The 56,428-nt window shown below is 71.2% G+C and carries 52 protein-coding genes, 1 tRNA gene and 1 pseudogene (1 of these 54 cut by a window edge); 30 read left to right on the top strand and 24 right to left on the bottom strand.

Translation table 11 applies throughout. The annotated features are described in order from the left end of the window. From ACWC0C_RS07405 to ACWC0C_RS07390, 4 genes are all read left to right on the top strand, one after another. Positions 1-258 carry the 3' portion of a hypothetical protein gene (locus tag ACWC0C_RS07405; RefSeq protein ID WP_449195252.1) on the top strand. 171 nt of this gene lie to the left of the window's left edge, so the window shows 258 of its 429 coding nt (coding positions 172-429); its start codon lies off the left edge, out of view; the stop codon is at positions 256-258. A gap of 455 nt (positions 259-713) precedes the next feature. Continuing rightward, positions 714-1,046: a hypothetical protein gene (locus ACWC0C_RS07400; RefSeq protein WP_449195251.1), complete on the top strand. Its 333-nt coding sequence runs from the start codon at positions 714-716 to the stop codon at positions 1,044-1,046. Positions 1,047-1,105: 59 nt separating this feature from the next. Beyond that, positions 1,106-1,435 (top strand): hypothetical protein, encoded by a 330-nt coding sequence (locus tag ACWC0C_RS07395; RefSeq protein WP_449195250.1) that lies wholly within the window; start codon positions 1,106-1,108, stop codon positions 1,433-1,435. A gap of 94 nt (positions 1,436-1,529) precedes the next feature. After that, a complete protein-coding gene (locus ACWC0C_RS07390; RefSeq protein WP_449195249.1) occupies positions 1,530-1,862 on the top strand; it encodes a hypothetical protein in 333 nt (110 codons plus the stop codon). Between the two features lie 158 nt (positions 1,863-2,020). Here the strand turns inward: ACWC0C_RS07390 and ACWC0C_RS07385 are convergent, their stop codons facing one another. Continuing rightward, the gene (locus tag ACWC0C_RS07385) at positions 2,021-2,314 is read right to left on the bottom strand and encodes a hypothetical protein (RefSeq protein WP_449195248.1); all 294 of its coding nucleotides are present in this window, start codon (positions 2,312-2,314) and stop codon (positions 2,021-2,023) included. Between the two features lie 285 nt (positions 2,315-2,599). On the opposite strand from ACWC0C_RS07385, the gene ACWC0C_RS07380 reads away from it, so the two are divergent. Genes ACWC0C_RS07380 through murJ (ACWC0C_RS07365) form a run of 4 tightly spaced genes read left to right on the top strand, consistent with a single transcriptional unit; the run spans position 2,600 to position 7,151 of the window. After that, positions 2,600-3,784, top strand: coding sequence for a glycosyltransferase family 4 protein (locus ACWC0C_RS07380; RefSeq protein ID WP_450862344.1), 1,185 nt, complete (start codon positions 2,600-2,602; stop codon positions 3,782-3,784). After that, positions 3,781-5,250: a sugar transferase gene (locus tag ACWC0C_RS07375; RefSeq protein WP_450862343.1), complete on the top strand. Its 1,470-nt coding sequence runs from the start codon at positions 3,781-3,783 to the stop codon at positions 5,248-5,250. The genes ACWC0C_RS07380 and ACWC0C_RS07375 overlap by 4 nt, the downstream gene beginning before the upstream one ends. Before the next feature lie 6 nt (positions 5,251-5,256). After that, positions 5,257-5,418: a hypothetical protein gene (locus ACWC0C_RS07370; RefSeq protein ID WP_450862342.1), complete on the top strand. Its 162-nt coding sequence runs from the start codon at positions 5,257-5,259 to the stop codon at positions 5,416-5,418. Next, positions 5,415-7,151: a murein biosynthesis integral membrane protein MurJ gene (gene murJ / locus ACWC0C_RS07365; protein WP_450862340.1), complete on the top strand. Its 1,737-nt coding sequence runs from the start codon at positions 5,415-5,417 to the stop codon at positions 7,149-7,151. Before ACWC0C_RS07370 ends, murJ (ACWC0C_RS07365) begins: the two co-directional genes overlap by 4 nt. Before the next feature lie 219 nt (positions 7,152-7,370). Here murJ (ACWC0C_RS07365) and ACWC0C_RS07360 read toward each other — a convergent pair. The 3 genes and pseudogenes from ACWC0C_RS07360 to ACWC0C_RS07350 form a co-directional block, all read right to left on the bottom strand. After that, a pseudogene (locus ACWC0C_RS07360) lies at positions 7,371-8,545 on the bottom strand (glycoside hydrolase family 26 protein). Positions 8,546-8,701: 156 nt separating this feature from the next. Next, complete coding sequence (locus ACWC0C_RS07355; protein ID WP_450862338.1) at positions 8,702-9,355, bottom strand: LPXTG cell wall anchor domain-containing protein; 654 nt, start codon at positions 9,353-9,355, stop codon at positions 8,702-8,704. 279 nt (positions 9,356-9,634) lie between these two features. Then, a complete protein-coding gene (locus tag ACWC0C_RS07350; protein WP_450862336.1) occupies positions 9,635-11,554 on the bottom strand; it encodes an AMP-dependent synthetase/ligase in 1,920 nt (639 codons plus the stop codon). A gap of 206 nt (positions 11,555-11,760) precedes the next feature. On the opposite strand from ACWC0C_RS07350, the gene ACWC0C_RS07345 reads away from it, so the two are divergent. The 10 genes from ACWC0C_RS07345 to ACWC0C_RS07300 all read left to right on the top strand — a co-directional run bounded on the left by ACWC0C_RS07345 (position 11,761) and on the right by ACWC0C_RS07300 (position 18,999). Further along, positions 11,761-12,303, top strand: coding sequence for a hypothetical protein (locus ACWC0C_RS07345; RefSeq protein WP_450862334.1), 543 nt, complete (start codon positions 11,761-11,763; stop codon positions 12,301-12,303). Positions 12,304-13,022: 719 nt separating this feature from the next. After that, positions 13,023-13,211, top strand: a complete 189-nt coding sequence (locus ACWC0C_RS07340; protein ID WP_450862332.1) for a hypothetical protein — start codon at positions 13,023-13,025, stop codon at positions 13,209-13,211. Beyond that, positions 13,211-13,810: a vitamin K epoxide reductase family protein gene (locus tag ACWC0C_RS07335; RefSeq protein ID WP_450862331.1), complete on the top strand. Its 600-nt coding sequence runs from the start codon at positions 13,211-13,213 to the stop codon at positions 13,808-13,810. The genes ACWC0C_RS07340 and ACWC0C_RS07335 overlap by 1 nt, the downstream gene beginning before the upstream one ends. Before the next feature lie 135 nt (positions 13,811-13,945). Next, positions 13,946-14,443: a tyrosinase family oxidase copper chaperone gene (locus ACWC0C_RS07330; protein WP_449195237.1), complete on the top strand. Its 498-nt coding sequence runs from the start codon at positions 13,946-13,948 to the stop codon at positions 14,441-14,443. Next, positions 14,427-15,293 (top strand): tyrosinase family protein, encoded by an 867-nt coding sequence (locus ACWC0C_RS07325; protein WP_449195236.1) that lies wholly within the window; start codon positions 14,427-14,429, stop codon positions 15,291-15,293. Before ACWC0C_RS07330 ends, ACWC0C_RS07325 begins: the two co-directional genes overlap by 17 nt. A 282-nt stretch (positions 15,294-15,575) precedes the next feature. Further along, positions 15,576-16,988: a condensation domain-containing protein gene (locus ACWC0C_RS07320; RefSeq protein ID WP_449195235.1), complete on the top strand. Its 1,413-nt coding sequence runs from the start codon at positions 15,576-15,578 to the stop codon at positions 16,986-16,988. 248 nt (positions 16,989-17,236) lie between these two features. After that, positions 17,237-17,485, top strand: a complete 249-nt coding sequence (locus ACWC0C_RS07315) for a hypothetical protein (RefSeq protein ID WP_449195234.1) — start codon at positions 17,237-17,239, stop codon at positions 17,483-17,485. A 173-nt stretch (positions 17,486-17,658) separates the two neighbouring features. Further along, a complete protein-coding gene (locus tag ACWC0C_RS07310; RefSeq protein WP_449195233.1) occupies positions 17,659-17,997 on the top strand; it encodes a hypothetical protein in 339 nt (112 codons plus the stop codon). A 148-nt stretch (positions 17,998-18,145) separates the two neighbouring features. Continuing rightward, positions 18,146-18,376, top strand: a complete 231-nt coding sequence (locus ACWC0C_RS07305; protein WP_449195232.1) for a hypothetical protein — start codon at positions 18,146-18,148, stop codon at positions 18,374-18,376. Between the two features lie 266 nt (positions 18,377-18,642). After that, entirely contained in the window at positions 18,643-18,999 is a 357-nt protein-coding gene (locus tag ACWC0C_RS07300; protein ID WP_449195231.1) for a hypothetical protein, read from the top strand. Between the two features lie 66 nt (positions 19,000-19,065). On the opposite strand, the gene ACWC0C_RS07295 is transcribed toward ACWC0C_RS07300, so the two are convergent. From ACWC0C_RS07295 to ACWC0C_RS07285, 3 genes are all read right to left on the bottom strand, one after another. After that, entirely contained in the window at positions 19,066-19,362 is a 297-nt protein-coding gene (locus ACWC0C_RS07295) for a hypothetical protein (protein ID WP_450862325.1), read from the bottom strand. Positions 19,363-19,607: 245 nt separating this feature from the next. Beyond that, entirely contained in the window at positions 19,608-19,901 is a 294-nt protein-coding gene (locus ACWC0C_RS07290) for a hypothetical protein (RefSeq protein WP_449195229.1), read from the bottom strand. Positions 19,902-20,112: 211 nt separating this feature from the next. Next, the gene (locus tag ACWC0C_RS07285) at positions 20,113-20,583 is read right to left on the bottom strand and encodes a hypothetical protein (protein WP_449195228.1); all 471 of its coding nucleotides are present in this window, start codon (positions 20,581-20,583) and stop codon (positions 20,113-20,115) included. A gap of 505 nt (positions 20,584-21,088) precedes the next feature. Here ACWC0C_RS07285 and ACWC0C_RS07280 point away from each other — a divergent pair. Both ACWC0C_RS07280 and ACWC0C_RS07275 read left to right on the top strand, forming a co-directional pair. Further along, on the top strand, positions 21,089-21,862 hold the full coding sequence (locus ACWC0C_RS07280; RefSeq protein ID WP_450862323.1) for a hypothetical protein: 774 nt from the start codon (positions 21,089-21,091) through the stop codon (positions 21,860-21,862). Between the two features lie 78 nt (positions 21,863-21,940). Then, positions 21,941-22,225, top strand: coding sequence for a hypothetical protein (locus ACWC0C_RS07275; protein WP_449195226.1), 285 nt, complete (start codon positions 21,941-21,943; stop codon positions 22,223-22,225). A 93-nt stretch (positions 22,226-22,318) separates the two neighbouring features. Here ACWC0C_RS07275 and galE read toward each other — a convergent pair whose 3' ends face one another. Then, positions 22,319-23,284, bottom strand: coding sequence for a UDP-glucose 4-epimerase GalE (gene galE / locus ACWC0C_RS07270; protein WP_450862321.1), 966 nt, complete (start codon positions 23,282-23,284; stop codon positions 22,319-22,321). Positions 23,285-23,531: 247 nt separating this feature from the next. Here galE and ACWC0C_RS07265 point away from each other — a divergent pair, with 247 nt between their 5' ends. Beyond that, on the top strand, positions 23,532-24,641 hold the full coding sequence (locus ACWC0C_RS07265) for a glycoside hydrolase family 26 protein (RefSeq protein ID WP_450862319.1): 1,110 nt from the start codon (positions 23,532-23,534) through the stop codon (positions 24,639-24,641). A 79-nt stretch (positions 24,642-24,720) separates the two neighbouring features. Here the strand turns inward: ACWC0C_RS07265 and ACWC0C_RS07260 are convergent, their stop codons facing one another. The 13 genes from ACWC0C_RS07260 to ACWC0C_RS07200 all read right to left on the bottom strand — a co-directional run bounded on the left by ACWC0C_RS07260 (position 24,721) and on the right by ACWC0C_RS07200 (position 39,249). Next, the gene (locus ACWC0C_RS07260; RefSeq protein ID WP_450862317.1) at positions 24,721-25,824 is read right to left on the bottom strand and encodes a glycosyltransferase family 4 protein; all 1,104 of its coding nucleotides are present in this window, start codon (positions 25,822-25,824) and stop codon (positions 24,721-24,723) included. Beyond that, entirely contained in the window at positions 25,814-26,395 is a 582-nt protein-coding gene (locus tag ACWC0C_RS07255) for a sugar transferase (RefSeq protein WP_450862315.1), read from the bottom strand. The genes ACWC0C_RS07260 and ACWC0C_RS07255 overlap by 11 nt, the downstream gene beginning before the upstream one ends. Positions 26,396-26,593: 198 nt before the next feature. Beyond that, entirely contained in the window at positions 26,594-27,634 is a 1,041-nt protein-coding gene (locus tag ACWC0C_RS07250; protein WP_450862314.1) for a polysaccharide pyruvyl transferase family protein, read from the bottom strand. A 7-nt stretch (positions 27,635-27,641) separates the two neighbouring features. Further along, positions 27,642-28,583, bottom strand: coding sequence for an NAD-dependent epimerase/dehydratase family protein (locus ACWC0C_RS07245; RefSeq protein ID WP_450862312.1), 942 nt, complete (start codon positions 28,581-28,583; stop codon positions 27,642-27,644). Beyond that, positions 28,576-30,033, bottom strand: coding sequence for a UDP-glucose dehydrogenase family protein (locus ACWC0C_RS07240; RefSeq protein WP_450862310.1), 1,458 nt, complete (start codon positions 30,031-30,033; stop codon positions 28,576-28,578). The genes ACWC0C_RS07245 and ACWC0C_RS07240 overlap by 8 nt, the downstream gene beginning before the upstream one ends. A 290-nt stretch (positions 30,034-30,323) precedes the next feature. Further along, a complete protein-coding gene (locus tag ACWC0C_RS07235) occupies positions 30,324-31,463 on the bottom strand; it encodes a GNAT family N-acetyltransferase (protein ID WP_450862308.1) in 1,140 nt (379 codons plus the stop codon). Beyond that, positions 31,460-32,143, bottom strand: a complete 684-nt coding sequence (locus ACWC0C_RS07230) for a lipopolysaccharide biosynthesis protein (protein ID WP_450862306.1) — start codon at positions 32,141-32,143, stop codon at positions 31,460-31,462. The genes ACWC0C_RS07235 and ACWC0C_RS07230 overlap by 4 nt, the downstream gene beginning before the upstream one ends. Then, positions 32,140-33,288, bottom strand: a complete 1,149-nt coding sequence (locus ACWC0C_RS07225) for a glycosyltransferase (RefSeq protein ID WP_450862304.1) — start codon at positions 33,286-33,288, stop codon at positions 32,140-32,142. Before ACWC0C_RS07225 ends, ACWC0C_RS07230 begins: the two co-directional genes overlap by 4 nt. Next, positions 33,285-34,067, bottom strand: a complete 783-nt coding sequence (locus ACWC0C_RS07220; protein WP_450862302.1) for a polysaccharide deacetylase family protein — start codon at positions 34,065-34,067, stop codon at positions 33,285-33,287. Before ACWC0C_RS07220 ends, ACWC0C_RS07225 begins: the two co-directional genes overlap by 4 nt. Next, on the bottom strand, positions 34,057-35,793 hold the full coding sequence (gene murJ, locus ACWC0C_RS07215) for a murein biosynthesis integral membrane protein MurJ (RefSeq protein ID WP_450862711.1): 1,737 nt from the start codon (positions 35,791-35,793) through the stop codon (positions 34,057-34,059). Before murJ (ACWC0C_RS07215) ends, ACWC0C_RS07220 begins: the two co-directional genes overlap by 11 nt. Before the next feature lie 11 nt (positions 35,794-35,804). Beyond that, complete coding sequence (locus tag ACWC0C_RS07210) at positions 35,805-37,148, bottom strand: O-antigen ligase family protein (protein ID WP_450862301.1); 1,344 nt, start codon at positions 37,146-37,148, stop codon at positions 35,805-35,807. 330 nt (positions 37,149-37,478) lie between these two features. Beyond that, entirely contained in the window at positions 37,479-38,645 is a 1,167-nt protein-coding gene (locus ACWC0C_RS07205; RefSeq protein ID WP_450862299.1) for a glycoside hydrolase family 16 protein, read from the bottom strand. Positions 38,646-39,176: 531 nt separating this feature from the next. Then, positions 39,177-39,249 (bottom strand) — tRNA-Arg (locus ACWC0C_RS07200). Positions 39,250-39,570: 321 nt separating this feature from the next. On the opposite strand from ACWC0C_RS07200, the gene ACWC0C_RS07195 reads away from it, so the two are divergent. The 9 genes from ACWC0C_RS07195 to ACWC0C_RS07155 all read left to right on the top strand — a co-directional run bounded on the left by ACWC0C_RS07195 (position 39,571) and on the right by ACWC0C_RS07155 (position 50,657). After that, a complete protein-coding gene (locus tag ACWC0C_RS07195) occupies positions 39,571-41,193 on the top strand; it encodes a dynamin family protein (protein ID WP_449195212.1) in 1,623 nt (540 codons plus the stop codon). A gap of 813 nt (positions 41,194-42,006) precedes the next feature. Next, positions 42,007-44,028: a GTPase gene (locus ACWC0C_RS07190; RefSeq protein ID WP_450862709.1), complete on the top strand. Its 2,022-nt coding sequence runs from the start codon at positions 42,007-42,009 to the stop codon at positions 44,026-44,028. Positions 44,029-44,521: 493 nt separating this feature from the next. Then, on the top strand, positions 44,522-44,998 hold the full coding sequence (locus ACWC0C_RS07185) for a single-stranded DNA-binding protein (protein ID WP_449195211.1): 477 nt from the start codon (positions 44,522-44,524) through the stop codon (positions 44,996-44,998). A 241-nt stretch (positions 44,999-45,239) separates the two neighbouring features. Further along, the gene (locus ACWC0C_RS07180) at positions 45,240-46,655 is read left to right on the top strand and encodes a Cys-Gln thioester bond-forming surface protein (protein WP_450862296.1); all 1,416 of its coding nucleotides are present in this window, start codon (positions 45,240-45,242) and stop codon (positions 46,653-46,655) included. A gap of 389 nt (positions 46,656-47,044) precedes the next feature. Then, a complete protein-coding gene (locus tag ACWC0C_RS07175) occupies positions 47,045-47,251 on the top strand; it encodes a hypothetical protein (RefSeq protein WP_449195209.1) in 207 nt (68 codons plus the stop codon). Between the two features lie 129 nt (positions 47,252-47,380). Further along, positions 47,381-47,677, top strand: coding sequence for a zinc-ribbon domain-containing protein (locus tag ACWC0C_RS07170; protein ID WP_450862295.1), 297 nt, complete (start codon positions 47,381-47,383; stop codon positions 47,675-47,677). A gap of 221 nt (positions 47,678-47,898) precedes the next feature. Beyond that, positions 47,899-49,563 (top strand): energy-dependent translational throttle protein EttA, encoded by a 1,665-nt coding sequence (gene ettA, locus ACWC0C_RS07165; protein WP_449195207.1) that lies wholly within the window; start codon positions 47,899-47,901, stop codon positions 49,561-49,563. A 6-nt stretch (positions 49,564-49,569) separates the two neighbouring features. Beyond that, positions 49,570-49,983, top strand: a complete 414-nt coding sequence (locus ACWC0C_RS07160) for an acyl-CoA thioesterase (protein ID WP_449195206.1) — start codon at positions 49,570-49,572, stop codon at positions 49,981-49,983. Beyond that, positions 49,980-50,657: a hypothetical protein gene (locus ACWC0C_RS07155; protein ID WP_449195205.1), complete on the top strand. Its 678-nt coding sequence runs from the start codon at positions 49,980-49,982 to the stop codon at positions 50,655-50,657. Before ACWC0C_RS07160 ends, ACWC0C_RS07155 begins: the two co-directional genes overlap by 4 nt. Positions 50,658-50,660: 3 nt before the next feature. Here ACWC0C_RS07155 and ACWC0C_RS07150 read toward each other — a convergent pair whose 3' ends face one another. The 3 genes from ACWC0C_RS07150 to ACWC0C_RS07140 all read right to left on the bottom strand — a co-directional run bounded on the left by ACWC0C_RS07150 (position 50,661) and on the right by ACWC0C_RS07140 (position 56,338). Next, positions 50,661-51,620 (bottom strand): ABC transporter ATP-binding protein, encoded by a 960-nt coding sequence (locus ACWC0C_RS07150; RefSeq protein WP_450862294.1) that lies wholly within the window; start codon positions 51,618-51,620, stop codon positions 50,661-50,663. A gap of 122 nt (positions 51,621-51,742) precedes the next feature. Beyond that, positions 51,743-54,469 (bottom strand): FtsX-like permease family protein, encoded by a 2,727-nt coding sequence (locus tag ACWC0C_RS07145; protein WP_450862292.1) that lies wholly within the window; start codon positions 54,467-54,469, stop codon positions 51,743-51,745. Positions 54,470-54,625: 156 nt separating this feature from the next. Beyond that, a complete protein-coding gene (locus ACWC0C_RS07140; RefSeq protein WP_450862290.1) occupies positions 54,626-56,338 on the bottom strand; it encodes an ABC transporter permease in 1,713 nt (570 codons plus the stop codon). Positions 56,339-56,428 lie beyond the last annotated feature (90 nt).

Here is a 56,428-nt window from a genome sequence, read left to right as displayed (position 1 = left end):
ACGGTGATGCGGGTGGCCCGCAAGGGCAACATCACGTCGGGCAGCGCGTTCGACGAGAACCAGGCGTCGAAAGTCACCGGCACATACAAGCCGGCCAGGGTTTCCGGCGTATACCTGGATGGAATGGGCCGGGCCGGCAACAAGAAGCCCGCAATTCCGGTGAAGAATCCGCTCGGCACCGGATCCGTTCAGCTCCACCCGCTGAATGGGCCGACCAGCGCCGGTGTCGGCGGCCTGCTCAACAACAACCAGGCGTGATGCCGCCCCTCTGTTCGCGAGACAGAGATGGGACCGGAATTCTGAAACTCTGATCCGGTTCTGGTCCACCGGAGACCCTGACCCGCGGCCGACGCCGCAGTGCCGCGGGACGGCCCGGTCCGGTGGCCCCTGGTACGACCCTTGTCCGGCGCCTCGAAGCCGCAGGCCGACAGGCCGCAGCCGGACCAGTAGCTCCGCACCCGCCCGGCGCCTGATGCGTGCCGGCGGAAATACGTCTCAAGCCTGTCCGGCCCACTGGAACTCCTCCTTGCCAGTGGGCCGGACGCACGTCGGCGATATTCCGGCGCGTGCGTCCGGGTGAATGGCTCACGGCACCGCTTGCGCCATCCGGTGGAATCCAGCTCTCCTGGGCGTTGTCCGCGTGACTTTTCGCCACATATTTCGGTTTCTTGCTATGTAAGCGCGGCTTACCGTGAATCCAGGAAGGAACCGAGTTGACCAGGAAGTTCGCGGTCGTCACTGCACTCGCCCTTAGCGCGCTCTGCGGCAGCGCTGGTGTTGCCTCCGCCCACACGAACACGACCAACGTCACTGGTGGTGACGGCTTTTCGGAGTCCCCGGTCGTCGTGAACGCCCCTCAGCAGGGGGTGGTTGTCGTCAACGGCTCGCTCGTCGACGGCCGCTGCATCGCGCCGTGGTCCAACGGTGCCGTCGGCGTCCTCGGCGGCGCGGCCACCATCGTGCCGAACTCGCACTACGCCGCTTGCAACACCGCGGCGGTCGACCAGTCGCAGAAGGCTCCATACGCCGGCGGCCTGCTCTTCTGAGCCCTGCTTCGAGTCATTCCGAGCAGGTCAACCCCCTCGCAGTCCGGAAAGGACACTCCATGCGTAACAAGGTTACGGCCATCTCCGCCCTCGCCGCGGGCGTCGTCCTCGCGGCCGCCGGCACTGCCGCAGCCGACAACTGCACGACGGTCACCGGCGGCAACGGTTTCTCGTCGTCCCCGGTTGTCGTGAACGCCCCGCAGCAGGGCGCCGTCGTCTCCAACGGCACGCTCGTCGACCTGCGCTGCGTCGCGCCGTGGTCCAACGGTGCCGTCGGCGTCCTCGGCGGCGCCGCGACCATCGTGCCGAACTCGCACTACGCCGCTTGCAACACCGCGGCGGTCGACCAGTCGCAGAAGGCTCCGTACGCCGGCGGCCTGCTCTTCTGAGCCCCCTTTGCGCTCCGAACCATCCCGGAGTAGGGCGGGGACGTCGGCAGACGTTCCCGCCCGACCTGCCCCTCCCCATCCGAAAGGCGCATCTATGCGTAAGAAGGTTACGGCCCTGTCCGTCCTGGCAGCGGGCCTCGTCCTGGCGGCCGGTGGCGCCGCTGCGGCCGACGACAACACCACCACCGTCACCGGCGGCAACGGTTTCTCGGAGTCCCCGGTCGTCGTGAACTCCCCTCAGCAGGGCCTCGTCGTCTCCAACGGCTCGCTGGTCGACGGCCGCTGCATCGCGCCGTGGTCCAACGGCTCCGTCGGCGTCCTCGGCGGCGCCGGTGTCGCTGCGCCGAACTCGCACTACGCTGCCTGCAACACCGCGCCGGTCGACCAGTCGCAGCTGGGCTCGTACACCGGCGGTCTGCTGTTCTGAGCAGCCCCCAGCCTGGCGGCCCGCCGACGCTCGGCGGGCCGCCATCTGTTTTTCCCCGAATTCTTTCTCTGAAATATCGAGCCTCTTTGAGGAATACGACGAAGGCCGGCTCCGCGACAAGCGGAGCCGGCCTGTTCGGCCCGGCGGGGGTACGTCTTCTACTTGATGACCGGAAGCGCGGCGGGGGGCTTGCCGTTGAGGGGGTTCGGCAGGGTGCCGCCGAAAACGGGGGTCTTGACGACGCCGGACTTCTTCACGCCGTCCGCGGTGGCCTTGACGTCGCTGGACAGTTCACCCGTCGGGATGTCGGCTGCGTTCGGGATGCTGCGGGCGACCGTCTTCCCGTCCTCCAGGAGGCCCTGCCCCGGCATGTCCGCCGCGACAGCGGGGGCCGCGGCGCCGGCGAGGGCCAGGGCGCCGGCCATGAGGGCGGCAGCCTTCAGATTCTTCATTGGGTTCCTTTCGTCTCGCTCCCGCTGGGCTAACGAGAGAGGGACGCGGCGGGAAACTCCGCGGACGGCAAGTTTCCGGAACTCATACATCCGGAATGACCTGGCAACCTGTTTATCGGATTATTCCTCTGAACGTGGCCGTGTTTCCGACACAGTTGACGGTTTCCCAGAAATAGACGGATAAGAGGCTAGTGTTGCCTACTGAATCCGATGTGTTTATGCCGAACCTCGGTTCATACGCTTTGTGACGGGTTCGGAATGTTTCTTCGGAAGGGAAGCTCGGTCATGCGCATTCCCCTCGGTTCCGTCCCGCGCCGTGCGACGCGGCCCGCCGCACGCGAGCCGCACGTCCTGCACGTCACCCAGCTCGTGGAGGGCGGTGTCGCCCGGTTCGTGACGGACCTGGCGGCGGCACAGCTCGCCGCGGGCCTGCGCGTCACCGTGGCCTGCCCGCGGGGCGGCACGCTGACGGACGCACTGCGCGCGGCGGGCTGCAGGGTGCTGCCCTGGGACGCGACCCCCTCACCGGGGCCGCACCTTCCCGGCGAGGTGGGGCGGCTGGCGCGACTGCTGCGCGACGTCCGCCCCGACGTGCTGCACGCGCACAGCGCGAAGGCGGGGCTCGCGGTGCGGCTCGCCGTGCGCGGCCGGGTACCGACCGTCTTCCAGCCGCACGCCTGGTCGTTCGAGGCCGCGGACGGCGTCATGGCCCAGGCGGCGCTGCGGTGGGAGCAGTTCGGGGCGCGGTGGGCGACGCGCGTCCTGTGCGTGAGCGAGGCGGAGCAGCGTACCGGGGAGCAGAACGGCATCACCGCCCAGTGGCGCGTGATCCCCAACGGCGTCGACACCTGCAGGTTCCGGCCGGAAGGGAGCATCGCCCGGTCCGGAGCGGGCCCACTCGTGGTCTGCGTGGGACGGTTGTGCCGCCAGAAGGGCCAGGACGTGCTCCTGGAGGCCTGGCCCGCCGTGCTGCGGCAGCTGCCCGCCGCCCAGCTGGTGCTGGTCGGCGACGGCCCGGACGCGGACCGGCTGCGTGCGCTCGCGCCCGCATCGGTGGAGTTCGCCGGCCCGGCACCCGACGTCGCCCCCTGGTACCGGGCCGCCGACGTCGTGGTCCTGCCGTCCCGCTGGGAGGGCATGGCGCTCGTCCCCCTGGAGGCCATGGCGTGCGCCCGGCCGATCCTCGTCACGGACGTGGACGGAGCGCGCGAGAGCCTGCCGCCCGGCCATGTGCCGCACTGCCTGGTGCCGCCGGAGGACCCCGACCTGCTGGCCCGGGCGCTGACGGCGCTGCTGCGCCGCGCACCGTTGCGCGCGGCGCTGGGCGCGCAGGGCCGCGCGCATGTGCTCGCCGCCCACGACGTACGGCAGACCACGGACGCGGTGATCGACGTGTACCGCGAACTGCTCGGCACTGTCACCACGCCGGTCGTGGTCCCCAACCAGAGCAGGGAGTCCATCACCACATGACTGCGGAAAGCACCGTTCCCCGTCCCGCCGGGCGGTCCCGGGTGGCGGGGCGCGCCGTCCCGCTCCTCGCCCCGCCCGGCGCCGCCACCGGGCGGGGGCTGCGTTCCGGGCGTGGCCCGCGTCGCCCGCGGCGGATCTCCTGGACACCCCTGCTGATCGCCGACGCCGACGGCACCCTGCTGGCCGCCCTGGTCGTGCCGGGCGGTCACCGGTACCCGCTGCTCATCGCCTTCGCCTTCCTGGGCCTGTGTGTGATCGGCCTGAACCGGCGGGCCCTGCTCTACGACACCTCGGACGTCCCCGGCGCACTCGAGGAACTGCCCGCCGTCTGCTGGCGCGTCGCCGTCGGCTGGGCCGTCGTCGTGGCGCTCTCCCCGCTGCGGCAGCTGCCGCTGACCGTGCTCGGCACCGCCTGCGCCGTGCACTGTCTGGTGGCCTGCGTGGGCCGCGAAGCCGTGCACGGGCGGCGCCGCCGGCAGCTCCGACGCCGGCCCCGGCCCGCTCTGGTGGTGGGGCCGCTGCCGGCGATCACGCGGGTCGCGGCCGCGCTGCAGCGCCGCCCGGGATGCGGAACACGGCCGGTGGGCCTGGTCACCGACGCACTGGACCACGTCCCCGATTCCGCCGCCCGGCTCTCGCTGCCGGTCCTCACCACGCGCGAGGAGGCACATCGCGCGCTCATCCGGAACGGTGTGGAGACGGTGCTCGTCGTGGGGCCCGCGACCCGGTCGCGCAGGGCCCCGCTGCTCCGGGAACTCGCCGCGTTCGGATGCGTCCTGTGGGAACTCGACGCGGACCCGCCGGCGTACGCCCGGCGCGGGCGGCGCGGGCGGGCGGGACACCTCGTGGGGTTCTCCCGCAGGCTGCTCAGTCCGGGCTCGGCGCGGCGCGACAGCCTCGGCAAGCGGGTGCTCGACGTGGTGCTCTCCGGTGCGCTTGTGCTGCTCGCCGGTCCGGTGCTGCTGGTGTGCGCGGTCGGCCTGAGGATCACCGAGGGACCGGGCGTGGTGTTCCGGCAGGAACGGATCGGCAAGGACGGGCGGCCGTTCACCATGCTGAAGCTCCGCACCCACCGGCCCGCCAGCGCGCACGAGGCCGCGACCCGCTGGAGCCTGGCCGACGAGTACGGCATGAGCCGCTTCTGCCGGTTCCTGCGCCGCACCTCGCTGGATGACCTGCCCCAGCTGTGGAACGTCCTGCGCGGTGACATGAGCCTGGTCGGGCCGAGACCCGAACGGCCTTATTTCGTCACCAAGTTCAGCCAGGCACACCCGGGCTACCCGGCGCGCCACCGGATGCGGACCGGCATCACCGGGCTCGCCCAGATCCATGGGCTGTGCGGCGACACCTCGATCGAGGACCGGTGCCGTTACGACAACGCCTACATCGACAACTGGTCGCTGTGGCAGGACGTCTGCATTCTGGTGCGCCGGGCGGCCCTGTTCGTACGGCCGACGGGGGGCTGAGTGCCGGTGAGCACGTCCCCGACGGTCTCGATGCCGGCGGCGCCGACCCGCATCACCCACTACCTGTACTCCGACATCGGCGGCCCCGACATCGCCCTGACGGCCGTGGCCCTGGCTCCCGGCGCGGCGGCTGCCACGGCTCGGGCCTCGTCGGAGATCCCGCGATGAGACCCACGCCCCCGGCGGCCCTGGACACGGACACCCCCGCGCACCCGGTGCCCGATCCGGGCCCGGCGCACGACTACGACCCGGCGGACACCCCGGCCGCCGGCACCCGTCGCGCCGCCGGTGCGGCCACGGCGCAGGAGGCCTTCCAGGGAACCGTCTCGGGCCGCTTCCTCGCGAAGGCCACCCTGATCTCCGCCGTGCTGTCCGTGGCCGGGTCGCTGCTCGGGCTGGGCCGCGACCAGGCCCTGGCCCACTTCTTCGGGGCCGGGGCCGAGACCGACGCCTTCCTGGTGGCCTGGACGGTGGCCGAGACGGCGGCGACGCTGCTGATCGACGCCGGGATGGCCTACGTGCTGGTTCCCGCGTTCAGCGAGGCACTGGCCCGGCGGGGCGGCGCGTCGGATGGGGGCGACCCGGTGCGCGCGCTGGTCGCCGCCTCCCTGCCGCGCCTGTGCCTGGGCCTCGCCGCCGCGGCTCTCGCGCTCATCGTGGGCGCGCCGTTGCTGGTCTCCCTCCTCGCGCCCGGCCTGCCCGACGCGTCCCTTGCCGCGGACTGCACCCGGCTGACCGCGACCTGTGTGCTGACCTTCGGACTGGCGGGGTACTGCAGCGCGGCGCTGCGGGCGCACGGTTCGTTCGTCGCTCCGGCGGCGATCTCCGTCGCGCTCAACGTCGCGATCATCGTCACGTTGTTCGGCCTCGGCCCGTACTGGGGCGTACGGGCCGCCGCGCTGGGCGTCGCGCTCGGCGGATGCCTGATGTTCGCGGTCCAGGCCCCGTCCCTGTGGCGCAGGATCTCCGGGAAACCCCGCCCGCAGCCGCTGCCCGCGGCGGCCGGGGACGGCCCGCGACCGCTGACACCGGCCCTGGTCGTCTCGGTGCTGTTGTTCGTGCTGTTCCGGCAGGCGCAGGTGTTCGTCGAGCGCTACTTCGCCTCGGCGCTGCCCGCAGGCGCCATCTCGCACCTCAACTACGCCCAGAAAGTCGCGCAGTTGCCCATGTCGCTGTCGCTGATGGTGTGCGTGGTCACCTTTCCCGTGCTGGCGAGGGCCGTCGCCGAGGGCGACCTGCGGCAGGCCCGGGAGCGGACCGAGCGGGACCTCGTACTGGTGGGCAGTCTCGTGCTGCTGGGCACCGCCGTGATCGAGGCCTGCGCGCCGCAGATCATCCAACTCCTCTTCCAGCACGGTGCGTTCACGGCCGCGGACACCGCCGCGACCGGCTCCACGATGCGGGTGTACGCCCTGGGGCTGCTCGGCCACACCCTGGTGGGGGCGCTCGTGCGGTCGTACTTCTCGGTGGGCCGCGCCACCTGGTACCCGCTGGGTGCGATGACCGCGGGCCTGGCCGTCACCATCGGCGTCAGCGCCTGGGCCGTGGGGGTCTGGGGGGCGCGCGGCATCGCCGGGGCCAACGCCGCCGGCATCACCCTCACCGCGCTCCTCCTGCTGCACGGGCTGGGCGCGCACAGCGTCCCCATGCGCGTCCACCGGATCGTCGCCGAACTCGCCAAACCGGTGAAGTCGGCCCTGTGCGCCGCCGGAATCGGGGCCATCTGCATGCAGCCGTTCGCCTCACCCCCGGCCGCCGTCGCCGTGGGCTGCGCGAGCGTGACGGCCGTCTTCCTCGCGCTGGTCTGGGCTCTCGACGTGGCAGACACCCGGACCGTCCTGGCCCGCGCCACGCAGATCGTCCGGCGCTCCCTCACCCGAGGGGCATTCCAAGGCCGTTGACGCACATCACCGACACCTCCGCCCGGCTCGACCGCCGGCTCGCGTGGACGGGAGCGCGGGCCGGTCGGGCTCATCGACGCCGACGTCCAGGGCTTCTGCTATCCCTACGGCCGGGTCGACGCACGCGCCCCCGTGGGCGACCTGGCGTTGCCCCGGCTGCACATCGTGCGGCCCATGCTGGAACTCCTCCGGCTGCAGTGGGAGGGCAGGAAGGTGGCGTCAACCCGCGGCTGATCGAGCGCGAGCCGGCGTCGTGGGGACCGACGGCCCGGGCGTCGGGTTCGGCGTGGGGTTCGGCGTGGGAGTCGGCGTGGTCCCCTCGGACAGCAGCGCCCGGTAGATGGCGGACGACCGGGGATTGGCGGAGCACAGCCACACACCGTGCGGACAGGAGTCGCTGATCGTGTGGTAGAGCGGTTTGTGCTCGTCGATCCACGCGAGCATGCGCAGCATGTACGTCGCGTTGTCGCCATTGCGGAACAGACCCCACTCGGGGTACGAGAACGGCTTGCCGTGCGACTTCGCGAAGTCGACGTGGTACCGCAGGCCGAGGGGCTCGGACACCTGCTGGTCGAACGTGATCCCCTCCGGCTGGTCGTAGGAGTCCATGCCGATGATGTCGACGAAGTCGTCGCCGGGATAGCACTGCGGCCACGGAATCGCGTCCGTGCCCCGGTCCGAGGTGAAGTCGAACCTGAACCTCTGCCCGGGCACCGAGCGCATGACGGTGACGATGCGCCGCCAGTACGTCTTCCAGTCGGCCGGGTCGGGGCCGCAGCGGTGGGTGTAGCCGGTGCCGTTCATCTCCCAGCCGGGCACCAGGATCGTGTCCGGCACCCCCAGGGCGACGAGGCGCTCGGCGAGCACCCGGAAGTGCTGGTCGAACTCGCCCGTCGCGGCGCGTCGCAGCAGCCGCGCGACCTCCGCGTCCGGCAGGTGGTCCGCATTGCGCTCCATCATCGGGACGTTGACCACCAGGATCTTGTCGTCCTGCGCGCGCCGCCAGTCGGCCCAGCTGTCGAGCACGTGGTGATCGCCCTCGATGCCGCTCCACAGGTCCCCCGGCAGAGAGGTGTGCCCCACGCGCACCTCGGTGTGGTCGAGCCAGTCGCTGAGCTTCTGGATCGCGCCACGCCGAGCGGGCCGTGGTCGAGGTACGCGCCGAAGGCGGGCGAGCGCGTCGCCGGGGAGCAGGCCAGGGAGGCGGGACCTGCGGGCCGTGCCTTCGAAGACACGGCCGGCGGCACGGACCGTGCCACCGGTGCGCAGTGTCGCGCAACCAGGTTCGCCGCGGTGTCGCCCGTGAGGACCGGGCTGGGAATGAAAGCCGCCGCTGCGCACAGCCCGGCGGCGACGAACGCCACGCGCCTCAGGGATCGGCGGCACTCGGACATCACTGCCCACTCCTTCGGTGCGGCTGTGCCCCAACTACTGGGACATCGCCATATATACGCTCATTGCACCAATGGAATCGGGCGGCTCGGCGCCGATCGGCCACAAGGATGACCGGCGGGTGCCGGGCGGGAGCCGCCCGGCACACACCCGGTGGTCTACTGACGGGAAGCGGCCTTGCGGCCCCGCCGGTACAGGACGGTTCCGGCGGCCAGCAGCACACCGCCGGCGGCCGCCGCCGCGATGGTGCCCTCGGGGCCGGTGTGGGCCATCTCCGGGGGCCTGTGGTGGTGGTGATGCGGCCTGTGGTGGTGATGCGGCTTGTGCGGCTTGTGCGGCGGCTTGTGTGGCTTGTGCGGGGGCTTGTGGTGGCGGTGCGGGGGCTTCTCCTCCTCGCCGTAGCACCCGCAGTTCTCGTCGTCGCCGTAGTCGTCGGACTTGCCGTAGCTCGACTTCTCGTCGTCGCCGTAGCCTTCGGACTTGCCGTAGCTCGACTTCTCGTCGTCGCCGTAGCTCTCGGACTTGCCGTAGCTCGACTTCTCGTCGTCGCCGTAGCTTCCGGACTTGCCGTAGCTCGACTTCTCGTCGTCGTCGCCGTAGTCACCGCCGCCGGAGGAGCGCTCGTGGCGTGGCTCGGACGCACGGGTGGGGGCCTCCGGGGCCCACCTCCTCGTCTCCCTGTCCGCCATCCGTACGGCGTCCTGCGCCTCTTCGATCGCCCTCATGGCACTCGCCATACCCGGGAAATCCTCATCGGCCTCGTCGTCGTCGGCCATGTTGGCCGACATCGCGGCGGCGCGTGAATCTGTCATCGTCGAATACGGATCGGAGTCGGCGAATGCCCATGGGCTGTACAGAGACAGGGCGCTTGTCGCGGCGGCAGCCACGACCAATCCCTTGCTCAGGCTCTGTCGCACTCTCGTTGTCGTCCTCTCAGGGGGAATCGGAAGCCGGCCACGGGGCCCGACAAAGGGGCTTCACGCGTGCCACGACCTGCAGACTGTGAACGAGATATGGACACCCGAAGAAACCAGAAAGGGTGTAATGCGGGTTAATTCACCCGATTGGCGCGGCTGTGCTGCCCGAAAGGCTCATCCGTCGTACAGTGCCCCGATCTGTTCCGCGTACGCGGTCGTCACCGCCTGCCGCCTGACCTTCAGGGACGGCGTCAGCAGTCCGTTCTCCTCGCTGAATTCGCCCTCGACCAGTGCGAAGGCGCGGATCGACTCGGCACGTGAGACGGCCTCGTTGGCGTAATCGACGGCCCCCTGTACGTCGGCGCGCATCCGCGGGTCCCGGACGACTTCCGACATCGGCGTGTCCGCGGGCAGTTTGCGGACCGCGAGCCAGTGCGCTACCGCCTCGGGGTCGAGCGTGATGAGGGCGGCGACGAAGGGGCGCCGGTCGCCGACGACGAGACACTGACCGACCGGCGGGCGGCTGCGCAGGCGGTCCTCCAGAACAGCTGGGGAAACGTTCTTGCCGCCGGAGGTGACGAGGATGTCCTTCTTGCGGCCGGTGATGGTGAGGTACCCGTCGCCGTCGAGGGAGCCGAGGTCACCGGTGGCGAACCAGCCGTCGGTGAGGGCGGCGTCCGTGGCCGCCGGGTTGTTCCAGTACGACCCGAAGACCACCCCGCCCTGGATGAGGACCTCCCCGTCGTCGGCGATGCGGACCGCGGTGCCGGGGACCGGAAGGCCGACCGTGCCCGGACGCGGCGTCAGCGGCGGGACGATGGTGGCGGCGGCGCTCGTCTCCGTCAGGCCGTAGCCCTCGTAGACGATGACGCCGGCCGCGTAGAAGAAGAGGTTGAGGTTGCGGTCGAGCGGGGAGCCGCCGCTGATGGCGTACCGCATCCGGCCGCCGAGCTCCTTGCGGATACGCCGGTAGACCAGCAGGTCGTACAGCGCCCAGGCGGCGTACAGGCCGAGCCCCGGCCCCTTGCCGGTGCCGAGGAACTTGTTCAGGTACGCCTGCGCGAAGCGCACTCCGATGCGGTCCGCCCGGTCGAAGGACGCCCCCCGGCCGATCCGCTCGGCGGTGGCGCGCCCGGTGTCGTGGATCTTCTCGAAGAGGTACGGCACGCCGACCAGGAAGGTGGGCCGGAACTCCTTGAGCATCGGGCGCAGTTCGTCCGGCTTGACGCTCGGGCAGTGGCCCAGCTCGATCCGGGCCAGCAGACAGGCGATCTGCAGGGTGCGGCCCAGGATGTGCGCGAGCGGCAGGAAGAGAAGCGTCGAGGCGACCTGGCCGGTGACCTCCTTGAAGATCGGGTGGAGCAACTCGACCGTGTTGGCCGCCTCGGCGTGGAGGTTGGCGTGGGTGAGCACGCAGCCCTTGGGCGGTCCGGTGGTGCCGGAGGTGTAGCAGATCGTGGCCACCGCATCGGGCGTGAGGGCCGAACGGCGCTTGCCGACCTCCTCGTCGGGGATGTCCCGGCCGAGGGCCACGAGTTCGGCGAGCGCGTCCGCGTCGATGGTGAGGACACGCGGGGGTTGCGGATGGGGAGCCGTGGCGGCGGCGACCGTCCCGGCGTTCTCCGCGGTCTCGGTGACGACGAGGCGGGCGCCGGAGTCGCGGACGATCCACTCCACCTGCTCGGCGGACGAGGTGGCGTAGACCGGGACGGACTGCCCGCCGGCGGCCCAGATCGCGAAGTCCAGGACCGCCCACTCGTAGCGGGTGCGGGACATCACGGCGACCCGGCCGCCGGGTTCGAGCCCCGTCGCGATCAGCCCCTTGGCCACGGCGGCGACCTCGCGGGCGAAGGCCGCGGCGGTCACCGGGCGCCAGGTGCCGTTCTCCCGGCGGCGCAGGACCACGGCGCCGGGTGCCTCCCGCGCGTTGGCGAACGGGATGTCGGCGATGCAGCCACCGGCGCCGCGGGGTGCCAGCGCGGCGGTACGGACCTCGCGCACCGTGCCGGTCTCGTCCCTGGTCAGCTCGATGTGCGCACGCGCCGCCAAGTCGGTGCGCTGCTGAGCCCGTTTCAGATCCCTGCGTACGCCCATGGCGGCTCCCGGTCGCGGCTCGGCTGACGCGGACTTACCGAAGAGTCAACTTACTCGTGCGTAGCGAATGGTCAATGGGTCGGGTGTGCGGAGGTCATGCCCCGAATGGACGGGCGGTTCACCGGAACGCACTCGATCGGTTGCGGGCGGCGGTGGGCGATTTCACGGTGGGCACAAGATCCCGTTCATCAGCGAAAGGAACGTCCATGGGGGTTCCACCCGTCCGGCGCGTCGCGTCCACCGCACTCTGCGCCGTTCTCCTGACCGGCATCACCGGCCCCGTCGCCTTCGCGGCCGACTCCACCCCGCAGACCCATACCGTGGCCCAGGCGCCCGTTCCCGATGCGGACAAGCTCCTCGCGCGCGTCAACGCCCTCGGCCGCTTCGGGACCCTGCTCGACCCGGTGAGCAACCTGCTCAACACCGTGCTCAAGGCAGACAAGGGCCAGCTCTCCGCCGACCAGGCGACCAAGCTCGTCCAGGCCGCCAAGGACGCCGTCGCCAAGGCGGCCACCTCGGCGCCCACCTCCACGGGCGCGGCGGCCTCGGCCCCGCTGGCCCCGCTCGGCAACACCGACGACGCCAAGGCGCGGGCCGACCGCGTGAGCGACGCGCAAGCCACGCTCAACAAGGCGCTGGACACCCTGCAGAAGGCCACCACCTCCGGCGACGGCGACCAGGTGACCGGCGCGTCCCACGGAGTCCTGTCCGGCCTACTGGGCCTCCTCGCCTCCCTGCTGGGCCTCTAGCGCCCCCTCCCGACCCCCACGAACCGGCCCGGCCGAAAGCCTCCGTCACGGGGGCTGGCTGGGCCGGGAGGGGTCGGTCATGGGGGTTGGCTGGTCCGGGATGGTCCGTCACCGGGGTCGGCTGGGCTGGGAGGGTCGGTCGCTGGGGCTGGCTGGGCCGGAAGGCCTCGTCAAGCGGAGTCGACCCGACCCCGAAGTGCCTGACCCTGAACAAAGACCCTGATCCTGACCCAGCCGACCCGCTCCCCACTCCGGTGCGTTTCCGGCCGGGCCGGGGGCCGCAGGGCATGTCGTTGGGCTTGCATGCGGCGTCGGCTGGGTCGGGGCCGTCGGGCCCGGCGTTGGCCCTCCACGCGGGTGCTGGGGTCGGGGGCCGTGCGGCGGGGCGCTGCACAGCCGTGCGGTACCGGCCGGGCCGGGAGCCGTTGGCGATGTCGCCGGGCATGCATGCGGTGTCGGCTGGGTCGGGGCCGTCGGCCGCGGCGCTGGACATCCGTGCGGTGTTGGCCGGGTCGGGGCCGTCGGCCGCGGCGCTGGACATCCACGCGGTGCCGGCCGGGGCGGGGTCGTTCGGCGGGGCGTTGGACGGCCGGGTGTCCCGGTGGTGGCGCCGTACGCTCGTCCGGGTGTCGCCCGATCGTGTGGAGCGTCGGCCGCGCTGCACCGGTCGGGTGAGCGGGGGACCGAGGCGTCCCGCGGGGTGCCGATAGGGTCGCGCGGTGACCTCAACCCCAGGTGACACATGCCTCTTCCGCCCCGCCCAGCCGGGCTGGCCGGACGTGGCCACGCCCTCCCGCGACACCCGGTGCGGCGTCCCGCTGGAGCGGTCGGCCGCGGTCGCCGAGGCCCGCTGGTCCCTGACGGGTGCGGTCCGCGCCACACCGCCGGCCCTCGGTCCGGTTGTCTGATGGCGGCGGCGCAGGAGCCCCGGGCGGTGGGCGCCGGCCGTGGGTTCGGGCTGCTGCTGGTCCTCACGGGCGCGGCCGGGCTGCTGGCCTCCTGGGTCATCACCCTCGACAAGTTCAAGCTGCTCGAGAACCCGAACTTCACGCCCGGGTGCAGCCTGAACCCCGTGGTGTCCTGCGGCAGCGTCATGAAGAGCGCCCAGGCCGCGGCCTTCGGGTTCCCCAATCCGATGCTCGGTCTGGTGGCCTACGGCATCGTGATCTGCGTCGGCATGAGCCTCCTGGCCGGCGCCGCCTTCCCCCGCTGGTACTGGCTGACCTTCGACGCGGGCTGTCTGTTCGGGATCGGTTTCGTATCCTGGCTGCAGTTCGAGTCGCTGTACCGGATCAACGCGCTGTGCCTGTGGTGCTGTCTGGCGTGGGTCGCCACGATCCTGCTGTTCTGGTACGTCACCTCGTTCGCCGTACGACACCGGTTCCTGCCCGCCCCGGCCCCGCTGCGGGCGTTCTTCGCGGAGTTCACCTGGGTGCTGCCGCTGCTGCACACCGGAGTCGTCGGCATGCTGATCCTGACCCGCTGGTGGGACTTCTGGACCAGCTGAATGCTCCGGCACCGGACGCCCGCCGCTCCGGCGACGGCGCCGGCGCCCCCGTCACCGGTCCGGCCGCACGGCGGTGACCGGGAGGGCCGTCCGGCGGTTACCGCTTCGGACACCTGACCGGACGAGGAGTGAACGATGGTTCCAGACGTCGGCGGAGCGCCGGAAGGCGGGCAGCGCGGCACACCGGTCGCGGGCGGAGCGCGGCCCGGGGAGAGCACACGGCGGGACGTGACGCGGAGGCTGCTCGCCTCGGCCGTCGGCGTCGCGCTCGTCCCGGTGGGCGCGGCCTGCGGGCGGCCTCCGGGCAAGCAGGACGACAGCCGGCGGGCCACGGCCTTCGACGAGACCTACCACGGCCGTCACATCCGCGGCGTCGAGGTCCGCACCGGCCGCCGGGCCGCCGGCCACCAGTGGGAGGTCACGATCGACGGCCGCCCGCTGCACCTGATGCGCCGCGCCGACGGCAGCTGGCTGAGCATGGTCGACCACTACCGCTCGTACCCGACCCCGCTCGCCGCGGCCCGCGGGGCGGTCGACGAGCTGAGTCCCGATGACCAGCTGCACGACCTGGCTCCGGGACCGATGGGCGGGGCACCGATGCACGGGGGAGGCGGGCATGGCGTACACGCGTAAGAACGTCGGCAAGCTGAGCCGCACCGAGCGGCGACGGTTCGTGGACGCCCTGCTGGAGGTCAAACGGCGCGGTGAGTACGACGAGTTCGTACGGATGCACATCACGTACAACACCCCCGACGGTGAGGACGGGCTGCGCACCGCCCACATGGCGCCCTCCTTTCTGCCCTGGCACCGCAAGCTCGTGCTGGAGCTGGAGCGGGCGCTGCGCCGGGTGGACGACTCGGTGACGGTGCCGTACTGGGACTGGACCCGCGACCGCACGGCCGGCTCCATGCCCTGGACCGACGACCTGCTCGGCGGCAACGGGCGGCGCTCGGACCGGCAGGTGACCACCGGCCCGTTCGCCTACCGGACGGGCCACTGGAAGCTCACCGAGAACGTGACCGACCGGCGCGACCTCACCCGCGACCTCGGCCGCGCCCGCGACCCGATCCAGCTGCCGACCGCACGGGATCTGGAGTCGGCGCTGGCCGATCCGGTCTACGACGCGGCGCCCTGGGACTCGACGGTCGCCAAGGGCTTCCGCAACAAGCTGGAGGGGTGGGGGCGGGGCCGGGGAGCCGTCTCCTGGCGCAATCACAACCGTGTGCACCGGTGGATCGGCGGCTCGATGCTCGGCGGCGCCGCGGTCAACGACCCCGTCTTCTGGCTGCACCACGCCTTCGTCGACCTGCAGTGGAGCCGCTGGCAGCAGCGGCACCGCAACCACCGCTACCTCCCGGCCTCTCCGCTCGGCGAGGACGACGCCCAGTACGACCGGGTCGTGGCCCGGCACGAGCGACTGCCGCCGTGGGACGTGACACCGGACGAGCTGGAGGACATGAGCGGGATCTACCGGTACGAGTGAGGCCGGTTCCCGGGAGGCGACGCGGGAAGGGCTCCGGCGCCCGAGACGCCTGCGCTCTTCTCCGCGTGCTCCCGAACCTGACCGGTCCTGTCCGGTCTTGCCCAGTCCTGCCTTATCTTGCCCAGTCCTGTCCGGTCCTGCCCGTCAAGTCACCGCTGTCGTCGATCGCTTCGCCGTTCGAGACATCACACGTCCCGCTGAAAAGCCGGCGACACGGCAACCGCCGCTCGCGCACGGCTCCCCCTTGATCAAGTCTGAGTCTTCTGCGAAGGAGACGCCCCCGTGCGAATTTCTGACATTCAGCGTTGCGAAGTCCGGCCCGGACGCCTCGTCGAGTGGACGTACAGTCCGGCGACAGTCGCGACCGCGGCAGCGTTGCCACCGGACCCGCGGCCGCCGGCGTACATCCAGGAGTCGCACATCAGAACCGCGCGCTCGGTGCGCGAGGACGGATTGTTCGTCCCGACCTGGGTCGGTACGGCGTTCGACCTGCCGGGCCGAGCCGATCTCGACGCGCTGGAACAGGCGTTGCGCGGCTGGACACTGCGGCACGAGACGCTGCGCAGCGGCTTCAGGTGGACCGGCGAGGACATGCACCGGTTCACGCTCGGCGAGGACGACGTGTCCCTGCGCCGCGAGGTGGTCGGTGACTTCTCCGACGAGGACACGCTGGTCCGTTATCTGCAGGACCGGTTCGACGTCGCGGCGGACGCGCTCGGCTGGCCGAACTTCATCTACGCGGCGGTCGTCCGCGACGATTCCACCAGCGTGTACGTGGCGTTCGACCACACCAACGTCGACGCCTACTCCCTCCACCGCATCCCGGACGAGATCCGCGAGTTGTACCTGGCGGGCGTCACGGGCGGCTCCCTGGCCGGTGCGCCCGCGGGCAGTTACGTCGACTTCTGCGAGCAGGAACGGGCGAACGCGGACGACATCGACGGCACGCACGCGATCGTCGGCCGCTGGCGGGAGTTCATCGCCCGGTGCGGCGGAAAGCTTCCGGACTTCCCCGTCGATCTCGGCCTGCGGCCCGGTGGCGCACTGCCCACCCAGAAGCTCCTGCGCGAGCCGCTCGTCGACGCGGACGCCGCCGCCGCGTTCGAGGCGTACTGCCGGCCCTACGGCGGCAGCATGGTGGGCATTCTGGCCGCGACCAGTCTGATCGTGCACCAGCTCGGCGGGCAGCCGGTCTACCGCACGGTGGTGCCGTTCCACACCCGGGTGAAATCCGCGTGGTCGGACTCCGTGGGCTGGTACGTCGGCGGGGCGCCGATCGAGGTGCCCGCGGCACCCGACTTCGACGGCGCACTCGCCGCGGTGCGCGCCGAGTTGCAGGCCAACCGGTCGCTGGCGCGCATTCCGCTGGCCCGGGTACTGCGTCTGCTCGGCGCCGACTTCCGGCCGACCTCGCCCGACCTGTACTCGATCGTCTCGTACCTGGACGCCCGCATGATCCCCGGCTCGGCCCGCTGGACCGAGCAGAAGGCGTACGGGCTGCTCCGGGTCTCCTACGGCGACCAGGTGTGCGTCTGGGTCAGCAGGCTGCACGAGGGAATGTGGCTCGCCTGCCGCTACCCGGACACCGACGTCGCGTACAAGAACATGCGGCGGTACATCGAGGGGTTGCGGGACCTGGTCGTGTCCGTGCCGGCACATCATCGTAATCGGGCCGCGGAACCGACATTTTCGTAATACCGGGGGCCATCGAGAGTCCGTTCCACGGACAACTCCCTTTTCGTGAAGCGGCGTTAGCGAACCCGCCGCCAATCCCCAACGCAGGGGCGCCAGTTGTCATCGCCCGGCAAAGCCTGTGCGCCCATGTCCCCTTTTAGACACGGATATCCGCCAAAGTGGAATACGGCGTATTGCTACTGGTAGTGTTCGCTCCGTCACCGTAGGCAATCAGCCTCGACGTCAAGCAATGAAGAACCGAGGGTTCCATGCGCAAGCTTCAGCATGTCGTGATCGCAGCAGTGGCGGCCGCCGGCGGTCTGTCCGCCATCGGTGCCGGCGCCGGTACCGCCTACGCTCATGGGCGCGGCGGGCTGGAGGTGAACGACCTCTACCGCCCCTACCAGGAGTGCAGCCCGCAGACGGTGGCCGACAACAGTCTCCCCATCGGCGTGCTCGGACTTGCTCAGACCCTGGACACCACCTGCGGCCAGTTCAACAACGCTTTCACTGGCTGAGGTCGACGGCGTCATCAAGCGCGACGCCTTCCGCGGAACCCTTCGGGCCCTTCCCGAAGGGTTCCCTTCACGCCCGGGCCGATTGCCCGGGTCTCGAAGACGAAGACAGGGCCCGGCGCGGACGGTTCGCGGCGCGCGGTGCCCAGGCGCCCCTCACAAAGGAAACGCAACGCATGCTCAGAACGAAGAAGATCGCGGCCCTCTCGGGGCTCATCGGCGGCCTCGCCGTGACCTGTGCCGGTATCGCCCAGGCGCATGCCGCGGCGGGCCCGGGTGTCTGCACGCGCGACCTCCAGGGCAATGTCACCTGCATTCAGCGGATCGAAGGCGTGATCCCCCAGGACGGCCAAATCCCGCACCAGGAGAACTGCCTGCCGACGCAGCCCTTCACCATCCCGGCCGCCCTCGGGACCGGGAAGATGCGGATCGGGCCCGAAGTGACCTGCTCCGACAGGACGTCGGGTGCGCCGGACAAGGCCGACGGCGGGATGGAATTGCCCGGGCTGTTCTGATCTTCGGGGCGCAACCTCCGGCTGATCCTGTGTGGTGAACCGACACGACGTATGGAGCGAATATCCCAAATTGCTACGGATCGTGTGTATATGCTCACGGCAAGTAGTCAAGCCAGGGCTTCCTGCCCGGGTAAGAAAGGGTCAAACCATGCGTAAGTTTCAGCGCGCTGCGGTCGTAATGGCAGCGGTTGCGGGGCTGTCCGCTCTCGGCGCCGGTGTCAGCTTCGCCGGAGGCCAGGACGAAACCCCTCCGACGATCACCGCTACCGCTAACTCGTCGGCCAACGCCACGGCCTATTGGAGCAGTGGCGATCCGCAGGAGCACAAGGACCCCGCGCCGGAGGGCTACGGGCAGTCCACTTCGGGTAACGGCCAGTAATACAGCACGATATGCACATCGTGCGAACTGGACTTCCCCGTCCTGGATCAACTCGGCTTGTTCGCCGATGTGCTGAGTAATACCCCATGCGAAGGCAGCCCGGATGCGCGGCAGACCCCCCAGGGTGCGCGTCCGGGCTGCGTCAATTCCGGACCTTTCCAAGGCCCGGGCGCACGCCGTTCGACGGCGTACGCGCCCGGGCCTCCATTGCACCCCATCAGGCCCCACCACATCCCATCGCACCCCATTGCAAAGGAACGCAGCACATGTTCACTCGACAGAAGGTCGCGACCATCACGGGGCTCGTCGGAAGTCTCGCCTTGATCTACGCAGGCGCCGCACACGCGCACGGGGAAGGACCCAAGGGTGACTGCAAGAGCACCGCTTCGGGCGGCGTCGTCTGCATTCACAAGAGCGACACCCGCACCAACGTGCACGGCAAGCACGTCATCAAGCAGTCGGAGGACTGCTTGACGGCCGATCGGCAGCGCGTGATCTTTCCCGACAAGCACATGCTGGACGGCGGATCCGTGGAGGTCGGACCGGTGGTGGACTGCTCCAACAACGTGAAGCTGCCCAAGGGCTTCAAGAAGCGGTTCAGCAAGGCCCACTTCGGGTTCTGAAGCGCGCCACGAAAAACCGGACCGGGAGCGCTCCCGGTCCGGCTTTTCGTTTTCTGCGGATCTGGCTTACTTGCCGACGCTGTTGTTGCAGCCCATGGACGAGCCGAGGGACGACTCCTGGGCTCCGGGGGCGCCTTCGCCGTTCAGCAGGTTGCCGCCGAGGCCGTTGGCGATGCCGACCTCCCCGAGGACGTCGGCGTTGAGGTCGTGGGACCTGCAGGTCGTGCTCTGCAGGACGCTGAAGCGGGAGCTGTTGCCACCCTTGCCCCAGCCGCCCTGGCCGGCGTGCGCGGCGCCGGCGCTCAGGAGCCCGACGCTCCCGAGGGCGGCGACCACAACGGCAGCCTTGCGCAGCTTGTGCATGTCTTCTCTCCGGTGGAAGTGAAGTGGATGCGATCTACGAGAGATCGCCTTCGTACGGTTATGGAGGCTAATAGGAAATATCCGGGGACAACCGGCGACGCGCCGAATTCGGAATTGTTGTCACTCTGAATGCTCAATTGCTGTCACTCTGAATGTGCACCGGCGCACAAAAAGGGGCCCGGCACCGGGCCAGGGGCTCGGTGCCGGGATTATTTTCTGCTTTGCTCGCCGGTGCGACGGTGCGCTTAGAAGGCGCTGTTGTTGCAGCCCATGGTCGAGCCGATGTGCGTGGCCTGGGCGCCCGGGTCGCCCTCGCCGTTGAGCGCGTTGCCCAGCAGGCCGTTGAGGATGCCGACCTCGCCGAGGACGTCCAGGTTCAGGTCGTGCGACCTGCAGTTGGAGCTCTGCAGGACGCTGAAGCGGCCGCCCTCGCCGCCCTTGCCGCCGCCTTCCTGGCCGCCGGCGTGTGCGGTGCCGCCGACGAGCGCGATGCTACCGAGGGCGGCGACCAGAACGGCAGTCTTGCGAAGCTTGTGCATGTCTTCTCCGGTGAGTGAAGGGTTACGATCTGTGGCAGATCGCTTTCTTACAGTCACGGAGATTAATAGGAAATAACCCAAAGCGGACAGCGACGCGCCGGTTTCTTGATCTCCTCGCAAAAGCACCCGAAAGCCGTATCGCATACGACCGGGCCCTTCGGGGTGCTCCTCGAAGGGCCCGTGCCGGGCGTCGGCTTCCGGCCCGACGGCCCTAGTGCGCGCTGGCGTGGGCGAGGGCGTTCGACTGCATATTGGCCTGCGTGCACTCGATTCCGTGGGTGTCGGACGCGGCGAGCAGGGCGACCGGGACCGCCGCATTGAGCAGGGACTGCGGGCTGCACTCCTGGGACGGGCGGAAGAGGTTGGTCTGGCCCGTCAGGCCGCCTTCCGACCCGGGCCTCGCCTGGGGGGAGATCTGCGGGTTGATCTGCGGGCTCAGGTTCGGGTTCACCTGCGGGGTGACCTCAGCGCCCCGCTGCGGGCCCGCATACGGGGCCGGTGAGCCGTAGGTCTGCACGCTGGCCTGGGAGGAAGTCGCCGAGGCCGCCTGGGCGTCCGGCTGCGAAACGGGGAGTGGAACACCACCGCTGTAGACGGGGACGGCAGAGCTCGGGCCGGTGCCGACGGCGGACAGACCGCCGGCAGCTGCGACGACGAGCGCGACCCTGTGAAGCTTGCGCATGAAACCTTCGGCCCTTCATTGACCTGTGCACGAACGAATAGGAAATACCGATGAGTTGGTGCCGGTGTTGCTGTTTCCTGCTGCCCTGTACGGCTGCGACGGACCATCGCCCTGGCCCAGTGGGGAACGAGGGAAGCGGCGGAACGGATACGGGATGGCGGGCCCTGGTCACCCATTTGCCCCAGGCTCCGTGTGCCTCGGCGCCGCGTTCCGGACACCTCTGCAATCCTGGTCCGGCACGCGCGGTCGTCAATGGCAAACGGGTGATGCGGTTTCGCGTCCCGTGACCGGGGCGGGGGAGAAGTCGTTGCCAGCTGGGAGAGGGCAGCGATCATGGATCTACGGAGGGGCAAAGGGAATTCGCTGCCGGCTCCGGCGTAAGTCCGCGTGCCGCCCAGGAGTTACCCCAGTGACAGTGCAGTGCGAACATCACACTGTGCGCACGTGAGACCGCACCGAATACAACGGATTTCCCTGTTCAGGTATTTGAAGGGCCGAGGGTTCCATGCGCAAGCTACACAAGGCCGCGCTCGTCGCAGCAGCGGCCGGCGGTCTGTCCGCCATCGGCGCCGGCGTCAGCCAGGCCGCCGACTATCCCGCGGGGTACAGCGGTGCCGCTCCAGCGTCGGCTCCCGAGTACCCCGCACCGCAGTACGCGGCGCCCCAGTACGCACCCCCGCAGTACGCGCCGCCCCAGTACCCGCAGTACGCACCCCCGCAGTACGCGCCTCCGCAGTATGCGCCGCCCCAGTACGCGGTTCCCCAATACGCGCCTCCGCAGTACGCACCCCCGCAGCCGATGGGGCCGCAGGCCGAGGCGACGTCCCGCTCGCTGGGCACCGCGCAGGTCGCGCCTCCGCAGCCGTACTCGCCGCCGATGATGCAGGCCGCCCCTCCGGCGGCGCCGCCGCAGGAGCACGCCGCCAGCGCCACCGCCACGGCCTCGTCGGGAGGCTTCGCCCAGGCCAACCCCTCGTACGGCCCGCCGCAGGCCGCCGCCCCCCAGCCGCCCGCGGCGCAGGTCGTGCCGCAGGTCAGCCCGCAGTCGGCGCCGGAGGTCATGCCGCGTGTCGCCCCGCAGGTCGCCATGCCCCAGACGTTCGGCGCCGCAGACGGTCCGCCGCGTGTCGCCCCGCAGGTCAACCCGCAGGTGAACCCCCAGGTGAACCCGCTCGTCAACCCGCTGCTCGCACCGGACGCACCGCAGGCGCCCGGGCTCGGCCTCGGGCAGGTCGCGGCGCCTCCCGTCGGCTCACTGGGCCTGCCCCGAATCGGCTGATCGCCTCGCCGCGCTTTCCGCAGTCCACCCCCAACCCGATCTGCTGCAGATCGCATCCGCCAGACCAACGGAGAAGTAATGCGCAAGTTCCAGAAGGCCGTTCTCGTGGGCGCCGCCGTCCTCGGCAGTGTCAGCACTCTCGGCATCAACACCGCCTTCGCGCACGGCGAGCCGGGCCACGACGGCGGCCTCGACATCACGCAGGGCATCGAGTGCCGCTCGCACGACATGAACATCGATGTGCTCGGCAGCGTCGGCGCCGTCAACGGCCTGGCCGGCAACATCCTGAACGGCGAAGGGAACCCGGGGGCGCAGGAGAGCCACCTCGGTTCGGACATGGGGTGCAACAGCCGGGCGCTCTGACCGGCCGCGCCGTACGGCCGTCGACAGCGCAGGACCCTCCCCGCGACCATCGGGGGAGGGTCCTGCGTTCTTCTGTGCGGCCGGGCGGCGTTCCTACCAACGCACGGTGTTCTGGGCGAACTTCCAGGCATCCGCGACGATTCCCGCGAGGTCCGGGCGGGACGGGCGCCAGCCGAGGGTGTCGCGGGCGGCCTCGGCGGAGGCCACCAGCACCGCCGGGTCGCCGCCCCGGCGGGGCGCGACGACCTCGGGGACCGGGTGGCCGGTGACCTCGCGGACGGTCTCGATGACCTGGCGCACGGAGAAGCCGTTGCCGTTGCCGAGGTTGCAGATCAGGTGCTCGCCGGGCCGGGCGGCCGTCAGGGCCAGCAGATGGGCCTCGGCGAGGTCGGCGACGTGGATGTAGTCGCGGATACAGGTGCCGTCGGGGGTCGGGTAGTCGTCGCCGTGGATGGAGACGGCGTCCCGCTTGCCCTGGGCGACCTGGAGGGCCAGCGGGATGAGGTGCGACTCGGGGTCGTGGCGCTCGCCCTGAGCGCCGTAGGCACCGGCCACGTTGAAGTAGCGCAGGGAGACCGCGCCCAGGCCGTGGGCGGCCGCCTCGCCGGTGATCATGTGGTCGACGGCGAGCTTCGAGGCGCCGTAGGGGTTGGTCGGCCTGGTCGGCGCGGTCTCCACGATCGGGACCTGCTCCGGCTCGCCGTAGGTGGCCGCGGTGGAGGAGAAGACGAGCCTGCGCACGCCCGCCGAGCGCATCGCCGCCAGCAGCGCCATCGTGCCGGCGACGTTGTTGTCCCAGTACTTCCCGGGGTTGACGACCGACTCGCCGACCAGCGCGGACGCGGCGAAGTGCAACACCACGTCGTACGACGGGTCGAGCCACTTGGCGGCGTCCTTGATGTCGCCCTCGATGAAGACGGCGCCGGCCGGGATGCTCTCGCGGAAGCCGGTCGAGAGGTTGTCCAGCACCGTGACCTCGTGACCGGCCTCCAGCAGATGCTGCGCGACGACGCCGCCCACGTAACCTGCGCCACCGGTGACCAGGTACTTCCCGCTCATGAACTCGCTCCCTCTCGACGTCGACGACTCGCCGTCGGACAGTGCATTCAGTCGGAGTGAGCTTTGCATGCAAACGTGCGCATACCGGGCATGCCATGCCGCACCTTCAAGGCATTCGGCTCGGCCTGCCGGGGTGCGGTCCGCGCTCTCGCGGGTTAGTGGAGAGCGCGCTTCTGAGGAAACAGTCTGAAATTGGGCATATATGACGAAATATCAGAAGCTAATGGTGTGGCAGTGAGGAGTGAGTATGGCCCTTGAGCGACCCCGGGTTGCGGTCAGGCGGCTGATGTTCGGCACCGCCGGAGTGGCCGCAGCGGTCGTGGTGGCGACCTCGGCACCGCCTGCGGGGGCACAGCCCTCGCCCAGGGCGACCGCCCAGGACCCTCCCGCGTACGGCGCCTACGTCTACTGGCAGGGCGACATCGCGGTGCAGCGGATGAGCGACCTCAGCAAGTGGCTGAACGGTTACGAACTGCGGGTCGCGCACACGTATCTGCCGGGGGACCGGTGGAGCAACATCGAGGGGCCCCCTGGGTACCTGGACAAGTGGGCCGAGTGGCGCCGGGCCGAGGAAAACCGGCTCTTCGTGCTCAATGTGCCGATGCAGGAGCGCAACGAGGAGAACCTCTCCGACGCGGAGGTCAGAACGCTCTTGCGGCGTGGCGCGGCGGGCGACTTCGACGAGCACTTCCGGGCCCTGGCGAACCGGCTGGTCGACCTGGGGGTGCCGGACACGATTCTCGTACTGGGCTGGGAGATGAACGGCATCACGTACACCCATCGCTGCGCTCCTGATCCGGTGAGCTGGAAGGCGTACTGGCGGCGGATCGTGAGCGTGATGCGTTCGGTGCCGGGGCAGAGGTTCCGATTCGACTTCGCTCCGAACCGGGGCATGGACAACATTCCGTGGACGGAGTGCTATCCGGGTGACGACGTCGTGGACATCCTCGGTATGGACTCCTACGACCAGCCGAACGGCGAGACGTTCGACGAGGCGATCTCCGAGCCGTACGGGCTGCAGCACCAGGTCGATTTCGCGCACGCCCATGGAAAGCCGATCTCGTACCCCGAGTGGGGTCTGTTCAGCAACGGTGACAACGCGGCATACACGCTGGGGATGCTTTCCTGGATGGATCGGCACAAGCCGCTCTACGCCGCCTTCTTCGACAAGTGCCCGTACGGTCTGTGGCAGTGCACCGAGAACCCCTATTCCTCCGCCTTGGTCCGGGTGTGGCTGGCCGGGCAGGTCCACCCGAGGCGGGGCTCGCCCGTCGTCTCGTGGTCCGGGTCCACGGCGTCCGCGCCGGCTTCCGCTCCGACACCGTCCCCCGGTGCCGGCCCCGCACCCACCGGATGAACGACGGGGCCTGTGCCACCAGGTGGCACAGGCCCCGAACGCTGGGCATGGGCCCTGGGCGCCTGCCCGGCCCCAGGTGTCAATGGCCGTACACGTACCGCAACATCGTTCGCTGTCGCTCCGGACTGTGCTCGACGAACAGCTCGGCCATCCTCTCCTCGGCGCCCTTGCCGGGAGCGTTCGTCAGCCGGGCGACGGCCGCGGTCGCCAGTTCCGCCGGTGTGTCGACGAGGCCGGCCAGGCCCAGGGACTCGAGCGCCGGGATGCGCCGCGCCACCACCGGCCGTCCCAGCCCCACTGCCTCCAGGAGCGTCATCGGGGCCCCCTCCCAGAGCGCGGAGTGCGCGTACACATCCGCCTGCGCGAGAAGCCGTTGAAGGGTGGGGCGCTCCAGCCAGCCGGTGACCGTCACGCCGGCCTCCTCCAGCCGTTCCTGGTGGCGGGGGTCCCCGCCGCCGAGCCAGAACCAGTTGCTCGAGGGCATCAGTCGTCTGCCCTCGACCGCGGCTTCGGCGAAGAACCCCGGATCCTTCTGCGTGCACAGCCTGCCGACCGCGGCGACGGTGCGTGGCGGCAGGCAGTTGTCGGTGGCATCCGCGGTGGAGCGGGATCGCGGCCGCGGCGGGATGCCGGTGGCTTCTCGGGGGCGCACCACGTTCGGCACGTAGGCGGTCCGTTGCCGCTTGCGCAGCGACCGGGCGAGCTCGTTCTCCCGGGGGCTGGACCCCGCCGCCGTTCCCGTGCGCCAGGACAGGATGCGCTCGGCAGCCCGCACCGCCGCCGCGGCGGGCCAGGAGAGATCGGTCCGCTCCATCGCGTAGCCGTGCGCGGTGTAGACGATGCGTTCCGTCGGCACCCGGGCGGCGAGGCGTACGTACCCCCCGGCCATCGAGGAGTGGGCGTGCACCACGTCCGGATGCAGCTGCCGGAACAGCCGCCCCACCTCGCGGATGCGTGCGAGGTGACCGCGCGGCATCCGCCAGACTCCGTCGAAGACGGCTTCCGCCTCGGAGGCGACGCGAAAGGGGTCGCCATCGGCCATCAGCAGCAGGTGCCGTATCTCCGGAACCGCCCGTACGTAGTCGAGGACGATCGCCTGCACCCCGCCGCCCCATGCCTCCACGACGTGCAGCACGGCCGGCCGGGCGCTCTTCTGCGTCGTTCCTGTCTGGTCAGCGTGCATGGTGTGTCCTGAGGACGGCGGGCAGCGTGCGCAGCAGGATCAGCAGGTCCAGCCGCAGGCGCCACTGGTCCAGGTACTGCAGGTCGAGCCGCACGGCCTCGTCCACGGTGAGGGCCGAGCGGCCCGACACCTGCCACAGGCCGGTCATCCCGGGCTTGGCGGACAGACGCCTGCGCTGCTGAGGACTCAACAGGGCGACTTCCTCCGGGATGTTGGGGCGCGGCCCCACCAGTGACATGTGCCCGCGCAGCACATTGACGAGCTGGGGAAGCTCGTCCAGCGAGGTCTTGCGGATGAAGCGGCCCACCGCGGTGATCCGGGGATCGTGGCGCGGTTTCGCGCAGATCGACGGTTCGATGTTCTGGGCGGCCAGGAGTTCCGCCAGGCCCACGGACGAGTCGTGGCGCATGGTGCGGAACTTCAGCATGGTGAACGGTCGTTCGCCCAGCCCGACCCGGGTCTGCCGGAAGACCACGGGTCCCGCACTGCTCATCGCCACGGCGAGGCCGATGGCCATCATGAGGGGCAGTAAGGCGATCAGCAGAACTGTGGAGAGCACGATGTCGAGCATGCGCTTGGCGCGGGAGTCGGCGCAGCACGGACGGGGTGTGACGAGTGGCGCCCGCGGGGGCGCCGCTGGGCTCTCCGCCCCACTCAGCAAAGGGGCTACTCCTACCAAAATCCTACTCCTCCCATAATGGAAGAAAAAAGATGGATATATGAACGCTAAGAGGGACAGGCACCGCAGACGGACTGCGACATACCGCGGTCACGCCCATGGACGCCCGGTTGCCAGTTGACGCCGCTGCCCTCGGAGGGCGGGTCCCAGCGCCTGGGCGACGTGCTCCTCGTAGGCGGTCGCGCGCTCGGCGAGCAGGGGAAGCGCGGCGGACAAGCGGTCCCAGTAACCGTCCGGCCCGCGCAGGATGCGGCGGCACTGGATGGCCAGCACCTCGGGGGAGAACGACCGGGCAGGATGGACGAACTCGGTCAGCCCGAGGTCACTGAATGCCGCAGGGCCGGCGGGTTCGTCGCTGAGGTGGATCGTGGGCACACCGGCCGAGAGGGCGTGCACGCAGTCGCGCAGCACGGTGGAGACCACAAGGGACGGTCCGGCCGCGGACGCGAGACGCGCGTCGAGCGTACGAGAGGGTTCCTCCAGTCCGATCCGGGACGCGAACCCGTGCTCGTCACCTGTGGCGTCGGTGCCACTCGGCAGTGACGTCCGCAGACGGATCCCCGAGGCGCGCATGTCCTCGGCGAACGCCCGGAGCCGGTACGCGTACTGCCCTGGCGTCGGCAAGCGGTGTGCCACGAGCGTGACGGACCCGTCTCCGCGCCGAACGGACGGCGCCTGCCGGGCCAGGTGCTGCAGACCCAGGTCGGGCACCCGCATCGCCTGGGGGACGTCGTCCACGCTGCGGTCGTCGCGCACGGCCACCTGCGGCAGCCTGCGCAGCCAACGCCGAAGCAGCGCGCCGGCCGGGCCGCCCAGCGGGCCCACGCTCTGCGGGAGGTAGAGGACGGTCGCATCGCCGTGCGCGGCCGCGCGCAGGTGCCGGCCGTGCGCCAGCACGGTGACGAGCCCTTCGCGCCACGTCCGGGCCCGCAGGTAGCCGCCCCCGACCGCCACGACGGCATCGGCCCCGGCGATGAGCCGGCGGACGGACCCGGAGCGGGGACCGGCCGCGACGACGTGGATGGCGTCCTCGGGCACACCGAGCCGCCGGAGCAGACCGACGCTCTCCGCCACCAGAAGTTCGCCGCCCGAACGAGCGTTGCTGCGGGCGTGAATGACCAGGATGCGCATGTCGGCCTCAGACGTGGGCGAGTTGGTTCATGCTCTTGCGTGCGCCCGTGCCCGTGCCTGCGCCTGCGCGGAACTCCGCGATGTAGTCGCCGAGGGCGATGCGGGGTTCCCAGCCCAGTGCCCGGGCCCTGGAGTTGTCGGCCCGGCCCCGCAGCCGTTCGCCCCGGCGGACGGGCACCATCTCGATCGGGCCGCCGAACATCCGGGCCACGTCGATCACGCGGTGCTCCTCGCCCCGGCCCAGCAGGTATCCGTCACCGGATCCCTTGGCCGCGCACACGAGAATGCCCTCGACGATGTCGTCGACGTGCGTGAAGTCCCTGCTCTGCGTGCCCGGTTCGACCACGGTGAGCGGCCGTCCGGCGCGGTACTGCTCCTCGAAGATGCCGATCACGGTGGCGTAGGTGCCGGTCGAGATCTGGCCCGGGCCGTAGACGTTGTAGAAGTACGTGATGACGTAGTCGAGCCCGAACCAGTCGCCGTTGTTGCGCAGGTACTCGACGTTCTTCGCCTTGGTCCAGGCATACGGGTTGAGGTGTTCGTCGCGGCCGTCGTTGCCGAACTTGGAGCTGGAGGCGGCGTAGACCAGGCGGGCCCCGTGCTCCAGGCACAGCGAGACGATTTCCTTGGTGCCGAGAAGGTTGAACTCCCACACCCGGTCGGGTTCGTCGAAGGACTGGGGGATGCGGGAGTACTCGCCGAGGTGGTGGACCGTGGTGATGCGGCCCAGGCCGTGCTCGGCCCAGATCTTGGCGATGTCGGCGGTGCTGCCTTCCAGGTACCGGACCCGCTCGTCCCGGACGTGATTGCCGCGGCTGCCGGTGAAGTAGTTGTCGACGGAGACGATGCGGGTGCCCGGCGCCCTGGTGAGGAGCTTGCGGATCAGATGGCTGCCGATGAAGCCCGCGCCCCCGGTGACGAGGGTGAGCCCGTCGCGATGGTCAGACATGAGCCAGCTCCTCGCGGGACTCCAGACGGGGCTCGCCGGCGGGTGCGTGGACCGTGCCGGTGCGGTTTCGGTGTGCGTGGCCGCGACCGAGGGCCCGGTAGGTCCAGCCGGCCTGCCGCCAGGCGGTGGGGTCGAGGCAGTTCCGCCCGTCGAGCACCCGGGGAGCGGAGACGACCTTGCCCAGGACGGCGGGGTCCGCGTCCCGGAACTCGGCCCACTCCGTGAGCACGCAGACCAGATCGGCCCCGGTCACGGCGGCCTCCAGGTCCTCGGCGTAGTCGAGCAGGGGTTCCGTGCGCCTGGCGTTGTCCGTGCCCATGGGGTCGTAGACGCGCACCTGGGCACCGGCCGTGCGGAGTGCCGAGGCCACGGCAAGGGCGGGCGAGTCGCGGACGTCGTCGGAGTCCGGCTTGAACGTCGCGCCGAGTACGCCGACCGTGCGGCCGGTCAGATCGTGGTCCGGGTCCCCGGGGAGGTCGCCGAGCATGGCGGCGGCGAGCTCGACGGTCCTGGCCCGGCAGCGCTGGTTGATCATGTCGACCTCGTGCAGCAGGCGCGGTGCGCCGTCGGCACCGAGTTCCCTCGCCCGCTCCTGGAAGGCCCTGATGTCCTTGCCCAGGCAGCCGCCGCCGAACCCCACACCGGCGCGCAGGAAGGCCGGACCGATGCGCGGGTCGTGTCCCAGGGCCTCGGCGAGTTCGGTGACGTCGGCGCCCACCGACTCGCACACCTCGGCCATGGCGTTGATGAAGGAGATCTTGGTGGCGAGGAAGGAGTTGGCCGCGACCTTCACCAGCTCTGCGGTGGCGAAGTCCGTGACGAGCAGCGGGAGTTCACGCCCCTCCTGCTCGGCGAGCCGGTACAGCCCCTCGTGGGCGGCGTGCAGCCGTGCCAGGACGCTCTCGTCGCGTACGCCGAACACGATCCGGCTGGGGCGCAGGACGTCCTCGACGGCACGTCCCTCCTGGAGGAACTCGGGGCTCCAGGTCACGTCGACCGGGAGACCCGCGGGAGCGTGTTCCCGGGCCAGCCGCTCGACGTGTTCCGCGGTGCCCACGGGGACCGTCGACTTCCCGACGATGAGCGCGTCCCGGCGCAGGTGGCGGGCGAGCGTGGTCACCGCGGTCTCGACGTGGCCGAGGTCGGCTCCGAGGCCATCGGCTCGTTGGGGTGTGCCGACGCAGATGAAGTGGATGTCGGCGAAATTGGCCGTCTCGTGGATGTCGGAAGTGAAGGAGAGGCGGCCGGCCGTGAGATTGCGGCGTAGCAGTCCGTCCAGTTCCGGTTCATGGAACGGTAGCGCGCCGGAGGCGAGTCGCGCCGCCTTCGCGATGTCGTTGTCGTAGCCGATCACGTCGTAACCGAGGTCGGCGAAACATGCGGCGTAGGTGGTGCCGAGATATCCTGTGCCGATGAAGGAGAGTCGTGGGCGTGAGGTGTCAGCGGACATCTGTAGGGAAGCTCCATTTCCTGATCTCTGCTGGGATGACCGGCACTGAGATGGCCGCCGCTATCTCGGTCAGGAAATTCAGGCGGGCGGCCGAATTCATATATACACGGAAGTGGAGGCCCTCAAGGGGGTTGACGCGGCGTCGGTGCATATTGTCAGCCAAAGGGCCGCCCGGCCAACGCCCGGACGGCCCGTCATGAAATGCCGAAATCAATTGCTGCAGATGGGTGTCCTCCGTACCGTTCTCGCTTCCGAGAACGCTCGGGTTGGTGCGTTTATCCGACTATTAATCAGGTCCCGTCGGCGCCCCGGTGGTTCTCGTTGTCGGCGCTGCTCTTCCGTGTCCGACTGCGCAGGATCTCCCTGGCCCGGCCGCGTGCGGCGGCCTCGCCGGCGGCGGCCGCCAGCAGCGGCGCGGTACGGCGACGGGCCAGCAGGAGACGCTGGTTGACGACGGACTCGGGCTGCCAGCGGTACTTGTACGGCTCGTTGCCGCGCAACAGGCTCAGCACCCGGTGCTCGCCGGTCGCGAGGTGCTCGGCCGACGCGCGCACCACCATCGTCGCCACGTCTGCCTTGCGCTCCCGCAACCGAGGATGGACGCCGTACAGGTAGACGCCCGCCAACTGGCGTGAGAGCAGCGTCAGATCGACCGCCATGACCTCGCCCTCCAGCCGGTACTCCCGTACCAGCGCCTCACCGGAGCGGGCCATGGGGACGGTCGACCGAAGGAGGTGGTCGAGGAAGCGCGTCCGCAGGTGCTCCGGTGTCACTCTTCTGTCCTGCCATTGCAGTCGATGCAGCTCCAGCATGCGCCGCACCGACGACGCGGTCTCTTCGGGGCCCACTACACGTGACTCGACGCCGAGCCGGGTGAGCTTGTTCAGCTTGTTGCGGATCCGCTGGGAACGCGTCTTCGGCAGCCGCCCGAGCAGATCGTCCATGGGAGCGGCGGGCAGCTCCAGGCACTCGGAGTCGCGCAGCCGGCGGCGCGGGCCGCGCCAGCTGAGGTAGACCCGCTCCACCGCGGCGCCGGGCCGCACCTCGCGGAAGTCGATCAGCGAGGACCGGGCCTCGTCGTACAGGGCGTCCGCCAGCGCGAGGGCGCCCTGCGCGGCCGCCTGCTCGTCGAGGAGCACGTCGCAGAAGTCGGTGATGGCGCCGCCGATCGGCACCAGCGCGGGCAGCGGGTGGTACACGCGCATCAGCGGCGCGGCGGCCACCAACCGGCCGTGTCTGCGCACCAGCAGGAGCCGCAGCCTGCCCGGCATGCCGTACGACAGCCACCACGAGTGCACCCAGGCGTAGCTCTGGAACGGCGTCGCCGCCGGACACGCCCGGTACAGGCGCGCCCACTCCTCGGCCAGCCCGGCGAACACGCGCTCGTCGGTGCACACCTCCACCGACACCGGGCCGCCGGACGCGGTCATCCCACCTTCTCCGGCACCTCACCGGCATGGGCCGGAGCCGGCACCGACACGCGGGCCGTGTCGTCGTGGTCCGTGCTGCGCCGCGGCCGGACCAGCAGCGCCAGGCCGGCCAGCAGGCCTCCCGCGCCCGCGCCCACGAGCGTGGTCAGCTCGCGGGACGCGGACGACGGTTGGGCGGGCTTCATGGCGTAGGAGAAACTCACCAGCCTGATACCGGTGTCGCGGGCCGCGTGGTGGGCGTGCTCGATCAGCGAGCGGGCCACGGCGTTGGCGATGTCGGCGGCCTGGGCGGGGCGCGCGGAGGTGGCCGAGATCGAGACCATCGGCGCATCGGGCGAGGTCGCGGACCGTACGCTCTTGCGCAGCGTCCTGACCGGAACACCCGCCCACACCTGCGCGTCCCCGAGCACCGCGAGCTGCGTGGCGACGCGGCCGTACGCCTGCGCGAAGCCCTGCGCCGACTGGGAGTCGAACCGCTGTTTGGTCGGTACGGCCATGACATAGCTGGTGGCCGTGTACTGCGGGGTCTGCACCGTGCCGTACACCCCTCCGGCCGCGGCGCCGAGCAGTACGCCCGCGGGCAGGAGCCACCGCACGGACAGCCGCACGGACAGCCGCCCGGCGCGCGCGAGCCAGCGGAGGGAACGACGTGCGGACTGTGCAGCTGCGTCGGTCGTCATCGGGTGCTCACTTCCAGGGGCGAGTCGGAGAGGACTGCCGTGTACAGGTCCATCGTCTGCTGGGCGATGTTCTGGATGCTGTTGCGCTGCACGACCTCCGGCACGGTCCGCTCGGCGGGACCCGCCGAGTACAGCCGCAGCAGCTCCTGCGCGAACTCCTCGGCACCGCCCATGACGCGCCAGGCGCGGGGCGCCGCCTCGCGGGGCTCGTCCGAGACGGCCGGGGCGGTGGTGTACAGCACGGGAAGCCCGGTCGCTAGCGCCTCCACCACGGCCATGTGGTAGGTGTCCACCGTCGACGGCCCGGCCAGCACGTCCATCGCGAACATCAGGTCCGGCATGCCGGGCGCGTCGTCCCCCGGGTCCGGCACATAGGGGCGCTCGCCCGTCAGCACCACCCGGTCCGCGACACCCAGCTCCTGGGCGGTGCGCCACAGCGCGTCCTTCTCGGGCCCCGCACCGACCAGCAGCAGCCGTGCGTCGGCGGGCAGCTTCGGCAGCGCGCGCACGAGCACGTCGAAGCGCTTGCCGGGGATCAGGCGGCCGACGCCGCCGACGACGAACGCGTCCTCCGGCAGCCCGTAGAACATCCTGGCCTTCTTGCGGCGCACATCGTCGAAGCGGAACAGGACCGGGTCGAAGCCGATCGGGATCGTGCGGATGCGTGACTTGGGTACGCCCCAGCGCTGCAGATTCTCGGAGACCGTCGGAGAGATGGCGATCGTGGCACGGCCGAGGCGCTCGCCGAGCAGATACAGCGCCCGGACTCCGGCGGTCAGCGGCCGGCCCTCCATCTGCGCGTCGGTCAGGCAGTGCTCGCTGGCCACCACGGCCCGCACCCCCGCGAGACGCGCGGCGATCCGCCCGTACAGGCACGCCCGGTACAGATGGGTGTGCACGATGTCGTAGCCGCCGGTCCGGATCAGCCTGACGAGCCGTGGAAGGGCGCGCAGGTCGCGGTTGCCGCCCATGCCGATGTGGAAGACGCGGACACCGTCGGCCCTCAGCCCGTCGGCCACCAGGCCCGGGTTGGTCAGGGTGACCACGTCGCACTCCACGTGTGCGGGCAGGTGGCGCAGGAGCTGGCGCAGCTGCTGCTCGCCGCCGCCGGCCTTGAGGCCGGTGATGATGTGTAGCACTCTCATGAGGTCTCCTCCAGAGTTCGGCCCCAGGCACGGGCGAGCCGACGTTTCAGTTCCAGATGCACCGCGGTGTCGGACCGCCCGATGTGGATTCGGGGCAGCGCGAGATCCCCGGCGATGTCGGGGCCGGGGGCGATGGCGCAGGCGTACCGGTAGCCGGCGCTCCGCACGGCATCCCGGACGCGCTCGTCGACCGTGCCGTACGGGTAGCAGAAACCCTCGATGCCACCACCGGTGATCCCGGCGAGGATGGCGCGGCTGTCGTGGACCTCGGCGTGCACCACGTCGTCCGGGGCGAGAACGAGGTCTCTGTGGACGAGGCCGTGCGAGGCGATCTCGATACCGGCGCTCGCGGCACGGCGGATCTCCTCCACGTCGAGCAGCCGCTTGCGCGGGCCGTCCGGGTCCCAGTCGTTCTCGCCGCCGAGCCGTCCGGCGAGCACGAACACGGTCGCGCTGCACCCCCAGCGGCGTAGGACGGGCAGCGCGGAGACGACGAAGTCGGCGTACCCGTCGTCGAAGGTGAGTCCGACCAGGCCGCGTTCCCTGCCCTGCGCGCGGGCCGCGAGCAGTTCTCGCACGCTCACCCCGCGCAGCCCACGGCCGCACAGCCAGGCGATCTGGCGGTCGAGGCGATCGGGGGAGACGGTGATGTCGTACGGGTCCCGCGGGCAGTCCGAGACGGAGTGGTACATGGCCACCCAGGCAGCCGGGCCGCGATGGGCACGTCTCGGTGCGGCAGGCGCGGTCGTACGGCTGGGCACCGGTGCGTCAACGGCCACGGCGGGACTCCCTTGTGAGGGAGCGTCGTACGGTGCGTGAGACGGCGGACATCAGCGACCGTACCTCTGCCGCGTCAAGGACCCAGACCAGCAGCAGGAAGACGGCGGTCACGCCCACGCTGCCCGCGCCGACGGAGGCCAGGGGCGAGGTGAACCGTTGTGCGCACAAGAACCCGGCTCCGGCGGCGCATACCGCCGCGACCACGGGCTTGGCCAGTTCGACGGCGAGCCGGCGGACACGCACGGGCACGCTGTGCGCACCCAGCCCGTACAGCAGGATGAGTGCGGTGAGGGTGATTCCGGCCGCGTTGCCCGCGGCGATACCGCGTGCCCCCCAGGTCTGCATGGTCCATGCGTCGATGCCGGCGGTGGTGACCATGCCCACGGCCATCGCCCCCACCGGGTACCACGTGCCGCGCCCCGCAGAGAAGTACGTCCGTACCAGGGCGCCCACCATCGTGTGGCCGAGCAGCCCGAGCACGTACACCCGCAGGATGGAGGCGGTCGCCGCGGTGTCCTCGGCCGTGAACGCGCCCCGCTGGTAGAAGAGTTCGACGATCTGCGGCGCGCAGGACATGATTGCGGCGGCGCCCAGGAGCGCGATGCAGGCCACCAGGACCAGGTCCCGCTCGATGCGCTCCCGGGCCCGCCGCAGGTCGCCCTGGGCGATGGCCTGTGCCACCACGGGGTAGGTCACGATGGCCAGCATCAGAGCCAGCACCATGGGGTACTGGCCGACCTTCTGGGCGTAGTTGAGGTGCGAGATGGAGCCGGCGAAAAGCGCCGATCCGAAGTAGCGCTCGACGAGGATCTGCGAGTGCCGGAACAGCGCGAAGATCAGAACCGTTGCCAACAGGGCGAACGACAGCGGCCCGCTCTCGTTCCCGGCGTTCGCGGACGAGGCGGGCCGGGGGCCGTCGGCCATTCTGCGCCACAGGGCCACGGCCTGCACCGTCGCCATGAGGCACCCCCCGAACGCGACGCCGAGCGCGGCCGAGCGCACACCGAGGTACCCGCCGAGGGCGAGCATCGTGACGATGATCGCGGTGTTGGAGGCCAGGGAGATCGTCGCGGGAGCGAGGTACGAGCGGTGCGCCCGCAGCGCCGCGCCGCAGTACCCGGCCAGTCCGAAGGTCAGCACGCAGGTCGCGGTCAGGCGGGTGCAGTCCACGGCGAGGGACGGATCGGGCAGGCCGGGAGCGAGGACGGAGACCAGCAGCGGCGCCCCGGTGATGAACACCGCGGCCAGGGCGGCGAGGGCGAGCCCCAGCCGTGGCAGCGATGCGGAGATGAACGCCCGTACCGGGTCGGGAGAGACGACGCCGTGCGCCCGCCGGGTCAGCGCCACACTGAACGCGGGCACGAGCACGATCACCATCCCGTCCTCGATCAGCAGTGCCCCGGCCAGCTCGGGAAGGGTCCAGGCCACCAGCATGGCGTCTGTCTCGCCGCTCGCTCCGAAGAAGTGGGCCAGGGACTGGTCCCTGACGAGTCCGAGCAGCGCCCCGGCCAGCGTCAGCACGGTGGTGATCAGGGTCGCCTTGGCGAGGAAGCGGCCCGAAGGGGCCGACGTGGGAGCCGTATCCACCGCACGAGCGGTGGCCCGGCTCCTTGCCGGTAGGCCCTGCCGGTCATCGGACAGGTCTGTCACTACGGGACCGGCCGGCGCCGCGTCATCCGGCCCGATCGGAGTGACCTCCGTGCCGCCGGCGGCGCCGTGCGTCATCCGTGGGGGTTTCATCGCGGGCTCTCTTCCGAAGGCGTGGTCGTGGCACCCGCCGCGCCGCAGGCCAGTCCCCACCAGGCCGCGAGACCGAATTCCAGGGCCACGAGAGCCGTGGAGCCACCGCCGGTGTCGGCGTACGCGAAGTCCACGAGCTGCCACAGGAGCAGACCGCACACGATGATCGCGCAGTCCTGGCCGTGCCGTGCCCGGCGTGTCCGCACGAGCCTGCGCAGACCGCACACCAGCAGGGCCAGCCAGCTGCCCGCCACGGTCACCAGGCCCAGCAGGCCCTGCTCGCTCAGGACTTCGAGGTACATGTTGTGCGGGGAGAGGAAGGGCTCGCGGTAGAAGCCGTGGCCGGCGCCGTCCGTATCGGAGGCCGACTGCAGCGAGAGCGGGGCGTGGCTGTCCCGGTACTCGGGGAAGGCCTTCAGCCCCACGCCGGTCACCGGGTGTTGCTCCCACATTCCGACCGCGGACGCCCACAGCCCGTACCGGTCGACGACCGCCTGGTCCGGAGCGTCGGTGACCTGCATGATGCTGTCCAGGCGCTCCTGCAGGATCGACGTGCCCACACCGAACCCGCCGACCAGCACCACACCGGCCGCGGCCGCCGCCAGGAACACCTTCAGCGCCCGCCGCACACCGGCGAGCAGCAGCTGCGCTCCGCAGGCCGCGACCGTGGCGATCCAGGCGCCCCGGCTGAAGGACACCGTGAGGGGGACGAGGAGAGCCAGCGCGCACACCCCGGCCACGATTCGGTGCCGCGGTGCCGAGGTCCCGAGCGCGAGACCCGTGGCGGCCACCACTCCGGAGGCGACGACCGTCGCCATCGCCATCACCTCGGTCGGCCCGAACGTGCCCACCGCCCGCACGAACTCCCGGCCGTACGCGGCGCCCGTACCGGTCAGGTACTGGTGCACCCCGACCGCGCCCTCCCACACCGCGAGCCCGATCACCGACCAGGCCACCAGCCGTGCATCGCGGCGGTCGCGCAACAACAGCACCACGGCGACCGGGACGAGCACGAAGATCTGGAGGTTGCGGGCCAGTCCCACGAGGCCCTCACCCGCGCTGGGCGCGCCCAGCGCGGCGACCGCGACGCCGATCACGGGCAGCCCGAGCACGACGGCCGCCGTCCGCGTCAGCGGACGACGGGCCTGGCGCGCGGTGCGTACGACGGCCCAGAGCACCACCAGCCCGCAGGCTGCGTCGGCGGGCGTGGCGCGGCTGCCCGACGTGCCGGGCAGCCCGATCAGCGCGATCGTCGCCACGACCGGCAGAACGGGAGCGGCCCGGCGCAGCGCGGGCAGGGGCGACGCCAGCGATGACGCGGGCACGAGGGCAGCACTCACCGGCACTCAGCTCCCCGGCGGCCGTTCGGAGAGAGGGCCGTGCTTTCCGAAGTCATGGGGGGTCGGTCTCCCTGCATTTCGTGGGCGGGGCCCCGGTGCACGGTCACAGGCCGCCGCCGTACGGCACGGAATGGAGATTCTGGACACGGCAAGAGACGTGGATCGCGCTGTCGATCGCGAATATCCGGAGACGGGCACCTCTATCGCTGCATATATTTATCTGAGAACTTGCCGACTTTGGCGGAACTGCGAGGTCGGCCGGGCCGTGTCCCGGACCTCGGACACCCCGTTGGGCGCACCCGGCACCTCGAACGGCTCACCGCCGCAACCTCATCGGAAGACGTGCACGTAGTCGGCGCTGAACGTGATCGGGTCGCTCGTCTTCGGGGCGGGGTGGAAGGTGCCCGCGGAAATCGACAGATTCACGTTCAGGTAAGCGGACCAGTTCGGATCCACTCCGCGACCGTCCTCGTAGACCAGGGCGCCGTTGACGTACCAGTCGGCGGAATGGGTGCCCACCAGCACACCGATACGCATCCAGTCCTCCTTGCCCGGGGGACCGATGGCGTCGTAATTGGCCGCCTCCCGGACATGGTTGGCCATTTCCAGCAGGTCCGGGGCGTCCGGATGGTATTCGAACAGGTCGATCTCGTGGCCGTCGCCGACCCAGGTCCACACCGACGGCCAGGCTCCGACCGCGGTGGGCAGCTTCACCCGGGCCTCGATGTAGTCGCCGGGGCGCAGACGGAACCCCTCTCGGGACCATTCCGTGGTGATCAGCCCCGTCTCCCAGGCCTGCAGACCGTTCTCCAAAGTGCGCCGACCGGGCCGAGCCGTGAAAGTCGCCATTCCGTCGGCGACACGCACGTTGTCGGGATTCACCCAGTCGAGCTTAAAATACCTTGGATTGTGGGTTCCGTATTCATAGGCCGAGCTGGCATTGCGGGTCCAGCGCTCACCCCATGTGATGGGCGAGTTGAACTCTTCCGCCCAGGCGAGTTTCCTCCCCTGGGACGGATCCACGTTCCGGCCCATCGAGACGACCTGGAACCTGGACTTTTCGAGCGGGTGGTAACCGGTCTCGTCCTCGTAATAGGCGTACTGGGTGTAGGTGCCCGCCCGAAAGGTGCGGGGCTGGGTGGTGAAGGTGAAAGCGCCGGGGCAGATCCGTGCGTTCTCGACCGTGCCGGGGTAGTCCAGGCGGTTTTCCAGCCCGTCCTGTACGGCTACGCCCACCTTCCGGACCGTGATGCATTCGGGCGCGTGCAGTTTCACCGTGGCCGCCACCGCGGTTCCCGGCTGCGCGCCGGACGGAGTGATGGCGTCCTGGACGATCCCGCCGATGCCGTCGGACAGTCGGCCGCTGCCGGGAACGCTCCTTTGGGCGGACGGAAGGGAGCCGTGGGTGCTCCCGTGCGGCGCGGTGTCCTGTGCGCTGCACGCCAACGACACCATCCCGACCATCATCAGCGCCGCGACGCGGCTCGCCGTCCTCATGCGCGGGACCTCCTGCACCGTGCCGTCACCGCCGGCCGAACGGCTTGCGAATTCAGGGGGCGGTGATCAGGGGCAGTAGATCATGTCATGTGCCGAAGAACCATTTCTGTGGGCTTTGATGACCAAGTGTCGGATTGATATGAATTTCACACCCGGCAGGTACGGGCGCGCCGACAGCGACGGCAAAGGCGCGAACACACATCGTGTGCCCGTGTCACTCGGCGTCCCACCACTCCATGCCTGCGGAGGTTCTCGGCGGCAGCGTATGAGACTGACCGCACGGTCTGGCCCGCATGTACATTTCGCGCGACCTGGTACCGGCCGCACAACCGGCGTCGTCGTTTATCGTCGCAGTTCGGGGATGCCGCCGGGGAGTTCCAGGTGCTGGGCGGCCTGCCGGACCTGAAACGGCGGCTGGAAGCCGCGGGGGACCTCCCTTGATCACCAAGGGTGCACCCGGGGCTGACCCGCGTCGCGTGAAACCGTCTCTGACCAGCAAAAAGCCCTCCCGATGGGAGGGCTGAGGCTATGCGCCCCCGGCAGGACTCGAACCTGCGGCCAAGCGCTTAGAAGGCGCCTGCTCTATCCACTGAGCTACGGGGGCCTGGTGCGGTGGCTTCGTGCCGGGTGCCCTGGTCCGGGCCGATCCGTGACGTTGCCGGGGACAAGGATAGAGCTCCCCGATCCTTGACCCTGTCGCTTCCCCTCCGTGGCTCGATGTGGAGGTTCGGTGAAGCGGTCTGATAATCGCAGGCAGGCGCGACTCGCGCACCGCTTTTGGGCGCCCGACGCGCCGGGTGTTGTGCACTCGTTATGCCTGGACTGTGCCCGTGTCCCAATGGTTCCCTCCGCCCGTTCTGTCCTCCCGGCGCGCAGGCATGTCTATATGCTTCAGAATCACCCTAAAATTGGGCATTCTTCGCTTGTGGTGACCTTGGACGTACGGCCTCAGCTGCTCGACACACTCTCCGCTCTGCGCGACCGTGTCGCCGCCACACGCTTTCCGCTGCCCCTGCCAGGGGCCGCACGCGCGCGTGCCAACCGCGACGAACTCCTCGCACAGCTCGACGACTACCTCGTACCCCGCCTGCGAGAGCCCGAGGCGCCACTGCTGGCCGTCATCGGCGGATCCACCGGCGCGGGTAAGTCGACGCTCCTGAACTCCCTGGTCGGGCAGCGCGTGAGCGAGGCGGGCGTGCTGCGGCCCACGACCCTGACGCCGGTCCTCGTCTGTCATCCGGAGGATCACCAGTGGTTCAGCACGATGCGCGTGCTGCCCGATTTGACGCGGGTGTGGGTGACCCGGCAGGAGGACCCCCTCGACGACCTCCTGCCGCTGCCCGCCCGCGAGGAACCCGGGCGCGGGCGCGTGCTGCGCATCGAGACCGCCGAAACGCTTCCGCGTGGGCTCGCCCTCCTCGACGCGCCCGACATCGACTCGCTGGTCGCCGACAACCGGGTCCTCGCCGCCGAGCTGATCTGCGCCGCCGACGTCTGGATCATGGTCACGACGGCGACCCGCTACGCCGACGCCATCCCCTGGCACCTGCTGCGCACCGCCAAGGAGTACGACGCCACACTCGTCACCGTCCTGGACCGGGTGCCCCACCAGGTCGTCAACGAGGTCTCCCGGCAGTACGGCGCCCTGCTCACCAAGGCCGGGCTCGGCGCCGTACCCCGCTTCACCGTGCCCGAGCTGCCCGAGTCCGTCTGGGGCGCCGGCCTGCTGCCCGCCACCGCCGTCGCGCCCCTGAAGAACTGGCTCGTCCACCACGCCCAGGACCCGGCCGCCCGGCAGCAGGTCATCGCCCGTACGGCCCACGGTCTCCTCGACTCCCTCACCTCGCGCATGCCCGAACTGGCCAGCGCCGCCGCCGCCCAGTACGCGGCCCGGCTCCGGCTCACCTCCGTCGTGGACACCGCCTACGACAACGAGCACGCACGCGTGCGGGGCCGTCTGCAATCGGGTGCCGTACTCGCCGGGGACGCCCTCAAACGCTGGCGCGCCTTCCCCCTCGACTGCACCGCGGGGGAACTCCTCGACGCCCTCGTGGAGAGCCTCGCGGCCCTGCTGCTGTGCGCCGTCACCGCCGCCGACGAGCACATCGACGAGGTCTGGCGCCACGAACCCGCCGCCGAGGCCCCAGGGCTCGCGGCTCGCGCCGCCTCCCTGGAGAGCGCCGAGCACCGCATCGGGCTCGCGGTACGGCGCTGGCGGCGTGAGCTGGAGGAATACGCCGAGGACGAGGTGCGGGAACTGGAGCGCACGGTGGCCCTCGACTCCGAGGTGGTGGCCGCGCTGGTCGCCACCGCCGTCCTGGGCGGGCGGCGGGCGCGCAACGCGGGCGAGGGACTCGCCGAACGGATCAGCGCCCATGGCGCGCTCCGGCTGCGCGACCGGGCCGGACGGCTGCTCATCGAGCATGTGGACCGGGTCCTGCACACCGAACGCGAGCGGCGCCTCGCCCCACTCGATGCCCTGGGGGTCCATCCCGAACCCCAGGCCCAACTCATCGCCGCGCTGTCCGTACTGCAGAAGGAGAGGTGACCGGTGACCGCCGTCACTGACCACGACCACACGGACCACATGGGCCCCGCCGGTCAATTCGGCAACGCAGAGCGCCAGTCCGTGCACAACGATCACTCCGACCAGGCCGGCGACATGGACCACAGCGAGCACATCGGTCGTAGGGAGCGCAGCGCTTACATGGAGCACGGGCACGGGCAAGGGCAGGGGGAGGGGCGCGGGCGCGTTCGCGGGTCGGGGCAGGAGCCGGGAGAGCGGCGTGCGGCCGGGGCCGGCCGGGGGAACCCCGTCGCCGGCGAGTCCGGCGACGGCACCGGGGCGCGGGGCCCTGGCGAGAACCGCGGCGGCTCGGGGGATTCCGGCGCCGGAGCGGCCGTTGGCACTGCCGCCGCTGCCGCCGCTGCCGCCGCTGCTGCCGCCGCTACGGAGCCGGCCGAGGGCGCGACGGACGCCGTGACCGGGGACGGGACAGGGAACGCGACGGGGGAGGCGGCGAACGAGGCCGTGGAGGGGCGTCACGCGCGCGTGCGCGACCCGAGGACCGGAGCCGACAACCGGCCCGCCGCGGCGACGGACGGCGGAAGGGGCGCCCGGGACGGGGACACACGGCGGGGGCGGCACGCGCGCGTGCGGGACGAGGACGTTGCGCGGGAGGTCGGTGGGGCCTGGGAGGCCGCCGGGACATGGGAGGCCCACAGGGCCGAGGAAACCGGCGGTTCTGCGGAGACCTGCGGAACTCAGGACCCCGGTGCAACCGAGGAACCCGGCTGCGCGGCCACGAAGGCGGCAGAAGGGGCTGGGGAGACACACGAATCAGAGGAGGCCGGCGAGACCGTGGAACTCGGCAGCGGGACCGAAGAGGGCACGACCCGGAAGCCCGCCGAGAGCCACGGTGTGTCCGCGCGTGAGAAGGACGCCCACGCCGCCCAGCCGCCGCATCCCCGTTCGCCGTACCCGCAACGGCGCCGACCGGCGCCCGCCGGCCCCGACAGCACCAAGACCGCCAGAACTCCCGGCCGCCCCGCCATCACCTTCACCCCCACGCCCACCCCCACACCCACGCCCACCCCCGCCGCCGTAGGCCCCGCAAGCGATGGGACGCCCGGCGCCACCCCCGCCCAGGACACCGACCCCGCCTCCGCCGACGACCCCTGGGGCGACGGGCTGATCGCCCGACGGGTCACGGAGGGCACCGCCGAGCGTGCCTCCGCGCTGGAGACCACGAGCCGGAGCCAGAGCGGCAGTCAGACCCCCACCCCCCTGGCGTACGACGGCACGCTTCGCTCCCGGCTGGACGCGCTCCGCGAACTGATCGGGCTGTCCCGGACCCGGCTGGACCCCCATACCCTCGCCGAGGCGGGCCGGGTGCTGGACGAGGCGTCGGCCCGGCGCAAGCTGTCCGGCCAGCACACGGTCGTCGCCATCGCGGGCGCGAGCGGCAGCGGCAAGTCGCAGCTGTTCAACGCCCTCGCCGGAGTGGCCATCTCGGAGACCGGCGTACGCCGCCCGACCACCGCGTCACCCATCGCGTGCAGTTGGAGCGACGGCGCGGCCGGCCTCATCGACCGGCTCGGCATCCCCGGCCGCCTGCGCCGCCGCCCGGCGCACAACCCCGACAACGAGGCGCAGTTGCGCGGGCTGGTCCTGATCGACCTGCCCGACCACGACTCCGCCGCCGTGGAGCACCGCAAACAGGTCGACCGGATCCTGAAGCTGGTCGACGCGGTGATTTGGGTGGTCGACCCGGAGAAGTACGCCGACGCCGTGCTGCACGAGCGCTATCTGCGGCCCATGGCCGGACACGCGGAGATCATGCTCGTCGTCCTCAACCAGGTCGACCGGCTGCCCGAGGAGGCCGCCGACCAGGTGCTGGACGACCTGCGCAGGCTGCTCGACGAGGACGGCATCGCGCTCGGCGAGTACGGCGAACCGGGCGCCACCGTGCTCGCGCTGTCCGCGCTCACCGGCGAGGGCCTCGGCGAACTGCGCGAGGTCCTCGGCCAGTTCCTGGCGGAGCGCGGCGCGGCCGCCCGCCGGGTCTCGGCCGACGTGGACGCCGCCGCGGCCGGGCTGAGCCCCGTCTACGCCACCGGGCGGCGGGTCGGCCTCAGCGAGGAGGCACGCGAGGAGTTCGCCGCACGGCTCGCGGACGCGGTGGGCGCCATCGCGGCGGGCGAGGCCGCCGAGCGCGCCTGGCTGCGCAACGCGGGCCGCGCCTGCGGCACGCCCTGGCTGCGGCTGTGGCGCTGGTACCAATCCCGCGGCGAACCCACCACGGGCCGCACCCCGGTGCGCGTGGCCCAGCCGGACGAGGAGGCCACGGCCCGCCAGCGCGTGGAACAGGCGGTCCGTACGGTGTCCGAACGGGCCTCGGCCGGGCTCCCGGCGCCCTGGGCGCAAGCGGTGCGCGAGGCGGCCGTACGCGGCTCCCAGGGGCTATCCGAGGCGCTGGACGAACTGGCCGCACGGGCGGGTTTGCCGCCGGGCCGGCCACCGCGGCCGGGCTGGTGGCCGGGGGCGGTGCTGGTCCAGGCGGCGATGACCCTGCTCCAGGTCGTGGGCGGCCTGTGGCTTGGCGGCCAGATCGTCGGTGTCATGGCGCCCAACCTCGGGGTTCCGGTGCTCCTGATGCTGTGCGGGATCATCGGCGGGCCGCTGGTGGAGTGGAGCTGCCAGATGGCGGCCAGAGGCCCGGCCCGGCGCTACGGCCAGGAGGCGGAACGGCGCCTCAGAGAGGCGGCCGCCGGCTGCGGCCGGGCCCGCGTGCTCGATCCGGTGGCGGCGGAGCTGCTGCGGTACCGGGAGGTACGGGAGCAGTACGGGCGGGTCGTGGGGAGCGGCACGCGGGTGGGGTGAGGGTCGGAGTGGGGGCGCGTGTGGGGGTGGGGTGGTGTGACAGCGAGGGGCCTCGGAACGTTCCGGGGCCCCTCGGTCGCTTTCCGGGGCTCCTCGGCTCGTCATCGGGGCTCCTCGGCTCGTCATCGGGGCTCCTCGGCTGGTCATCGGGGGTTCCGGCGCCAGGGTGAACAGGGCGGCCGGGGACGGGGGTCACTCGTCCGGGTGGCGGGTTTTTCCACAGGTGGGCTGGTCGTCCACAGCGCTCAGCGACTTCGGCCGGGCGGAGGCAGTCTGGGGTCGCGGCGATCGCACGGCGCCTCCGGCGTATGCGGCCCGCACGACCGAGACACGCCTTCGAGACACACGACCGACATACACGACCGACATACACGACCGACACACACGACCGACACACACGACTGACACACACGACCGACACAGCGGTACGGGACGGCCCGTACGTGTGTCCGCCCGGCCGGAAAAGGACCGGGCGGGGGAGGGGAGCGAGAACATGAACGAGACGATCGTCTGCGTGGTGGGCAACGTGGCGACCCAGCCGGTGTACCGGGAGCAGGCGGCCGGCCCGTCGGTCCGGTTCCGGCTCGCGGCGACCACGCGCTACTGGGACCGGGAGAAGAGCGCCTGGACGGACGGGCACACCAACTTCTTCACGGTGTGGGCCAACCGCCAGCTCGCGGCCAACGTGACCGCGTGCGTGGAGGTGGGCCAGCCGGTGGTCGTACAGGGCCGGCTGAAGGTGCGCACGGAGACGCGCGAAGGGCAGCAGCAGTGGGCCTCCGCCGACATCGACGCCGTGGCGATCGGCCACGACCTCTCACGGGGTACGGCCGCCTTCCAGCGCACCGCCAAACCGGAACCCGCCCTGACGGCGACCCGGCCGGAGCCGAACTGGGAGACACCGCGTCCCGCCGACCCCCAGCCGGAGGGCGCACCCCAACAGGCCCCGGAGCCAGCAGCGGTGACATGACATCAGTAAACGGTCGCCAGGATGCCCAACAGCCTGTACGAACCGGTGGATTTGTCGATATGCCCAGCTCATGGACGGTCCCGGCGATAACGATTACGGATCGGATCGCCCATCGGATCATCCGACCGGCAGGAGAGGCTCCGGCTGATCCATAGGATGCCGGGCGTGCCCCTAGGGGCTGCCGATTCTGCTGGTGGGACCGTCCCCCACGTCCAACGGGTCCTGCTCGAAGGGGAATTCTGTGCTTGCTGCGTTCTCTGGGTTCAGCCGTTCCACCGGAGCGGCCCGCCTGGCCGCCGCCACGACGGTGTCCGGTCTCGTGGCGGCCGGTGTGCTGTCCGGCGCCGGTAGGGCCGCGGCCGACGGGACCGACGGCACGCCGCAGACCCAGGGCGGGGCGACGGCCACGACCGACGGCCTGAAGACCTACGGCGAGGCAGTGATCCACGAGGACGGCGGCGACCAGCGGGTGGCGGCGGGCCTGTTCGAGATGTCCGTCGACGGCGGCGGCACCCTGCAGACGTACTGCGTGGACCTCCACAACCCCACCCAGCGCGACGCCCGCTACCAGGAGACGTCCTGGAGCGACACCTCACTCGGTGCCAACAAGGACGCCGGCAAGATCCGCTGGATCCTGCAGAACTCCTATCCCCAGGTCAACGATCTCGCCGCGCTCGCCCGCCAGGCCGGCGTCGGCACGCTGACCGAGCAGGACGCGGCGGCCGGCACCCAGGTCGCGATCTGGCGCTACTCCGACCACGCCAAGGTCGACGCCGTCGACCCGCGGGCCGAGAAGCTCGCCGACCATCTGGAGAAGGCCGCCCGCGACCTCGGTGAACCGCAGGCCTCGCTCACGCTGGACCCGCCCGCGGTGTCGGGCCGGCCGGGTAAGCCGCTCGGCCCGGTGACCGTGCACACCAACGCCTCCGGCGTCACGGTGAGCCCGCCGCCGGACGCGGCCACCAGCGGGGTGCGGATCACCGACAAGACCGGCAAGGTGATCACCTCGGCGCAGGACGGCACCCGGCTGTACTTCGACGTCCCCGAAGAGGCCGCGAACGGCACGGCCCAGCTGACCGTGCAGGCGTCGACCACGGTGCCGGTGGGCCGCGCCTTCGCCTCCGACAGCCGCAGCCAGACCCAGATCCTGGCCGGCTCCAGCGAGTCCACGGTGTCCGCGACCGCGACCGCCACCTGGGCGGCCGAGGGCGCCATACCCGCGGTCTCGGCCCGGAAGGACTGCGCCAAGAGCGGCGTGGACATCATCGCGGCCAACAAGGGCGACGAGCCGTTCACCTTCGAGCTGATGGGCGCCGAGCACACCATCCCCGCGGGCACCACCCGCACGGTGACCGTCCCGCTCCAGGAGGACCAGGCCTACGACTTCACGATCACCGGCCCGCACGGCTTCAGTCACCGCTTCACCGGCATCCTCGACTGCAAGACCCAGGGCGCGATCACGGCCCAGACGACCCGGGCCCACAATGAGCCCAGCCCCGCCTCGGTGGGCGGCGGCACCACGGCCCCCGACACCGACCTCGCCGCAACGGGCGGCTCCGCGATCACCCCGCTGATCGCGGGCGTGGCCATCGGCTTCGTGGTGATCGGCGGCGGGGTGCTGGTCCTGCTGCGCAAGCGGGAACAGCCCGGCGACTGACCCGGTTGACGGGTTTCCGCCCAGGGGGATCGTACGGCGAGAATGTGAGGCCGTGTCAGGCGGCTTGGACCGTCTCTGGGCCGTGCCCCGTCGTCGGTCTGTGATGAGCGTGACCGACGGCCCGGTACATCGCCGGGAGGGTGAACCCCGGTTCGCTGTGGCCGAGATGGAGGCTCAGGGCCTTGATGCCCCCTCGGGACAGGGGCAGGAGGTGACACCTGCCTGCGGCGCCGGACGCACGACCCGACAGCCAGCCTTCATCTCAAATGCCCTGATTTGGAGTGTTGACGTCATACCTCCGGTATATGACGATAATCGGAATAACGAGCGCCGAACTGTCGCCCTGTGGACCGCGCGGCGCTCCCGTCTCGGCCCGAAGGAGGGCGGCAATGAGGACGTTCCGGAGGCGTATACCGGGCAAGAAATCGGCGGTGGCGGCAATGATCCTCGGGGCGATCGTCTTCGCCGCTCCGACCGCGACCGCCGCCACCGAGAGCCCGAAGCCCCAGAGTCCCAACCTCGACCGTTGCGTCCACAGCGCTGGTCCGGCCGGGCGCTACTACTACCCGGGCTTCTCCAACATCCCCTGCATGTGAGTGGCGCATCGGACCAAGGGGGGATCGGTCACCAGGTCAGGGGCTCGCCCGCGGCGCGAGTCGGGTCCCTGAGCGGTTTTGGGGGGTGCCTGGGAAAATGAGAGAGAGGATCTCAGAAGGGCCGAACTCGTGATCATCTTTGGCACCAAGGCATACCTGTACCAGCTCGCGATACTCACGCTGGTGTGCGGTCACTGCGGCAACCCTGCCGCGCACACGCTCAGGAAGCGCGTCACCAAGTTCACGCTGTTCTTCGTGCCGCTGTTCCCCTTCTCGACGAAGTACGCGACGCAGTGCACGTTCTGCGGCATGGAGCAGGAGGTCACCAAGGAGCGGGCCGAACAACTGCAGGCACAGGCCGCAGGCGCTCCCGGCAGTGAGGCGTACGGGCCGTCGCAGCAGCCGTACCAGCACCCTGGAGTCTGATCGTGCCTGCCAGGTGATCACTCCCGGGCCGTCCCGGGGCGCCCGAGGCACCCCGAGGCCACTCGACGCTGACCGACAGTGACGGACGAGCCACTACCGCCGCCAGCGAAACCCCCAGGTCAGCGGCCCCGGACTATACGGGTTTCCATCCGGGGCTGGCCGTCAGGCAAGATGGGGTGTATCTGCCCACTGCCAGATTTCAAGCTGCCGGACGGTTTCTCTTGGCTGAGTTCATTTACACCATGCGCAAGACGCGCAAGGCGCACGGCGACAAGGTGATCCTCGATGATGTCACCCTGAACTTCCTGCCGGGAGCGAAGATCGGCGTCGTCGGTCCGAACGGTGCCGGTAAGTCGACCGTGCTGAAGATCATGGCGGGGATCGAGCAGCCGTCGAACGGCGACGCGTTCCTGTCCCCGGGTTACAGCGTCGGCATCCTGCTCCAGGAGCCCCCGCTGAACGAGGAGAAGACCGTCCTGGAGAACGTCCAGGAGGGTGTCGCCGAGATCAAGGGCAAGCTCGACCGGTTCAACGAGATCGCCGAGCTGATGGCCACGGATTACTCCGACGCGCTGCTCGACGAGATGGGCAAGCTGCAGGAGGAGCTGGATCACGCCAACGCCTGGGACCTCGACGCCCAGCTGGAGCAGGCCATGGACGCGCTCGGCTGCCCGCCCGGCGACTGGCCCGTCACCAACCTCTCCGGTGGTGAGAAGCGCCGCGTCGCGCTCTGCAAGCTGCTGCTGGAAGCCCCCGATCTGCTGCTCCTCGACGAGCCCACCAACCACCTCGACGCCGAGTCGGTGAACTGGCTGGAGCAGCACCTCGCCAAGTACCCGGGGACCGTCGTCGCCATCACCCACGACCGGTACTTCCTCGACAACGTCGCCGAGTGGATCCTCGAACTCGACCGCGGCCGCGCCTACCCGTACGAGGGCAACTACTCCACGTACCTGGAGACCAAGGCCACCCGTCTCAAGGTCGAGGGCCAGAAGGACGCCAAGCGGCAGAAGCGCCTCAAGGAAGAGCTGGAGTGGGTGCGCTCCAACGCCAAGGGGCGGCAGGCCAAGTCCAAGGCCCGCCTCGCGCGCTACGAGGAGATGGCCGCCGAGGCCGACAAGATGCGGAAGCTGGACTTCGAGGAGATCCAGATCCCGCCGGGCCCGCGGCTCGGCAACATCGTCGTCGAGGTCGACAAGCTCAACAAGGCCTTCGGTGAGAAGGTCCTCGTCGACGGGCTCTCCTTCACGCTGCCGCGCAATGGGATCGTCGGTGTCATCGGCCCGAACGGCGCCGGTAAGACGACGCTGTTCAAGATGATCCAGGGCCTGGAGACGCCGGACTCCGGCAACATCAAGGTCGGCGAGACCGTCAAGATCTCCTACGTCGACCAGACCCGCGCCAACCTCGACCCGAAGAAGACGCTGTGGGAGGTCGTGTCCGACGGGCTCGACTACATCAACGTCGGCCAGGTCGAGATGCCGAGCCGGGCGTACGTGTCCGCGTTCGGGTTCAAGGGCCCGGACCAGCAGAAGCCGACCGGTGTCCTCTCCGGTGGTGAGCGCAACCGGCTCAACCTGGCGCTCACCCTCAAGCAGGGCGGCAACCTGCTGCTCCTCGACGAGCCCACCAACGACCTCGACGTCGAGACGCTCTCCAGCCTGGAGAACGCCCTGCTGGACTTCCCCGGCTGCGCCGTCGTCGTCTCCCACGACCGGTGGTTCCTCGACCGCGTCGCCACGCACATCCTCGCCTACGAGGGTGAGTCCAAGTGGTTCTGGTTCGAGGGCAACTTCGAGTCGTACGAGAAGAACAAGATCGAGCGACTGGGTCCGGACGCCGCGCGTCCGCACCGCGCCACCTACAAGAAGCTGACCCGGGGCTGATCGATCTTGCGGCACATCTACCGCTGCCCGTTGCGCTGGTCGGACATGGACGCGTACGGACATGTCAACAACGCGATCTTCCTCCGCTATCTGGAGGAGGCTCGCATCGACTTCCTGTCCCTGCGGGGCAAGGAGTCCAAGCAAGGGTCCGTGGTGGCGCGCCATGAGATCGACTACAAGCGGCAGCTCGTCCACCGGCCCACGCCCGTGGACATCGAGCTGTGGATCACGGAGATCAAGGCCGCGTCCTTCACCGTCACCTACGAGGTGAAGGACGCGGACGTGATCTACGTGCGGGCGTCCACCGTGATCGTTCCGTTCGACTTCGAGACCCAGCGGCCGCGCCGGATCACCCCGCAGGAGCGCGAGTTCCTCCAGGGGTACCGGGACGACGCCGACGAGGAGGCCGTCGCCGCATGACGGTGCTGCACCTGGCCGATGAGACGGAGGCGGCCGATCTCGCCGCCTTCCTCTCCCGGCTGCTCCACTACGACCGTGGAGCCGCGGTGCGCCTGCAGGCGTCCGGCACGGCGCTCGCCGTGTTCGGCCGCCCGCCGTCCTTCGAGGTGCTGGCCGTCCGCGCGGTACGGCTGGCGAAGCCGTACGAGAACGGGCTCGACGTCACCCTCGACGTGACCGTCTCCGCCGGAGAGTTCCTGGAGTCCGTGGACGAGCGGGCGGCCACGGCCGCCGTACCGGCCGCGGTCACCGGTCCGCCGTGGGCCGGTGTGCTGCCGCCGCGCGGCGGCTGGCAGGCCGAGCCGGGGCTGCCCGCCCCGGACGCGCTGCGGGCGACCGTCGCCGCCGCGGTCACCGAGTTCCGCTCGCGTACGGAGGAGCTGGCGCCGGACGGCCGTACCCGCGCGGAACTGGACCGGATCGGGCGGGACATCTGGTCCCGGGAGATCGGTCGGACCGGGCTCCCGGTACGGGCCGTGCACGCGGCCCAGTCCCTGGGCTTCCTGCGGCCCGGGACCGATCCGGCCGACACCGGGCTGTTCTCCTCGGGGGCGTGGCTGCGGTTGCGCACCCCCTACGGGTCCGTCGCCGTACGGCGTACGGGACTCGGGTCGCTGGGCGTCAGCGTGCGCTGAGCCTCACTCCGGTGACCCTGAGCCGTCCGGCCACACCCCGATGTGGTCCGGCTCCAGTTCCAGGGCCACACGGTCGCGCATGTCCAGGGCGCGGAGGTAGTCGGCGGGCAGTTGGAGGCGGCCCGCGCGGTCGAGCATGGCGTACTCGCGGGCGACGACCGTCTCGTGGCCGGTCGCGGCGTCGATCTCGCTGCGCCGCAGTACCTCGGTGGAGGTGCGGCCGTCACGGATGGCGACCGTACGGCGGACCTCGCCGGCCACGGCCTGGTCGTGGGTGACGATGACGATCGTGGTGCCGAGGGTCTCGTTGGCCGCGCGGAACGCGTCGAAGATCTGCGCGGCGGTCCGGGAATCGAGTTCGCCGGTGGGTTCGTCGGCGAGCAGCACCGCGGGGTCGTTGGCGAGGGCCACGGCGATCGCGACGCGCTGCTGCTGGCCGCCGGACATCTCGTGCGGGCGGCGGTCGCGGCAGTCGGCTACGTGCAGCAACTCCAGGAGTTCCAGGGCGCGTTCGGTCCGTTTGGCGCGTTTGGTCCGGGTGCCGGAGAGCTGGAGGGGGAGGGCGATGTTCTGGGCGGCGGTGAGGTAGGGGAGAAGGTTGCGGGAGGTCTGCTGCCAGACGAAGCCGACGGTTTCGCGGCGGTAGGTCAGGCGGTCCCGTGCGGTCATGGTGAGCAGGTCGTGACCGGCGACTCGGGCGGCGCCGGCGGTAGGGGTGTCCAGGCCGGCGAGGATGTTCATCAGGGTGGACTTGCCGCTGCCGGAGGCACCGACCAGGGCCATGAGTTCGCCTTCGCGGACGAGGAGGTCCAGGCCCTGGAGGGCTTGGACTTCGATGCCGTCCGTGGAGAAGATCCGGACCAGGCGGTCGCAGGTGATCAGGGCGTCGTGGCCGTAGGCGGGTTGGCTGCGGGTTTCCGCGACGCGGTTCGCCAGGTCGGTGAGGGTGGGATTGCCGGTCATCCAGGCTCCTGAGTGAGTGCCCTGAGTGAGTGCGCTGCGGTGTGGGTACGGCGGTATGGGGACGGCGGTGTGGGGTGCCGCGATGGCCGACGGCGCTGTAGCTCCCCAGGACGCCAGGACGCTCATCGGCCGTCCCCCGCCCTCAGTTCCGGCACCGACCCCCTGCGCCCCGTCCACCACGCCTGTACCGTCGCGACCCCCACCGTCACCAGCACGACCAGGAGCGCCGGGACCGTCAGCGACCACGTGTCAGGGCGCAACCGGGCTTCGGCGAGGGGAGATTGGGCCGAGGACAGGGCGATCGTCGTCAGGTCGATGCCGGGGGACAGCAGACGGATCGTGGACCAACCGGTCAGGGCGGAGCCCAGCGCGGCGAGCAGGGACTGTGGGAGGGACTCCAGGATCAGCAGGCGCCGGCCCTCCGCGCGGGTGAGACCCATCGTGCGCAGGCGGGCCAGGAGTGCCGTGCGTTCGGGGGCCGCGCGCAGGAGGGCCAGAAGGAGGGCCAGTACGGCGAAGCCGGCGCCCGCGGCCACCGCCGCCGCGTACACGTGCTCGGCGCCGGACTGGAGCGGTGAGTCGGCGTACCGGGCGCGCTCGGCGGCCAGGAGACGGACGTCGGCCGAGTGGGCCGCCGCCTGCCGCAGCGCGCCGGCGTCCAGCTGGTCGCCGGTCAGCAGCAGGGCCGTCGGGTGGTCGGCGGGGGAGGCCGGCCCCGTCCGGTTCACGACGAGGAAGTTGCCGCCGGACACCGCCGGGGTGGTGGCACGGACGAGCGCGATGCGTACGGTGACCGTGCTGCCGTCCGACAGCCGGACCGGGAAGGGGCGCCGGGTGCCGTACTCGGACGCGACGGACGGGGAGGCCACGGCCGGCAGGGGGCGGCCGGGCAGGGTCCTCAACTCGGGGGCGTGGAAGGCGCCCAGGCCCGTGCGGGACGCCAAGGCGGCGTAGGCCGGCGGGTCCACGCCCACCAGGGGTATCGAGTCCTGGCCGTCCACCGGCTTGGCCTGGTAGTCGATGCTCACCGCCGCGACGTCCCGCACCCCGTGCACGGCGCGCACCCGGGCCGGGAGGGCCGTCGGGAGCGGGGTGTCGGAGTCCAGGCGGGCGTCGGCACCGATGGCCAGCAGCGCCGCCCGGTCCCGGGCGTCGGCCACGCCCGCCAGCACCGAGCCGCCGAACGCCGCCGTGGTCAGCGCGGTCAGCAGGGCCAGCAGCGGCAGCACGGCCGAGGCCTGGGTGCGGCCCGCCCGGGCGAGGGAGAGATGGCCCGTCGCCCCGCGCAGCCGGGCCGCCGGGCCGGTCAGCCGGCGCAGCAGCAGGGGGTAGAGGCGGAGCAGGAGCAGCGCGGCGATGACGCCGACCAGGACCGGGGCCAGCGCCACCAGCTGGTCACCGCTCGTGCCGCGCCGGCGCAGGGCCGCGACCGCTCCGGCCGCCAGTACCAGCAGGGTCACCTCGGCGACCGTACGGCGCCGGGAGGGCCGTACGGTCGCCAGGTCCGCGCGGTCGGCCGTGGCGCGCACCGCGCGGTGTGCCACGGCGGCGCGCAGCGGCAGTGCGCAGCAGGCGGTGAGCGTGACGGCGGCCGCGGCGGCGACGGCGTACCCGGTGCGGCCGGCCGGGACCATGAGCAGGGCCGCGGCCAGGCCGAGCGCGCCGGCCGGTACGGCGGCCACGGCGGTCTCGGCCAGCAGCCGGGCGGCGAGCGCGGGCAGGGAGGCGCCGCGGGCGCGCAGCAGGGCGAGTTCGGCGCGGCGCCGGTCGGCGGCCAGGCCGCCCGTCATCAGCAGCACGACGGCGACGACCGTGCCGGTACCGGCGGCGGCGACGGACACCAGGGGGGCGATGCCGGAGCGCAGCTTGGCGAAGGAGCCGAGGGCGTCGGCCAGGTCGGTGTTGATGTCGGCGTTGCTGTCGGTGAAGTCGCGGGCGCGTTGCAGTGCGGGGCCGGACTCCAGGGCGGCCACGGCCGACTTCAGCCGGTCCAGGTCGTGGGCGTGCAGGGCGTGCGGGTCGGGTGCGAGGAACCAGTAGCGGAACGGGTTCACGGTCGTGCCCAGCAGGGCGGGAGCCGCGTTCTGGGGGAGCAGCAGTGTGCCGAGCCAGTACTTCGGCGGGTCCCCGCCCGGGCTGGGGATGGTCACCAGGACCGGGGTGCGCAGCCGCGGGACGGTCGACCAGTAGGCGCCGTCGGGGTCGCGCGGGACGAGGACGCCGGTGACGCGGACCGCGAGCGGGGGGCGGCCGGCGCCCGGCACATGGATGACCGAACCGACCCTGATGTGCAGGGACTTGGCGGTGGCGGCGGTCACGGCGGCCTCCACCTCGGGTGTGCTCGCGTCCACCGGGCGGTCGGCGCGCGGCATGCGGCCGGTGCGGACGCGGGCGTGGTCGGCCAGGCCGCTCGGCGCGAACAGCGAGACACGGGCGGGCAGTCCGGTCGGGCGCGGCAGGAACGCGTCCGGCACCGCCGGGTTCACGCTCCCGGCGACGCCGTACACCGACTGGGCGCGGTCGACGGTCAGCGGGCTGCCGACCGTGGTGAGAACCTTCCGGTACTGCCGTTCCAGCGCGGCCGGGCGCATCGCCGTGGCCCGCTGCCCGGCCGACCGGCCGAGGTCGGGCTGGGGCGCGAGCACCTGCACGGTGGTGCGGTCGGGGCGCGCCTGCGCGAACGCGCGCCGCAGGCCGGCGTCCTCGTACCGGTCCACCGCGCGCGGGAAGGCACCCGCCAGGCACGCGGCCAACGCGACCAGCAGCGCGAGCGCGCAGGCGGCCCCGGGCGCGGCCCGCAACCGCGTCCGCACCCAGGGCGCGACGACACGTGGCACCGGACGGCTCACCTCAACCCACCTCCTTCCCAACCCGACGCGACGAGGCGAGGCGCCACCCCGGGCATGCGCCGCACCGGCTGACCCGCGCGGCTCACGTCCCGTGCCCGATCGGCCCGCGGCACCGAACGCCTCACCTCGCCCGCCCCCTCCTCGGCGTGCCCCACCTCACTCACCCCCCTGCTCCCGCAACGCCCGCGCCGGATCCCCCCGGCGCAGGGTCGGCAGGGCCGCCACGGCGAGCGGGACGGCCGCGACCGCTGCGAGCAGCAACGTGACCCGGGTGGGCGGGAGTTGGACCAGGAGGGGTGGTACCGGGCGGGTGGCCTCGCCGGTGAGGACGATCAGGGGGAGGACGGCGCGGGAGAGTGCGGTGCCGAGGCCCAGGCCCACCGCGAGTGCCAGGCCCACCAGGACGGCCTGTTCGGCGGCGATCGTGCGGGCCAGCCGGCGGCGGGGCACGCCGAGCGCGCGCAGGACGGCGAACTCGGTGCCGCGGGCGCGCCGTGCGGCCGCCGCACCGACCGCGAAGCCCACCGCGGCGAGCGCCGCCGCCACCACGGCCGCCGCGGTGAACGCGGCCGCGGGGCCCGCGCCGAAGGGATCGTCGCGCAGCTCGGCGGCGATCTCGTCGCGCACCACCACCTGCCCCGGGTCGACATCCGGCAGCGCCCGTACAGCGGCGGCCACCGCGGCCGCGTCACCCGGCCGCCCGGGGTCCAGCCACCATTCGTCCGGCGTGACGCTGTCGCCGTACCGCGCCTGCAGTACCTGGTTCACGGTGCGCAGGTCGAGCAGGACCGCGCCGCCGTCGCGGGCGCCGGTGGCCGCCGGGTCGGCGGTGGCGGGCAGGGCGCGCGCGGACCGGACGATCCGTACCGGCAGCGTGTGGTCGCCGATCGTCAGGTCGACGCGCTGGCCCACGCGGGCGCCGGCCGAGGCCAGATAGCGGTCGGTGGCCACGGCCGGCACCGCCGCGGGCGCGCGCTGCGGCACGTCGAGGCGGACGGTGAGCGAGGCGACCCGCCACGCGTCGGCCTCCGGCAGGTAGCCGGTGCCGTAGACGAAGGTGTCGGTGCCGGTGAGCCTGGGACGGGTGGGGCTGGTGGCCGCGCTCGCGACGGCGTCGCCCGCGGTCTGCGTCGCGGTGGTCCACCGGGCGGGCAGCGCGAGCCGGTGTTCCGTGCCGTCCGTCCCGGTCGCCGTCAAAGCGCCCAGGACCAGCCGGTGCCGGGCCGGCTTGCCCGGCTGGTTCATGTCCAGGCGGAGCCCGGTGAGGGTCAGCGGCGCGGTGCCCACGTCGGCCGTCAGGAGGTGTGGGCGTCCGTCGGTGGGGAGCTGTCCGAACGGCAGCTGGTACGGCACCCCGTACCGGTCCGCCAGCGTCACCGTCACGTCGGTGACCACCCCCGGCCCCGCCGAACTGCCCAGTGTCGCCGCCAGCCGGAGCCGGACGGTGCCCGTGGGCACCCGGGTCCCGGCCGGGGCGCCCCGCGGCGCGAGCCCGGCGAGCAGCGGCCGTACCGGCACGTCGGCCAGGTCCGGGCGCATCAGCAACGCGTCCGCCGCGTGCCCGGTGTCCAGCGCCAGCACGGTCGCCGTACGGTCCCCGGACAGCGGCTGGGAGACGCGGACGGCCGGAGCCACCTCGCGCACGTGCGGCAGCCGCGCGTACAGGTCCGTACGGCCGAGCCCGCTCTCCCCGGCCGACACCACCCGCACCGGCGCCCCGGCGCGGAAGTCGGCCTGGTCGTCCTGCGAGCGGCCCCAGGAGGCGGCCTGCCCGATCGCGAGCATGCCGAGCGCGACCGCGAGGACCAGCAGCAGTACCGGGCCCGCGGCGCGCGCGGTGCGCCGGCTGAACTGCCAGCCGGCCCGCAACGACTAGTGACCGAGCCCGTGCGTTATGTGATGTGCTGGGAGCGAACACGCACCTGGCAAGGGCGTGCGACATACGACAGCACGGCCGAG

Source organism: Streptomyces sp. NPDC001709 (assembly GCF_053596375.1).
This window is presented reverse-complemented; position numbering and strand designations above follow the sequence as displayed.

Excerpts from the sequence above, each read along its gene's own strand:
- ACWC0C_RS07385 (WP_449195248.1), bottom strand. The coding sequence starts at position 2,314 with ATGAAGAATCTGAAGGCTGCCGCCCTCATGGCCGGCGCCCTGGCCCTC.
- ACWC0C_RS07230 (WP_450862306.1), bottom strand. The coding sequence starts at position 32,143 with ATGACGACCGACGCAGCTGCACAGTCCGCACGTCGTTCCCTCCGCTGG.
- ACWC0C_RS07225 (WP_450862304.1), bottom strand. The coding sequence starts at position 33,288 with ATGAGAGTGCTACACATCATCACCGGCCTCAAGGCCGGCGGCGGCGAG.
- murJ (WP_450862711.1), bottom strand. The coding sequence starts at position 35,793 with ATGACGCACGGCGCCGCCGGCGGCACGGAGGTCACTCCGATCGGGCCG.
- ACWC0C_RS07175 (WP_449195209.1), top strand. The coding sequence starts at position 47,045 with ATGAGGACGTTCCGGAGGCGTATACCGGGCAAGAAATCGGCGGTGGCG.
- ACWC0C_RS07205 (WP_450862299.1), bottom strand. The coding sequence starts at position 38,645 with ATGAGGACGGCGAGCCGCGTCGCGGCGCTGATGATGGTCGGGATGGTG.
- ACWC0C_RS07245 (WP_450862312.1), bottom strand. The coding sequence starts at position 28,583 with ATGTCTGACCATCGCGACGGGCTCACCCTCGTCACCGGGGGCGCGGGC.
- ACWC0C_RS07355 (WP_450862338.1), bottom strand. The coding sequence starts at position 9,355 with ATGACAGATTCACGCGCCGCCGCGATGTCGGCCAACATGGCCGACGAC.
- ACWC0C_RS07310 (WP_449195233.1), top strand. The coding sequence starts at position 17,659 with ATGCTCAGAACGAAGAAGATCGCGGCCCTCTCGGGGCTCATCGGCGGC.
- ACWC0C_RS07375 (WP_450862343.1), top strand. The coding sequence starts at position 3,781 with ATGACTGCGGAAAGCACCGTTCCCCGTCCCGCCGGGCGGTCCCGGGTG.
- ACWC0C_RS07390 (WP_449195249.1), top strand. The coding sequence starts at position 1,530 with ATGCGTAAGAAGGTTACGGCCCTGTCCGTCCTGGCAGCGGGCCTCGTC.
- ACWC0C_RS07315 (WP_449195234.1), top strand. The coding sequence starts at position 17,237 with ATGCGCAAGCTTCAGCATGTCGTGATCGCAGCAGTGGCGGCCGCCGGC.
- ACWC0C_RS07250 (WP_450862314.1), bottom strand. The coding sequence starts at position 27,634 with ATGCGCATCCTGGTCATTCACGCCCGCAGCAACGCTCGTTCGGGCGGC.
- ACWC0C_RS07305 (WP_449195232.1), top strand. The coding sequence starts at position 18,146 with ATGCGTAAGTTTCAGCGCGCTGCGGTCGTAATGGCAGCGGTTGCGGGG.
- ACWC0C_RS07240 (WP_450862310.1), bottom strand. The coding sequence starts at position 30,033 with ATGTCCGCTGACACCTCACGCCCACGACTCTCCTTCATCGGCACAGGA.
- murJ (WP_450862340.1), top strand. The coding sequence starts at position 5,415 with ATGAGACCCACGCCCCCGGCGGCCCTGGACACGGACACCCCCGCGCAC.
- ACWC0C_RS07150 (WP_450862294.1), bottom strand. The coding sequence starts at position 51,620 with ATGACCGGCAATCCCACCCTCACCGACCTGGCGAACCGCGTCGCGGAA.
- ACWC0C_RS07380 (WP_450862344.1), top strand. The coding sequence starts at position 2,600 with ATGCGCATTCCCCTCGGTTCCGTCCCGCGCCGTGCGACGCGGCCCGCC.
- ACWC0C_RS07295 (WP_450862325.1), bottom strand. The coding sequence starts at position 19,362 with ATGCACAAGCTGCGCAAGGCTGCCGTTGTGGTCGCCGCCCTCGGGAGC.
- ACWC0C_RS07260 (WP_450862317.1), bottom strand. The coding sequence starts at position 25,824 with ATGCACGCTGACCAGACAGGAACGACGCAGAAGAGCGCCCGGCCGGCC.
- ACWC0C_RS07345 (WP_450862334.1), top strand. The coding sequence starts at position 11,761 with ATGGGGGTTCCACCCGTCCGGCGCGTCGCGTCCACCGCACTCTGCGCC.
- ACWC0C_RS07395 (WP_449195250.1), top strand. The coding sequence starts at position 1,106 with ATGCGTAACAAGGTTACGGCCATCTCCGCCCTCGCCGCGGGCGTCGTC.
- ACWC0C_RS07325 (WP_449195236.1), top strand. The coding sequence starts at position 14,427 with ATGGCGTACACGCGTAAGAACGTCGGCAAGCTGAGCCGCACCGAGCGG.
- ACWC0C_RS07255 (WP_450862315.1), bottom strand. The coding sequence starts at position 26,395 with ATGCTCGACATCGTGCTCTCCACAGTTCTGCTGATCGCCTTACTGCCC.
- ACWC0C_RS07300 (WP_449195231.1), top strand. The coding sequence starts at position 18,643 with ATGTTCACTCGACAGAAGGTCGCGACCATCACGGGGCTCGTCGGAAGT.
- ACWC0C_RS07275 (WP_449195226.1), top strand. The coding sequence starts at position 21,941 with ATGCGCAAGTTCCAGAAGGCCGTTCTCGTGGGCGCCGCCGTCCTCGGC.
- ACWC0C_RS07335 (WP_450862331.1), top strand. The coding sequence starts at position 13,211 with ATGGCGGCGGCGCAGGAGCCCCGGGCGGTGGGCGCCGGCCGTGGGTTC.
- ACWC0C_RS07185 (WP_449195211.1), top strand. The coding sequence starts at position 44,522 with ATGAACGAGACGATCGTCTGCGTGGTGGGCAACGTGGCGACCCAGCCG.
- ACWC0C_RS07155 (WP_449195205.1), top strand. The coding sequence starts at position 49,980 with ATGACGGTGCTGCACCTGGCCGATGAGACGGAGGCGGCCGATCTCGCC.
- ACWC0C_RS07350 (WP_450862336.1), bottom strand. The coding sequence starts at position 11,554 with ATGGGCGTACGCAGGGATCTGAAACGGGCTCAGCAGCGCACCGACTTG.
- ACWC0C_RS07285 (WP_449195228.1), bottom strand. The coding sequence starts at position 20,583 with ATGCGCAAGCTTCACAGGGTCGCGCTCGTCGTCGCAGCTGCCGGCGGT.
- galE (WP_450862321.1), bottom strand. The coding sequence starts at position 23,284 with ATGAGCGGGAAGTACCTGGTCACCGGTGGCGCAGGTTACGTGGGCGGC.
- ACWC0C_RS07290 (WP_449195229.1), bottom strand. The coding sequence starts at position 19,901 with ATGCACAAGCTTCGCAAGACTGCCGTTCTGGTCGCCGCCCTCGGTAGC.
- ACWC0C_RS07235 (WP_450862308.1), bottom strand. The coding sequence starts at position 31,463 with ATGACCGCGTCCGGCGGCCCGGTGTCGGTGGAGGTGTGCACCGACGAG.
- ACWC0C_RS07265 (WP_450862319.1), top strand. The coding sequence starts at position 23,532 with ATGGCCCTTGAGCGACCCCGGGTTGCGGTCAGGCGGCTGATGTTCGGC.
- ACWC0C_RS07280 (WP_450862323.1), top strand. The coding sequence starts at position 21,089 with ATGCGCAAGCTACACAAGGCCGCGCTCGTCGCAGCAGCGGCCGGCGGT.
- ACWC0C_RS07330 (WP_449195237.1), top strand. The coding sequence starts at position 13,946 with ATGGTTCCAGACGTCGGCGGAGCGCCGGAAGGCGGGCAGCGCGGCACA.